Raw genomic sequence first — 57671 nt, forward strand, 5'->3', positions numbered from 1 at the left:
ATGACTTCGTTTCCCAAGAATTACGGGCAGCAGAAGACCCAGAATTTGAAACCTTCTATACCAAAAACATTTTGTTGAACGAGGGTATCCGTGCTTGGATGGCTCCTCAAGACCAACCCCACGAACAGTTCGTATTCCCAGAGGAGGTACTACCACGTGGTAACGCTCTCTAATAGATCAGTTATAGCCGGTGGCCGTGACCAAGAATCAAGCGGTTTTGCTTGGTGGTCTGGTAACGCTCGTTTAATCAACCTATCTGGTAAACTGCTGGGCGCTCACGTTGCTCACGCTGGTTTGATTGTATTCTGGGCTGGAGCAATGACATTATTTGAAGTTGCTCACTTTATCCCAGAAAAGCCCATGTATGAACAGGGCTTAATTCTTCTCCCTCACGTTGCCACATTAGGTTGGGGCGTTGGTGCTGGTGGTGAAGTTATCGACACTTTCCCCTACTTTGTTGTAGGTGTACTGCACCTAATTTCTTCCGCTGTTCTCGGTTTTGGCGGTATCTACCACGCTGTACGTGGTCCTGAAACCTTAGAAGAATATTCTTCTTTCTTTGGTTATGACTGGAAAGACAAGAACAAGATGACCAACATCATCGGCTTCCACCTGATCATCTTAGGATGCGGTGCGTTGCTGTTGGTACTGAAGGCTATGTTCTTCGGTGGTGTCTATGACACCTGGGCTCCCGGTGGTGGTGACGTGCGTGTAATCACTAACCCCACCCTCAACCCTGCTATCATCTTTGGTTATCTCATTAAAGCTCCCTTTGGTGGCGAAGGCTGGATTATCAGCGTTGATAACATGGAAGATGTTATCGGCGGTCACATCTGGATTGCTTTAATTTGTATTTCCGGTGGTATTTGGCACATCTTCACCAAGCCTTTTGCTTGGGCGCGTCGTGCTTTTATCTGGTCTGGTGAAGCTTACCTATCCTACAGCTTAGGTGCTTTGTCCATGATGGGCTTTATCGCTTCCGTCATGGTTTGGTATAACAACACCGTTTACCCCAGCGAATTCTTTGGTCCTACTGGTCCTGAAGCTTCTCAAGCACAAGCTTTAACCTTCTTGATTCGTGACCAACGCTTAGGTGCTAACGTTGGTTCTGCTCAAGGTCCTACTGGTCTTGGTAAATACTTGATGCGTTCTCCTACCGGTGAAATCATCTTCGGTGGTGAAACCATGCGTTTCTGGGATTTCCGTGGTCCTTGGTTAGAGCCTCTCCGTGGTCCTAACGGTCTTGACTTAGAAAAAATCAAGAATGATATTCAGCCTTGGCAAGCTCGTCGTGCTGCTGAATACATGACACACGCTCCTCTGGGTTCTTTGAACTCTGTAGGTGGTGTGGCTACTGAAATCAACTCCTTCAACTATGTATCTCCTCGTGCATGGTTGGCTACTTCTCACTTTGTCTTAGGTTTCTTCTTCCTTATCGGTCACTTGTGGCACGCAGGACGCGCTCGTGCTGCTGCTGGTGGTTTTGAGAGAGGTATTGACCGTGAGAACGAACCAGCGTACTACATGAAGGATCTTGACTAGGTTTTTCTAGTTTTCTTTCATCACTGACAATCAATTAATTTTCTTGCTCTTGCTGTCAAGCGAGAGCTTTTTTTTCGTCTGTTTGAAAATTATACACATTAAAATTTACATTAAATTTGTTACGTCTTTTATGCTGTGCTTGATATATAGTGTTCCGATTTGATTTATAAATTTTCCGTGGAGGCGGGGAATAGGGAATAGGGAATAGGGAATAGGGTTTGAGATGATTTGGGTGTACGGAGTTTTTTCAAAAATCAAATAGTAGTCCTATAGCTGTACACAATACGGTTAGGACATAAACTAAATCTCAAACTTAGACAATCAAAGGCTTTTAACATTGCTACATCAATAACACCAGAAACAAGTGAGACTCGTCCTCAACCTGGTACTTTTTCTTACGATGCTGTAGATTTACTTGCCAAAAGACCATTAGATTTAAACAAGTTCTGCAAAGATTACCCTTTAAATTCTCGCTGCGCTAATCGTCCTGATCCATCAACACAACCGTCACAAGAAGCTAAACCTACTGAGGAAACTAGTAAAACTCCTGCAAAAACCAGCGGTTGGGCAATCACCCCTGAAATTAGTACACTAGGTGTTGGTGCAACAGTCACCAAATCCATAACACCTAATATGAATGCTAAACTTGGAATTACTGGTTTAGGTATCAGCGCAGATATTGAAGAATCTGATATCAGTTATGATGCTAAACTTAACTTATTCAATGTTTCTACTTTAGTTGACTACCATCCTTGGCAAAAGTCCGGTTTTCGTTTAACTGGAGGGCTGGTGTTTCAAGACAATAATATCGAAGGAACTGGTAAAGCCACCAATGGTGGTACAACAATTAACATAAATGGAATAGACTATTCCATTAATCCTGGTGACACAGTGAAAGCCAAGATTTCCCTACCCAATAGCGTAGCACCATATCTAGGTATTGGTTGGGGTAATGCTGTGAAATCTGGTAACCGCTGGGGTTTCTCCGCTAATTTGGGTGTGATGTTTGCTGGCTCACCAAAAGTAGAGTTAACAGCACCTGATTATATTCCCGCAGGTGATGTAGAGCAAGTCCTAAGTTGACAATTTCATAGACAAAACTATACTTATATTGACAAAAATCAATATATTTTTAGGAAAAAATCAACTACTTGATATATAATACAGTGATATCAAGTATTGAATTGAGACTATTGCCGACGCGAAAACCAAGCAATGATGGTGGTAGTCTTTTTCAGAAACTTAATTGGAACACAATCGCGTCTGGCTAAGGCGTGAAAGTCTACTGAGGGATAACTGCTCCCATGCTCCCGTTGAAGTAGAAAGTAAAGTCTAGTTTTGTCTAGGTTTTATATAGCAGGCAGAAAGGAAACAATTGGAAGACGATTTGGACTGGTTGAATATTTACCCTGTTCTTTCTCTCGGAGTGTCTTACCAATTTTAGAGGTTGTTTGAAAACTTTTTCGTGTGGGATTTGACACCCACAGATCCCCCTAAATCCCCCTTAAAAAGGGGGACTTTGAGGAATTTAGCCCCCTTTCTGGGTGCATTAGTATTATTTCTTGGAACTACTACTTTGCAATCTCAAATCATTAACAGTATTTTAGAGTCCAAAAAACCTGAGAACACTAAAGATAAGACCCAAAGGACCTGCTACAGTACCTACTGTATCACCAGCCTTGGCAACACCAGAACGGTTGACTACCACAACATCATTATTACGAAGTATGGGATTGGTTTCCTCGTTAATGCCTTTGGAGAAATCTATTTTTACTACCCGTTTAGTAACAGTACCATTGGGATTGAGACGAATCAAATCTACAGCACCACTACTAGCCCTAGCATCATTAAAGCCACCAGCAGCCAGTAAAGCCTGATTTAAAGAGCTATTCGGCTGTAAATTTGTTAATCCAGGTTTTTTCACTTCTCCGACTACCCCTACTTGAATAGTTGCCGGTGATAAAGTAGTAGTAGCTAATTGTATTGCTTCCGCTGGGTTAATCTCAGTGGCTGTGGGAACAACAATTGTATCTCCATCTTGCAACACCACATCTTGATTTAGATCCCCAGTTTGCAATAATTCCCAGAGATTGAGATTTAATGTTTGTTCTGAGCCAATTCTAGTAGGACGGCGGATTTTAATACTCCGCACATCCGCTTGTGATGTAATTCCTCCAGCTAGTTGAATTGCTCGCATGACAGTTGGTAAGCCTGTTCCTGGCGCTCCACCATCATTTCCACCACCACCACCTGGTGTTACTAAATAAGAACCGGGACGGTACACTTGACCTGTAATAGCTACTGTGCGGGGTGCAGTTTGACTAGCCGCATAATTGGCTGCAAATAAATTCCGAGCTTCAGCAACGTTGAAATCTGTGGCGGTGGGTACAACTATGGTGTCTCCATCCCGTAAGGTGATATCTTGGGGTATTCTGCCTGTTTGGGTGATTTCTTTGAGGTTGAGAGCAATAACCTGTTCACCAGAACGTCCAATTTTACGGCGTAATTGTACTTTAGTCACATCTGCTGCTAATGTTACCCCTTGGGCTGTGCTAAGTGCTGCTAATATTGTGGGATATTGTAAACCGGGATTATCGCCGCCGCTGCCCTGTAAACTGAGAGTGTAAGCTCCTGGTCGTGTTACCTCTCCAGCTACAAAAATGTTAATGGGACGAGGTGATAATAAATTAACTGAAATTAGCGGACGTTTGAGAAAGCGAGCATATCTTCTAGATATTTCGTCTGCTGCCTGTTCCGTTGTTAATCCGAGAACGGATATACTACCAATTAGAGGTAGGTTAATTGAACCACCAGGGGGTACTTGATATTCACCCGTATATTCAGGTACTTCAAATATGTTGACACGAATGCGATCGCCTCCACCTAATAAGTAGTCTGTAGATATGTTGGAGGTTTGTGATGCTGTTCTTTGTTGCGCTAGGCTAACGGATGGTAAAGCAAGATTGACACTCGTTAACAAAACTACAGCTGTAGTTGAATGGGTTAAAAATTTCCACAAATGTATATTAAGCATATTTACTGGAGAATTTGAGACTACCATCTGTAAATTTCTAAACATTTTTAACGTTGACTATAGTTAATTATTCAAGTTCCCTATCATCCTTATTTTCCTAATTAACTATGGTTTTCAGGATATAATCTGAATCCTATATTCTGAATTTTTATTTAACTTAATTTAAATTAAAAATCGGACAGATCATCTAATTGTTAACGATTACAGCAAGTTTTTTCAAATTCGTCAATAGTGAAGAATCATATTTTATAGGGTTTAGGGAATAGAAGAAATTTTATTACAAGTTATTACCAGTAATTAGCCCTACATGATTTAAGTTACTTTTCAGTTATAAAAGCAAGTGTTTACACAATGTAGGGATAAGCATTTAGGAAACAGAAAAAGTTCCTGAATCTCGTACAGACGTTCCGTAGGAACGTCTGTACTGAATCCTGAATTATTACTGATTTTGTTTTTGGATCTGTTGGATAAAGAACTCTTCTAAAGATTGACGAGTTAAGTTCATAGTCATAATTTTACCACCCATTAATCGGAGACTGGCTAGAAAATCATAGTAATCTGCTTGTAAAATACCGTGCCAAGTACCATCAGGTTCAAATTGCAAATCAAGTATTCTTTTATTCAGAACTTCTGTATCGCCTCCTTGACCTTTAACATGATATGTATTCTCTGTACCTAAAAGTTCATTGAGAGAACCAGCACAAATTAATTCTCCTTTAGCCAGGATAGCAATGCGATCGCAAATTTGTTCTACTTCACTCAAAACATGACTGTTGAAAAATATTGTCTTTCCAGCTTTTTTGAGTGAGAGAATAATTTCTCGCATTTGGTAACGTCCCAAGGGATCAAGTCCAGACATAGGCTCATCTAAAAATACCAATTCTGGATCATTAATTAATGCCTGAGCCATACCAACTCGCTGAAGCATGCCTTTAGAATAACGTCGCATTAGCTTTTTACGAGCATCAGTTTGTGACAAACCGACTAATTTTAACAGTTCGGGAATGCGTTGACGTTGCACCTTTTGAGGTATTTGGAATAAACCAGCAGCTAATTCCAAAAATTCCCAGCCGGTGAGATAGTCGTATAAATAGGGATTTTCTGGTAAGTAACCAATACGCTGTTTCACCGAGCGATCGCCAAGTGGCTTACCTAATAATAATCCCCTGCCAGCAGAAGGGCGGATAATTCCCAATAAAAGTTTTAACAGAGTGGTTTTACCCGCACCATTAGGGCCCAATAATCCAAAGGTTTCCCCTGGGTAAACTTGTAAAGAACAACTTTTCAAAGATACGACTTTTTGATTCAGCCAAAAACCCGTGCGATAAACTTTTCGCAACTCAGAAGTCAGAACTACTGGAGGCTGATCTACAGGATTCAGTTGAGGAGCGGATGTGTCTGCAACAGAATTCATCGTGTTTCAATTACCAATTACCGACTGGGTGCGATTGATTACAAGTTAGAAATTAGCACGATAATAAACAAACTATATTGTTGTGTCAATTATCGCCTAGAGAATAGCTTTCTTACACTACCATCAGTAACTTATAGCACACCTTTTGAACTGGGAATAGTCTCAGCACGACGAGGATCAATTTCTACTGCCATCCGCATCGCTCTGGCAAAGGCTTTAAAAGTTGCTTCAATAATATGATGGGAATTAATACCATCAAGTTGGCGAATATGCAAGGTCATTTGACTATGATTCACCAACGCCACAAAAAATTCCCGTACCAGTTGGGTGTCATAAGTTCCCACTCGTTGAGTAGGAATATTTAGACCATAACTGAGATGAGGTCTGCCAGAAAAGTCTAAAGCTACCTGAATCAAAGCTTCATCTAGGGGTGCAAGGAAATTACCAAAGCGGACAATGCCTTTTTTATTACCTAGTGCTTGATGTAAAGCTTGACCCAAAGTAATCCCCACATCTTCATTAGTGTGATGATCATCAATTTCCCAGTCACCTTTAGCTTGAATATCCAAATCAAATAAACCATGAGAGGCGATTTGATGGATCATGTGATCTAAAAAAGGAATGCCAGTATTAGCGTTACAGATGCCCGTACCATCAATGTTTATGGTTACTATTACATCCGTTTCCCCAGTAGTACGTTTAACTGTAGCAATGCGGTTAGTAGTCATTAGTCATTAGTCATTAGTTATTAGTTATTAGTCATTGGTCATTAGTTGTTTTTCCCAATCACCAATCACCAATCACCAGTCACCTATTACATTCCCATCATTTCATATCCTGCATCTACATACAGGATTTGCCCAGTGATGCCGCTGGATAAATCACTACATAAAAAAGCAGCGGTATTACCTACTTCTAATTGTGTAACGGTGCGACGCAGGGGTGCGATTGCCTCAACATGATGAATCATATCTAAAATGCCGCCTACTGCTGAAGATGCCAAAGTGCGGATAGGACCTGCGGAAATACCGTTAACACGAATGTTTTGGGGACCTAGTTCTGCTGCTAAGTAACGAACACTGGCTTCTAACCCAGCTTTGGCTACACCCATGATGTTATAGTTAGGGATAGCTCGCACAGCACCTAAATAGGAGAGAGTAACAATACTACCGCCTTCAGTCATCAAAGGTTTGGCAGCACCGCTTAACTGAATCAGTGAATAAGTGCTAACTTCCAAAGCTTTATTAAAACCGGAACGGGACGTTTTGCTAAAATCTCCGCTTAAATCTTCTTTGTTAGCAAAAGCGAGACAGTGAATGAGGATGTCTAATTTACCCCATTGATCACGGACAGTTTCAAAAGTGGCTTGAATTTGTTCCTCGTTTTCAACGTTACAGGGAAGGAATAAGCTAGGTTGGAGAGGTTCGACTAATTCTGAGACTTTTTTCTCGAATTTGCCTTTTTCATCTGGCAAATAGGTAATGCCCAGGTTAGCACCAGCTTGGTGTAGTTGTTGAGCAATACCCCAGGCAATGGAGCGATTATTGGCAATACCCGTGACTAAGGCGTTTTTACCGGACAGATTCAGCATAGAAATAGTCAATGTGATCAATCATTAGGAGTATAGATAACCATACTAGAATCTGACCCTATTTTTACTTAGTTAGGTAGGGGATTTTCAAAAATATCATTCGTTTGGGTATTGCAGTCCAGAAATTTATGATAAAGCAGATTGCAGATCAATGAGGTACAGGATCTAACGTGAAATATAGACAGAAAGAGAATTTTACTTCTGACTCAAGAGGGCAACCACAGGGTGTTGCCCCTACGAATGACTCCTGACTCCTGCTGTAATTGTTTAAGAACTTATAAAGATATTGCAAATTTTTCTGCAAAAAAACCTCTTTAGTTGAGTTTGAGAAACTACTGATCAACAATTCTTGGCTAAAAATAACAAAAATTGGGTATCATGATCAACAAATAAAGATAAAATGAGAGATTTGAGTATAGGAAAAAACAGAAAGGTTGACGGTGCTTTATTGAATTTTCAGGTGTATTCTTAGGTAATCAGTTTTTGTTTTTCCGGCATTGGGTAGGGGAAGGGAGATGATCGTGACACAAGATAAAGCCCTAGCAAATGTTTTTCGTCAGATGGCAACTGGAGCATTTCCGCCAGTTGTAGAGACGTTTGAACGCAACAAAACGATCTTTTTTCCCGGCGATCCCGCCGAACGAGTTTATTTTCTTCTCAAGGGTGCTGTGAAACTTTCCAGGGTATATGAAGCAGGAGAAGAAATAACGGTAGCACTGCTGCGGGAAAATAGTGTTTTTGGTGTGTTGTCATTGCTAACGGGTAATAAGTCAGATAGGTTCTATCATGCAGTTGCCTTTACGGCGGTAGAATTACTTTCTGCCCCAATTGAACAAGTAGAGCAAGCACTCAAGGAAAATCCAGAATTATCAATGTTAATGCTGCGGGGACTATCTTCGCGGATTCTGCAAACAGAGATGATGATTGAAACCCTTGCTCACCGAGATATGGGTTCTCGGTTGATCAGTTTTTTGTTAATTCTCTGTCGGGATTTTGGTGTACCCTGTGCAGATGGCATTACCATTGATTTGAAGCTATCCCATCAGGCGATCGCTGAAGCAATTGGTTCTACTCGCGTTACTGTCACCAGATTGCTTGGAGATTTACGCGAGAAAAAAATGATCTCCATCCACAAGAAAAAGATTACTGTGCATAAACCTGTCACATTAAGTAAGCAATTTACTTAAAATCTGTTGGGGGGAAAGTTGGTACAAGTTGTATTGAAGTTGTGTTTTGAAAAAAATACCCGCAATCGGAGGAAATTTAAAAATTGACTAAATTCTGCTTTTGCCAATCTTCTTTCCCCCACAGACAATGGTTGAAAGTAGTAGGCTGTATCTGGAAGCATTTCTGGCGGTAGTTGAAGATGGCCACCGGGTACATCCTGATAGCAGCAATTTTAATTCTGGGGGGCGTGATTGCCACTGTGGGCGATCGCATTGGCACTAAAGTGGGCAAGGCACGCCTCTCTTTATTTAATTTGCGTCCTAAAAATACAGCCGTATTAGTAACGATTTTTACGGGTGGTGTAATATCGGCATCGACTTTAGCAATTTTATTTGCTGCTGATGAAGGTTTGCGGAAAGGAGTGTTTGAGTTAGAGGATATTCAAAAAGACCTAAGAAACAAGCGAGAACAATTAAAAATTGCGGAAACCCAAAAAACTGAGGTAGAAAATCAGTTAATTCAAGCTAGGAAAGAACAAGCTCAAGCACAGCAAGATTTACAAAAAATTAATCAGTCTCTAAAAGCGGCAAATGCCAAACAACAGATCACCCAAGCTCAACTCAACCGCACTATTAGCCAACAAGCCAAAACTCAAGCGCAACTTCAAGGCACTCAAAGCCGACTGGGTGAAGTAGTGATTCAGTATAGACAAGCTATAAATGAACTAGACAACCTTTATCAACAGCGTCAAGCATTGCAGACAGCAGTGGAAGAGTTGAGGGCAGAACGTCAGCGACTGTATGCTGAAGCTAAAAAAGCCATTGATGAAGCTAAGACAGCTATCGAAAAACGGGATTTAGAACTTGCTAATCGGCAAGAAATGATTAAACAGCGAGATCAAAAAATCGCTAATTTAGATAAACTTATTCAAAATCGCAACTTAGAAATTAAAAAACGAGAACAAGTAATTGCTACTAGAGAAGCTCGGCTCAAAGAATTAGAAAATCAGCAACAATATTTAGAACAGGAAGTAGCAAGGCTAGAAAAATATTACCAGTCTTATCGTGACCTGCGTTTGGGTAAATTGGCCTTAGTTCGTGGTCAAGTTTTGGCTGCTGATGTAGTTCGTGTCGATAAACCTACTGCTGCTGGTGAAGTAGTAGTCCAAATTTTGCAAGAAGCTAACCGCAATGCCAACATCCAATTAAGTGAACCAGGAACAAATCCGGGAAATGCAGAATTATTGCGTGTTACCCAAGAGAGAGTTGAACAACTTATCAAACAAATTAAAGATGGTAGAGAATATGTAGTGCGAATTTTTTCGGCGGGTAATTATGTCAGAGGAGAAAAACAGATAGAATTTTTTGCTGATGCCATGCCAAATCAACTGGTATTCTCCGCAGGTGAGGTTCTAGCTACAACCTCTGCTGATATGAAAACTATGACATCATATCAATTAAGGCAACGTTTAGACTTGCTGATTTCTGCTTCTCAATTTCGCGCCCGCAATGCTGGTATTGTGGAAGCAGTACAGGTAGATGGAACTTTTTTGCGCTTTTTCTCCCAATTGCAACAATCTGAACAACCTTTAGAAATTAAATCTGTAGCTGCTGAGAATACCTATACAGCAGGACCATTGAGAATCAAACTTGTAGCACTTTTCAATGGACAAATTATTTTTAGCACATGATTGGTGACTGGTGATTGGGGACTGGTGACTGGGGACTGGGGACTGGTGACTGGTGACTGGTGACTGGTGACTGGGGACTGGTGACTGGGGACTGGTGACTGGGGACTGGGGACTGGTGACTGGGAATAATATCAACCATTCCCAATTCCCAATTCCCAATTCCCAATTCCCAATTCCCAATTCCCAATTCCCAATTCCCAATTCCCAATTCCCAATTCCCACTTCCCTATTCCCTGTTCCCTATGACTAACACACAACCTGCAATTTTAGGCTTTGATCCTGGTCGAGATAAATGTGGTGTAGCTGTGATGGGATTGGATCGGCAGTTGTATTATCATCAAGTTGTACCTGCGGTTGAGGCGATCGCCCAAATTTCTTCACTACGGCAAAAATACCCTGTTTCTTTAATTGTCATGGGGGATCAAACCACGGCGAAAAAGTGGAAACAGCAACTGAATCAGGAATTAATTCCCTCTGTAAATATTGTGTTAGTGGATGAGCGTTATACAACTCTGGAAGCACGCGATCGCTATTGGCAGATGTTCCCACCTACAGGACTCACCAAACTTTTACCAAAAGGTTTGCGACAGCCACCACGACCAATAGATGATATTGTAGCCATCCTGTTAATTGAACGCTACCTTAACCGCTTAACTTCCAGCAGTTCTACTGACAACTGACTCCTGACTCTTGACTCCTTCTATTTACAATTCTGCCCGAATAGTAAAAGCATAATCGCCTCCTGGTTCTAATTGGTAATCTTGTTTTTCCAAAAAGCGGCCGAGAGGTTCTTTAATTAACGCGCGACCCTGGGAAGGCTTGACAGAAAGTTCTCCCCGACGGAAATGCCATTGAAAATGCCATTCAAAATCGCCGGCGCTGACATCACCTTCAAGAAAGCCATGTTGCCAAGATTGACGGGTGATTCTGACATGGGCGGTAGTTTCTGGTAGACGTTTAGCACTCACTATGCTGGGTGTCCGATGAGGGATAAAAGCGAACCATGTAGGTTACTTAATTTTTATGTACCAAAAATCTCTGAAATTGACAAATTGGGAATTGGGAATGGGGAATTGGGAATTGGGAATTGGGAATTGGGAATTGGGAATTGGGAATTGGGAATTGGGAATTGGGAATTGGGAATGGGTAATGGTTAATATTATTCCCAATCACCAGTCACCAGTCACCAGTCACCAGTCACCAGCCCCAACAGACATGATATCTATTCAAAAATAATTTAAAAAATCATACAGCGATGCCCGCTGAAATAAGGCATCGCGGATTTTAGATTTGCGATTGATCTCTAATCCAAAATCTAAAATCCTTAATCGTTGTTAACGATTTGTAGCCGCAGCTTCTCGCGCAGCAGCTGCTTGATCAGGGTGTATACCCAAGCGTGTCAGGTTAATTCTACCTTTATTGTCAATTTCGCGCACTTTGACAATCACTTCATCACCAACGGCTACTTCATCTTCCACTTTACCAACACGATAGTCAGCAAGTTGAGAAATGTGAATCATGCCTTCTTTTCCGGGCAAAAATTCCACAAATGCACCAATAGGTATAATCCGTGTTACACGACCTATGTAAACATCCCCTTCATTGAGTTTACGAGTCATGCCTTGAATGATGCTCTTTGCTCTCTTTGCTCTGCCTTCATCGACTGCGGAAATGGTGACTGTACCATTATCTTCAATGTCGATTTTTGCACCAGTTTCTTCGGTAATTCCTTTGATGGTTTTACCACCGGGTCCAATGACCAGACCAATCATTTCTGGATCAATCTTGATCGTCAACAGACGTGGGGCAAAGGGTGAGGTTTCGGTGCGTGGTGTGTCAATAGTCTGGAGCATTTTCTCCAAAATATGTAACCGGGCTGCTTTAGCTTGCTCAACAGCTTGTTTGATCACGTCCAAGGACAAACCGGATATTTTCATATCCATTTGTAAGGCGGTGATGCCTGTATCAGTACCCGCAACTTTGAAGTCCATGTCCCCTAAGAAGTCTTCAATGCCTTGAATATCCGTGAGAACGCGCACTTCGTCGCCTTCTTTAATCAAGCCCATTGCTGCACCGGTGACAGGTTTGATAATAGGTACACCCGCATCCATAAGGGCGAGAGTAGAACCACAGACAGAACCCATTGAGGTAGAACCGTTGGAAGAAAGCACTTCTGATACTACGCGGATGACGTAGGGGAATTGTTCTTTGGGCGGTAGTACGGGTAAAATCGCTCTTTCGGCTAAAGCACCATGACCTATTTCTCGTCTTCCTGGCGCACGCATGGGTTTGGTTTCACCGACGGAGAAGGGTGGGAAATTGTAATGATGCAGGTAACGTTTAGATTGATCTATTTGCAGATCATCATTGAGATTTTGAGCATCTCCTGGTGTACCCAGGGTACAAGCAGATAATACTTGAGTTAGTCCCCGGTTAAATAAACCACTGCCATGTACACGACGGGGTAAAACTCCGACTTGGCAAGATATAGGACGGACTTCATCTAATTTACGACCATCAACGCGCACGTTATCTTCAATGATTTGACGGCGCATAAAATATTTGGTGATATCCTTAAAGGTATTACCAAGGGCTTTGCTATCGGCTGTAGCAGCTACACGAATGGGATCTTCTTCGGGTAAGGCTTCTATTTCCGCTTTGATTTCATCCTTAACTGCATCTAAAGCTGTATCACGCTCGTTTTTGGTTAACTCAAATTGAGCCAAGATTTTTTTAATTTCTGCACTGGCGCGATCGCGGATATAGTTTTCTAATGTTTGATCTACTTCCGGTGGCTCTTCTTGGACGAGTTTTAAACCCAGTTCTTCAACTAAATCTAGCTGTGCTTGGATTAAATCCCGCACTGCTTCGTAACCAAAATCAATGGCCTCGATGATATCTCGCTCTGGTAACTGATTTGCTCCTGCTTCCACCATGATCACACCATCAGGTGAACCAGCAACTACTAAATCCAAATCACCCGCTTCAATTTCCGCATAGGTGGGGTTAATAATGAAATCATCACCTACTAAACCTACCCGCACTGCTGCCATTGGTCCATTAAAAGGAATTTGGGCAATAAGAGTAGCGATAGAAGCGCCAGTTACAGCTAACACATCTGGCGGTACTTGTTCATCCATTGACAAGGTGAAAGCAATAATTTGCAAATCATCCCGTAACCATGAAGGAAACAAAGGACGCAAAGGACGGTCAATCAGACGGCTAGTTAAAATCGCTTTTTCAGGTGGACGACCTTCACGGCGCATAATCCCACCAGGGATTCTTCCTGCTGCATACAGTCTTTCTTCATAATCTACCGTCAGGGGAAGAAAATCAACGCCTTCTCTGGCTTCTGACCTTGTAGCTGTCACTAAAACAGCAGTATCCCCCGATTCTATCAACACCGACCCACCCGCTTGGGGGGCTAACAGTCCTACCTTCAGTCGAATATCCCGTCCATCAAAGGATATTGACTTCTCAAATTCTGCCATTCAGTTTTTTTTCCTTCTATGCACGCTATTCTCTCTCTGTGGCAATCCTAACATTTATGCTATATGGACGGCTTCTTTTAGATATATTAGTTTCATAGACTAGATTCAAGGGGCAGGTGACTGGGGACTGGGGACTGGGGACAGGTGACGGGTGACAGTAAGAAAAAATAGGAGTTAAGGAGTTACATTGAATTGTTGAATAGTCCGATATAAATTCTCAAATATAATTTTTTTTACATAGCAGTATGCACTTGCATGAGATATAAAATTTACACAAAAAATCATACAATACAATACTTCAAGTCTGTTCCCTGTTCCCTGCGATGCACTGAGCTTGTCGAAGTGTTCCCTGTTTCCTATTCCCTATTATTTCCTGAAAACAATTAGCATCTGAGAAATATGGCAATTTTACACGGTATTTGGTTAAATAAAGGGCAAAATTATACTGATAATTGTTTATTTATTTGGGGAGAAACTTGGCGAAGTTCCCAGATTAATCTGGAATCTATTACCGCCGATGAAATCCCACTTAATCCTTTGGCAATGACTCCAACTGAGTTGAGGGAATGGTTAGCAGTCAATAATTTAGAAATTTCTAATTATATTCAAGATATTGCAACATCTCCATCTGCTGTTACTCCAATCAAAGGACGTAAAACAGCACATAAAACAGAAAAGACTTTACCAACATACTCACAAATTATTGCTTTACCAACTAATTTTATAGAAACAGAATCTGCTATTTCTCCCATAAATTCTGCTAGTTTAGAGATTGAGAAAAATTCACAAAAATACTTACAACCTTGGAAAATTGAAGGTTTTTGTCTCCCACCCAGTGCTGCCATTAAATTTCTCTCAAATTTACCCTTGAGTTCAACAGATAATAAAGATGCTTTTTTAGGTGGAGATTTGCGTTTTTGGTTACAAATGGCGCGATGGAGTTTAGATTTAATTGCCCGTTGTAAGTTTTTACCGAATATTATAGAAAATCCAGATAATTCTCTAGTTGGTAAATGGCAGGTACTTTTAGATAGTGCTATAGATGCTACTCGTTTAGAAAAATTTGCGGCGAAAATGCCGTTAGTTTGTCGTACTTATCAACCAGATAGAGAAGATTTTAGCAGTAAATTAATAGTTGATTTACCTGGAGAACCGCAAGGATTAATTTTGGCATTTCTCAACAATATCATAGATGCCCAAATTCGAGAAATGGTTGGTTCTCAATCTCCCATTGATAATAGATTAATGATGTCCTTACCATCTGCGGTACAGCAGTGGTTACAGTCCTTAACGAGTGCATCAAATCAAGGATTAAATCAAATTAATGCTGATGCAATGGGAGTAGAAAGATTAGAATCAGCCCTGAAAGCATGGACTTTACCTTTACAATATCAATTAACAGGAAAAGCTGCATTTAGGACTTGTTTTCAACTCCATCCCCCAGCAGCAGAAACAACAGATTGGAAGTTAGCTTATTTTCTCCAAGCAGCGGATGATTCAGAATTTTTAATAGATGCTAATACTATTTGGAGTCATCCAGTAAAAACATTAGTTTATCAACATCGTCAAATTGAACAACCACAGGAAACATTTTTGCGGGGTTTGGGTTTAGCTTCTCGATTATATCCCGTGATTGCGCCTAGTTTAGAAACAGAATCTCCTGAATTTTGTCACCTCACTCCTATGCAAGCTTATGAATTTATTAAAACTGTAACTTGGAGATTAGAAGATAGCGGCTTAGGGGTAATTTTACCACCAAGTTTAGCAAATCGTGAAGGTTGGGCTAATCGTTTAGGTTTGAAAATTAATGCCGAACCTCCCAAGCAAAAATCAGGACGTTTGGGGTTACAAAGTTTGTTAAACTTTCAATGGCAATTAGCAATTGGTGGACAGACAATTTCTAAAGCTGAGTTTGATAAACTGGTAGCTTTAAATAGTCCTTTAGTAGAAATTAACGGTGAATGGGTAGAACTAAGAAACCAAGATATTAAAACTGCCCAAAACTTTTTTACATCTCGTAAAGAACAGTTATCTTTATCTTTAGAAGATGCTTTAAGAATTAGTACCGGTGATACTCAAGTGATTGAAAAATTACCTGTTGTGAGTTTTGATGCTTCCGGCGCATTGCAAGAATTAGTAGGGACTTTAACTAATAATCAAGATATTCAACCTTTACCAACACCTGACAATTTTCAAGGTAAATTAAGACCTTATCAAGAACGGGGTGCAGCTTGGTTAGCATTTTTAGAAAGATGGGGTTTAGGTGCTTGTTTAGCGGATGATATGGGACTAGGAAAATCGGTACAATTTATTGTTTTTCTCCTGCATCTCAAAGAAAAAGACGCATTAGAAAACCCGACGCTTTTAGTATGTCCCACTTCGGTTTTAGGAAATTGGGCAAAAGAAGTTAAAAAATTTGCCCCTAAATTGAAAGTTTTAGAATATCATGGTGATAAACGCCCCAAAGGTAAAAGTTTTACTGCCACAGTAAATAAATACGATTTAGTAATTACTAGCTATTCATTGGTACAGCGAGATATTAATTTATTAAAAACCATGAATTGGCAAATAGTTGTTTTAGATGAAGCCCAAAATATCAAAAATGCTGATTCTAAACAATCTCAAGCTGTGCGAAAATTGGACACTACATTTAGACTTGCTTTAACCGGAACACCTGTAGAAAATAGATTGCAGGAATTATGGTCTATTTTAGATTTTCTCAACCCTGGATATTTGGGTAATAAACAATTTTTCCAAAGACGTTTTGCCATGCCTATTGAAAAGTATGGTGATACTGCTTCTTTAGGACAATTACGATCTTTGGTGCAGCCTTTCATTTTACGACGTTTGAAAACTGATAAATCAATTATTCAAGACCTGCCAGAAAAGCAAGAAATGACTGTATTTTGTGGTTTAACTGCTGAACAAGGGGAATTATATCAACAGTTGGTAGACGAATCTTTGATGGCAATTGAATCAGCAGCAGGTTTACAACGTCGGGGTATGATTTTAGGTTTGTTGGTGAAACTCAAACAAATTTGTAATCATCCAGCACAATTTTTAAAAGAGTCAAATTTAGCAAAACATCATTCTGCAAAATTACAACGTCTAGAAGAAATGTTAGAAGAAGTTGTGGCAGAAGAAAACCGGGCTTTAATTTTTACTCAGTTTGCCGAATGGGGTAAATTATTAAAACCCTATTTAGAAAAACGTTTAGGCAGGGAAATTTTCTTTTTATATGGTAGCACCAGTAAAAAACAACGAGAAGAAATGATTGATCGTTTTCAACATGATCCCCAAGGACCACCAATTATGATTTTGTCTTTAAAAGCTGGTGGTGTGGGTTTAAATTTAACCAGGGCAAATCATGTATTTCATTTTGATAGATGGTGGAATCCTGCGGTGGAAAATCAAGCTACAGACCGAGTTTTTAGAATTGGACAAACTAAGAATGTACAGGTTCATAAATTTGTGTGTACTGGAACTTTAGAAGAGAAAATTAATGAGATGATTGAAAGTAAGAAACAATTAGCAGAACAGGTGGTTGGTGCTGGTGAAGAATGGTTAACAGAACTTGATACAGATCAATTACGTGATTTATTATTATTGGACAGAAATGCGATAATTGATGAAGATGAGGAATAGGAGTTGTAGGGACAAACCCCCCGTGGCTGCCCGTACAGGAATCAGTTATGTACCTGAAAGATTGAAGGACAAAGAATAAAAAGAAACAGATGTAGATGTAGATGACATTAAACCCTGCCAAAATGCAATTAATATCAGGTTTCATTGACACATACTTGAGATTAAATAAAATAGAAAAAGAGAAATTTCAAACAGAACTAGGTACATTAATAACAGAGGAAAAGGAGGAAGTTATGCAAATTGTTACCAGTTGGATGGAAGAAGGAATTGAAAGAGGTATTGAAAGAGGTATTGAAAGAGAAAAAAATTTAATTTTCCGTCAAATTAATAGAAAATTTGGAGAAATTGATTTAGAGTTAGCAACAAAAATTAGAAGTTTAAACATAGAAATCCTGGAATCTCTGGGAGAGGCAATATTTGATTTAGATACAGTAGCAGATTTGCAACAGTGGTTAGATAATCTTTAATCTCAGGACTTACGCAAAACAGAACGCAAGTATGGGTAATTCATGAATTACCCCTACGTCAGAATCCGGCTTTTAGTCCAATCTTACGTAAGTCCTAAATCTAACATATACTCTGATCCCAACTTTTTAATTATGAGTCAAGAAAATTTACAAGCAAGCAGAGAATGGTGGTCACAAAGATGGCTAGATTTATTGGATTCCTATCGCTTTAAAAAGCGGTTAGAAAGGGCGAGAAATTATTCTCGACAAGGCAATGTTTTGAGTATTGAATTTAAAGGTGCGAAGGTTTTAGCACGGGTTCAAGGTAGTGAAGTAGAACCTTATAAAGTTTCTTTGTTCCTAGATGCTTTTAGTGATGAAGAATGGGGTTATGTGATTGAAACCATGTCCCAAAAGTCAATTTTTGCTGCTAAATTATTAGCGGGAGAAATGCCACAAAATATTGAAGATGTCTTTACAAGTAACGGACTTTCATTATTTCCTTTTACCTTGGGTGATGTTCATAGTAAATGTTCCTGTCCTGATAAAGCAGTACCTTGTAAACATATTGGGGCAGTGTATTATCAATTAGGCGATCGCTTTAGTGAAGATCCTTTTGTTTTATTTCAATTACGAGGACGCACCAGAGAAAAAATTATTAGTGATTTACGAAATTTACGCAGCAGTAAACTTTTAGATCAGTCTGAGGGAACGACTAGCAAACAGGAAAAAGCAGAAATTCAAAAACCAATTTCTGAACATCAATTGTCATTAAAATCAGATAATTTTTGGCAATATAATGAGCCATTAGAATCGTCTTTAGTGGTCATTTCTCCTAGTGTGGGTGAGACGGTGTTAGATGTTTTGGGTAAAATTCCCCTAGCTAAAGATGAGGAAAATTCAGTGAGTTCTTCTGCGGGTGATGTGACAATGAATTATTTACAATCCGTTTATAAAGATGTGAGTCAAAAGGCTTTTTTAGCAGCCATGAACAATTGACAATTGACAATTGATAATTGACAATTGATAATTGATAATTATTTCATTCAAGGTTAAAAACCTTCCATTTTAAGAGGAAATGCGATCATGCCAGATGGAGAAGTTGATACAACAGATGTTGATTTAGACTTCAATAAACCAGATGCACCTTTACCAAAAGAGATAAAAGAGATTAAAATTATGACTCGTGAAGTTATCCGTACCGATAAAGCACCCGCACCCGTTGGACCATATAACCAGGCTATTGTAGCTTCAGGGAAAATGCTGTTTGTCGCTGGCCAAATAGCTATTGATCCCCGTTTGGGTGATGTGGTTTATACTGATGATGTCACCAAACAAACGGAACAGGTGATGAGAAATATTGAAGCTATCCTCACAGAAGCTGGTGCTACTTTTAATGATGTCGTGAAAACAGGTGTATTTTTAGCTGATATGAAAGATTTTGCTGCTGTAAATGCGGTTTATGCAAAGTATTTTTCTGAAGATACCGCCCCTGCGCGTGCTTGTGTGGAGGTTTCCCGTTTACCTAAAGATGTGTTGGTAGAAATTGAATGTATTGCTGTGATTAGTTAACAGATTTTTCTCAAGTATACTATTAGCGGGCAAGATGCCCGCACCACAAGAGTTTTATTTTATAATTTGGTGGGTGTTGGCTACCCTACTTTTAGTTTTCTGGTTCGATACCTGCTGCACGTAGTTGTGCTGCTAGTCTTTCAACACGCTGTTTTTCTTGTTCAGCACGTTGTTTTTCTACTTCTATCTCCTGTCGTTTTTGTTCTACTAATTCGGAACTCCACAATAACAAATTTCCTTGTTCATCCCAAAATCTTAACCATTTAGTGGTGAGATTTTCTCTTGTACCTTCCCAAATACCGAGATAAAGTTTGATTTCTTCTATCCAGTAACGTTGGTTTTGATCAGGTGTTTCTATTTGGTATTGTTCACTATTTTTATCTAAGCGATAAACTTCTAAGTCTCCTCTATCTGGTTCAAAAATAATGTAGTTAGGAACTTTTAAAATTCTTTCATAAAAAAACCATTTTCCAGGCGGATAAGTTGGTTTACTAGAATATTCTGTTCCATCGGTATCAGAAATAAATTCCATGACAATAACCGGAATGTCTCCCTGTAGTTGGGGGGTATAACTACGAAAGATTTCTTGCTTAGTTGTGCGAATTTCGGGGATATAAGCCCAGTCAGGGGCTTTAACGACAATTTTGCCGTTTACTGTGGCACAGATGCCATAATTCGTAGTTATAAGGCAATTGGCAGCAAGTTTACCTGCTAGTTGGAGGCTTTCGGTTAGGGCTGCGGCTTGGGTGGGTTGGTAGATGTTATCCACAGGATCGTCGGGAAGAATGTAATCATCGGGTAATTTTTCCCAAGTGATTTGGTAGTCTTGGGTGGTGATGATCATGGTGGGTTTTCCTGTTTTCAGGTTTATCAATGATTATATAGTAGGAGTCAGGAGTCAGGAGTCAGGAGTCAGGAGTCAGGAGTCAGGAGTCAGGAGAAAGAATTAATTTTGATGGAATTACCAAGTAATTACAGTCAAAATAGGTATTTTTATTAACTCTTGGTCTGCCGTTACCAAACTCGCTGTATTTTGTATTGCTGTTGCTGTAATTACTGCATCAGGTAATTTTAAGCGATATTGCTGACGAATTTTAATAATATTATCAATTAATAACGTATCTTTTGCTGACAAACCAACAACTTCCACACGCTGAATAAACTCTTGAAAAAGCTGATAATCTAATTCACTTAAACCAGAAAATGCCAAAAATTCAATTTGACTAATCACGGAAATTCCTATCCAATCAGCGTTTTGTAATATTTGCAGCAGTTGAGTATTTCCCTGTAACACAGCCACAACCGCATTTGTATCTAACAGATAACTATCACCATTCATCTCTTAAAGACCTTTGCATTTCAACTGCATCTCCTCGCCAATTTAAACGCCCCATTAAATCAGAGAAATCATACTTTTTCGGTTTCTTATCAGTTGAAATAGCTAAACTTTTCACATTCTCACTATCAGAGTTTAAAGCATACTGTTTTTGTAGTAATTCTGTTAAATCTGAAGATAAATCCCCTTTAAGTAAGGACATTGCTACCTGTGCTTGTTCATCTGGTGGTAACTGTTTTACAACTGCAATCAGTTGTTCTAGGGTAATAGGAATAGATATCATTACATCTTGAAATATTGTTTACTTAATTAAATTGTAAAGCTATTTAAAACCATTTTGTTGCAAATCCTGTAAAAAATCCTTAAAAAGAAATCATCCTGTAAGTCCTCAAATCCTGTACTTCGGCTTACTTCGGCTTACTTCGACTGCGCCCTTCGACACCGCCCTTCGACACCGCCCTTCGACACCGCTCAGGACAGGCTCAGGACAGGCTCAGGACAGGCTCAGGACAGGCTCAGGACAGGCTCAGTACAAGTCGCTCAGTAACCAGACATTCTGATTCAGACAATTTCAATTTCCTCTGTCAGCAATAACAAGATAGGGGTTTGGCATTGCTAAACCCCTACATATTGTACCTACTGACTCGCTTTTTCTGTTAACTTAGTCAACACATCATTAGACCTTTCCACAAAAGACTTCATGCCCTCAGCGTCAAAGCCTTTTTGTGACATCAACGCTAAATCATAAACGTGCTGACAAATCATTTTTGTTAACTGCGCTGTGGGTGATTCTCCATCACCTTGAATAATACTTCCTTGGTTCAAGGTTAACAAGTTTTGAATCAAAGGATGGGCGGTATTTACTAACAAAATATGATCTTCAGGAAATTCTGCATTTTGCTGTTGCATCATGGCGTTCATATCTCGCAAACGACGCAAAATTTCTGGTAACAATACCATTGCTGGTGGTGTTCCTTGGGGATTATCTGATTTTAACGCCTCGGTACGAATATTAACTTTTGGTTTGTTGAGTGATTTTTCAAATAATTCTTTGATAATTTCACTCTTGGTTTTGTTGGTTGTGGGGTCTACAATTTCCCCTGATTTATCATCTAATAATGTGTTATCAATGTCAGAGTCTACCCGTGTAAATTTAACGTCCTGATATTCTCTTTCTAGGAAGTTAATAAAGTGGGTATCAATGAAGGAGTCCATAAATAGAACTTCTAAACCTTGGTTTTTGTGAAGTTCTACATAAGTCGCTTGACTCGCTTCATCGGTGCAGTAGAAAACTTTATTTTCGTGGCGTTCTTTGTTGCGTTCTAAATATTCTTTGAGGGTGGTATAAGGTAAGCTGGTGGTGTTTCCTGGGGTGACATCTTGCCAAACATCACTCTCAGAAGATTGTACTTCTACTGCGGGTGTTTCTGTTTTTTCTGCTTCTAATTTGGCAGTGGTGCGGAAAACGATGATGTCTTCAACTTGTTTCTTAAATTTCTCATCGTTGAGAACACCAAATTTAACGAATGTGCCTAAATCTTTCCAGGCGTTGATATATTTTTCTTTGTCGGTGCGATATAATTCTTTCAAGCTATCGCCGACTTTTTTAGCGATGTAATCACCGATTTTTTTAACTGTGCGATCGCCTTGTAATGCACTCCGGGAAACGTTCAAAGGAATATCTGTACTATCAATTACCCCCCGCATAGGTAGTAAAAATTGAGGAATAATTTCATCACAGTTATCACTTACAAAAACCTGATTACAGAATAACTTTGTTTGTCCTTTAGTGACATCCACATCAGGGCGCATTTTCGGGAAATACAAAATCCCGTTCACAATAAAAGGATAATCTGTATTTAGATGCACCCATAACAAAGGTTCTTCTTGGAAAGGATAAAGATAGCGGTAAAATTCCAAATAATCTTCTTTAGTTAAACTGCTAGAAGATTCGCGCCAAGGTGCTTTTTGTTTATTCAAAACTTCCCCATCTAATTTGATGGGAACTGGCATAAAATCACAATAGGTTTTAACTAAATTCTTAATTCTCGCAGGTTCTAAATATTCTTCCTCATCGGGCATTAATGTTAAAGTAATGGTAGTACCGCGAGAGGTGCGAGAAGATTCATCTAATGTAAATTCTGGTGAACCATCACAAGTCCAATGTACTGCTGTTGCACCTTCTTTATAGGATAGAGTGTCAATTTCGACTTTTTTCGCCACCATGAAGGAAGAATAAAAACCTAAACCAAAATGTCCGATAATTGGTTGATCGGCTTTTCCTTCATATTTGTGAATAAATTCTTCCGCACTGGAAAAAGCAACTTGGTTAATATATTTTTTGACTTCCTCTGTGGTCATTCCAATGCCATTATCAGAAATGGAGAGGGTTTTTTTATCTTTATCAATGGCAATGGTAATTTCTGGTTCACTGATATCTCCGTTGTATTCTCCTGCACGGGAAACCATTTTGATTTTTTGGATCGCGTCTACTGCGTTGGATACCAGTTCCCGTAAGAAAATTTGATGATCTGAATAGAGAGATTTTTTGATAATTGGGAAAATATTCTCAGTATGGATACTGATAGTGCCTTGTTCTAACATAGTTATCCGTGTGTTTGATTTACTTGCAGATAATTCTGAGGATCAATTTTCGTCTATATATGTCTTTTTTGAGGTAAGGAATACCTCTAAATAATGATTCGGATTACACTACCATGATAGGGGGATTGGTGACTAGGACTGGTGACTGGGAGGAGAATTGTAGGTAAATAATAGTAACAAAGTTAAGTAAGTGGGCGTTAAAAATTGTCGTTATGACAAGGGAACAGGGAATAGGTTTTTAGATATTTTACTTTTCGTTACATATTTCGGTTTTTTCTGTTCACTTACTTAGTGGATAATTTTAAGTAATCTTGAAGTGCTTATAATGCTTTGCAAAATTCAGAGAACAAGATACTTGACTCATAATTGAAAATCTGTTATAATTATATTCATCAAGAAAGACTATTTTAAAATTAAATGTAATGCAATAAACTATTATGCTATCAGTGGAAGAGTTAATTCAAGAAGCCTTATCTTTACCCAGTGCTACTAGAGTATTTTTAGTAGAAAAGCTAATTGAAAGTTTAGAATCGGATATTGATGGCAACATCCAAAAAATTTGGAATACAGAAGCTAAAAAACGCCGGGATGAAATTCGCAATCGTACAATTGAACCAATTTCAGGAGAGGTAGCTTTAGCGCAAATCAGAAAAATTTTAGAAAAATGAAATATACTTTTCATCCTGCGGCATTGACAGAATATTCAGAAGCCGTTAAATTTTATGCAGAAAATAATATTGAAATAGCACAAAATTTTATCAATGCTGTTGAAGATGCCATTTTTAAAATTATTGAATCCCCACAACGCTATCCAGTCACAGATCAAGATATTCATCGTTGCTTAGTTCGTAAATTTCCTTATGGTATCCTATACACCATAGAAGAAGAATATATTTTAATTGTTGCAATCATGCACTGTAGTCGAAAACCTAAATATTGGCAAGAACGATGAAAATAGATAGAGTCAAGTAAGTGGTTAAGAAGTCTGTTGTCATTCATATTGGATAGGTCTGCATAATTAGGAAAAAAATTTTGAAATTTCCTCCTGACTCCTGACTCCTATGCCCATGACTTACGTCACGCTGCGCGAACACGAAAAGACTTTCTCAGCAAACCCTAAGTAGATGGTGGGTTAAGCAAGAATTAACCCACCAGCAGCGTTTTTACACATCTGAAGATGCTTCTACTAACTTCACCGTCCTTTTCCCCACTGATACCTTAACTGATTGTTTTTTAGAGAATGTCAGACCATTTTCACCTTTATCTATAAAAATTGTATCTCCAGAAATAAAGGTATTTTCTAACAATTTGGTAGCGAGGGGGTTTTCGACTTCGCGCTGAATTGACCGTTTTAACGGACGTGCGCCATAAACAGGATCATAACCAGCTTCAACTAAATGGTCACAAGCTGCTTGGGATATTTCAAAGGAGATTTTTTGTTCTTTGAGTAGTTTTTCCACCCGTTTTAGTTGAATACGGATGATATGGCGCATTTCTGAACGACTGAGGGTATGGAATAGGATTAAGTCATCAACGCGGTTAAGAAATTCAGGGCGGAAGTGCGATCGCAAACCTTCCATCACTTTATTTCGCATCATATCATACTTTGAATCATCACCAGAAACATCAAGAATATGTTCGCTGCCGATGTTGCTAGTCATGACTATAACTGTGTTTCGGAAATCTACGCCCCTTCCTTGAGAGTCAGTAACTCTACCGTCATCTAACACTTGCAGCAGAATATTAAATACATCGGGATGGGCTTTTTCTACTTCATCTAGTAACACCACAGAATAGGGATGACGACGGATAGCTTCGGAAAGTTGACCACCTTCTTCATAACCGATGTATCCGGGAGGCGCACCCACTAACCGAGAAACTGAGTGTTTTTCCATGTACTCGGACATATCCAAACGCACCAAAGCATCATCAGAATCAAAGAGAAATTGAGCTAAGGCGCGGGCGAGTTCGGTTTTACCGACCCCAGTGGGTCCCATGAACAAAAATGAACCAATAGGACGAGATGGATCTTTCATTCCCGCACGAGCGCGACGAATAGCAGCGGAAACAGCAGCAACAGCTTCTTCTTGTCCAATAACTCTTTCGTGTAAATGGCTTTCTAATTTCAGTAATTTCTGGCGTTCTGACTCTAAAAGGCGGTTAACTGGTATACCTGTCCATTTGGCGACTATTTCCGCAATGTCAGCTTCGGTGACTTGTTCCCGTAGCAGGGTAGAACCTTGGCTTTGAATTTCTAATAACTGCGTTTCTTTAATTTCTCGTTCTCTTTGTACTCCTTCTAATTTGCCATATTTCAATTGAGCAGCTTTGTTTAAATCATAATCTCTTTCAGCTTGTTCAATTTGCACTCTAAGCGCGTCTTCTTCTTTCTTTAAGGTGCTAATAGCTTCTAATAATTGCTTTTCTCCTTGCCATTGTTCGTTAAATGTTTGCTGTTTAACGGTTAAAGTGGCAATTTCTTGCTCTATTCTGTCTAAACGTTCCTTAGTTTGTGGTGTAGCTAGTTCTTCACCTGATAAGGACAGTTTTTCCATTTCTAGCTGCATCAAGCGTCTATCAATAGTTTCCAGTTCCGCGGGTTTGGAGGTGATTTCCATTTTTAATTTCGCTGCGGCTTCGTCTACTAAGTCAATAGCTTTATCAGGTAAAAACCGATCTGCAATATAACGGGCTGATAATGTTGCTGCTGCCACTAAAGCAGAATCGGAAATTTTAACGTTATGATGTACTTCATAACGCTCTTTTAAACCCCGTAAAATTGAGATAGTGTTTTCTACGGTGGGTTGATCTACATATACCTGTTGAAAACGACGTTCTAAAGCTGCATCTTTTTCTATAAATTTACGATATTCGTCTAAAGTTGTTGCACCAATACAACGCAATTCACCACGGGCTAACATAGGTTTCAGTAAATTACCCGCATCCATTGATCCTTGTTGGTTAGAACCTGCACCGACAACGGTATGCAGTTCATCAATAAATAGGACTACTTGCCCGTTAGATTCAGTAACTTCCCGGAGGACGTTTTTTAAACGGTCTTCAAATTCACCACGGTATTTTGCCCCAGCGATTAAACTACCAATATCTAAAGATATCAATTGACGGTTTTTTAAAGACTCAGGAACATCACCATTAACCATTCTTTGGGCTAAAGCTTCGGCGATCGCCGTTTTACCAACTCCAGGTTCACCAATCAAAACCGGGTTATTTTTGCTACGTCTGGATAAAACTTGAATTACACGCCTAATTTCATCATCACGTCCAATAACCGGATCTAATTTTCCTGCCTTTGCTTGTTCTGTTAAATCCCTACCAAAACGTTTTAAAGCTGGTTCATTAAGATCCGCAGATTCTTTTTCTCCTGCTTTTGTAGAAACTCTTTGAGTCACGCGAACATTTTTAACAGCAGTTTCTAACTTAGCAATATCAACATTTAAACCTTTAAATATCCGTCTTCCAATGCGTTCATCTTCCGCAAAAGCTAATAAAACATGACCTTCCGAGATTTCCCCTTCCTTCATTCTCCCACGAATTTCTTCGGCTCGATCTAGCAGCAAATCTAAATTTCTTCCCAGATACAACTGATCACTTTTAGCTACTTTGGGCTGACGTTTAGTATAACCTTCTAATTGCTCCTGTAACCGAATCGGATCAATTTCCGCACGGGCTAAAATACCTGAAGTTACACTGCTAGATTCTTCTAAAAGGGCAAGAATTAAATGTTCTACTTCTAATTGTTGTTGTTGATAAGCGCGGACAATATCTTGAGATTTAATAACAGCATCCCAAGCTGTATCAGTAAATTTATTTGGATCTGTAGGCTGCATTTTTAAGATTTTAGATGTTTAGATTTTTAAGATTGACGATTTTAGGTTATAAATTGGTGATTGGCAAATAATCACAAGTTTATACAGACGATGGTGATGGTGGGACCAAGCCCACCCTACTCTAAGATAAGATACTTTAGACGAGAATTACTGACTAACCAACTGGGCTGGGGATTTTTCTGTTTCTGTTGTACCGTGAGTAGCCAGTTGAATCAATTCAACTTTATAACCATCGGGATCTTCGACAAAAGCGATCACTGTTGAACCGTGTTTCATAGGACCAGGTTCGCGGACTACCTTACCCCCACGGTTTCTAATTTCCTCACAGGTGGAGTAAATGTCATCTACTCCCAGGGCGATATGACCATAGGCGTTACCCAAATCATACTTTTCCACGCCCCAGTTATAGGTTAATTCTATCACAGTGTGGTCGCTTTCATCCCCATAACCTACAAAAGCCAGGGTAAATTCTCCACCTGGGTAATCTTTACGTCGCAATAATTTCATCCCCAGGATATCACAGTAAAATTGCAAGGATTTTTCTAGGTTGCCTACCCGCAACATTGTGTGTAGTAATCGCATATTCACCATTTTGATTAACTATTATATTTTATATCTCATCCTTATCAGAAATCTGACTTTTTCAAGAATTTGGGGATATTATTGTTACTTATAAGGTAAATTTTATCAGTGCTTGTGATATAATTTATTTTAATTTAGATGGAGGAAATCATCATGCTTTCATCACCTTTGATATTACATTTTCCCTCGTCAATGCCAATGACAGATGAACAATTTTTTGATTTCTGTCAGGAAAACCGTGATTTACGCATTGAGAGAAATAAATATGGAGAAATATCAATTATGCCACCAACAGGTTCAGAAACAGGGAATCGTAATTTTAATTTGTCTGGACAGTTATATGTCTGGTCTGAAAAAGATGGTACAGGAATTTGTTTTGATTCAAGTACAGGATTTAAACTTTCTACTGGTGCGGAACGTTCTCCTGATGCTGCTTGGATAAAATTAGAAAGATGGAATAAATTAACACCTGAACAACAGATAAAATTTGCTCCGATTTGTCCTGATGTGGTGATTGAGTTAATGTCCCCTTCTGATAATTTGCAACCTTTAAAAGATAAGATGTGGGAATATATGCAAGAACCAGGAATACAATTAGGATTATTAATTGATAGAAAAAATCGGCACGTTTATATTTATCTTCCTGGGGAAGATGTAGAATGTTTAGAAAATCCTGATGTGGTGAGTTGTGAACCTGTTTTACCAGGGTTTGTTTTAAAGATGGGGAAAATTTGGTAGGTATAGATTTTTGTGAGGTTGTGCTAAAATTAATTTCACTTCAGATAGAGTAACTTATTATGCTTTCATCACCTTTAATATTACATTTTCCCTCATCAATGCCCATGACAGACGATCAATTTTTTGATTTCTGTCAAGAAAACCGTGATTTACGCATTGAGAGAAATAAATATGGAGAAATATCAATTATGCCACCAACAGGTTCAGAAGGCGGAAATCGAGAAGGTAGAATCATCCAACAAGTAATGAACTGGACAGATGAAGATGGTGCAGGAATAGCATTTTCATCTAGTGCAGGTTTTAAACTTTCTACAGGTGCAGAACGTTCTCCTGATGCTGCTTGGATAAAATTAGAAAGATGGAATAAATTAACACCTGAACAACAGATAAAATTTGCTCCGATTTGTCCTGATTTTGTGATTGAATTAAGGTCAGCTTCAGATAATTTGCAACCTTTAAAAGATAAGATGTGGGAATATATGCAAGAACCAGGAATACAGTTAGGATTATTAATTGATAGAAAAAATCGGCACGTTTATATTTATCGTCCTGGGGAAGATGTAGAATGTTTAGAAAATCCTGATGTTGTGAGTTGTGAACCTGTTTTACCGGGGTTTGTTTTAAAGATGGGGAAAATTTGGTAGGTATAAATAGGAAGATGCACGTTATTAGTTTTAGAATATTGAGGGAATATATAGAAAATCATGCAGATTCTCAGGAAGCACTAAACAACTGGTATAAGATTGCTAGTAAAGCTAAATGGTCAAACTTAATTGAAGTACAACAGGTTTTTCCAAAAGCTGAAGCTGTTGGTAACTTCACAGTTTTCAATATTAAAGGGAATAAATACCGATTGATTGTTAGCATAGATTATGAAGGACAATTAATTTATATTAAATATATTCTCACTCACCCAGAATACGATAAGGATAATTGGAAAAATGACCCTTACTTTTAATCCAGAAAAATACAAAGAATTATTAAACGCATATCTCCCCAGAATTATTAAAAATGAGGCAGAAAATGAACAAGCTTTAGCTATTGTAGAAGATTTAATGCACCGAGAACGCAGTCCTGAAGAAAATGAACTTTATCAATTGTTAATAACGTTAATAGAAAAGTTTGAACAAGAATATTATCAACCTGTTCAACAAAATAATCCTCTATCTCTGTTGTTGTTTCTTTTGGAGGAGTCTGGGAAAACTAAAGCTGATTTACAAGATTTTTTAGGTTTAGAAGGTGTGGTTGATGATATTTTGAATGGTAAGCAGACAATAAGTTTAGAAGTAGCTGAAAAGCTGGGAGATTTTTTTCATGTAGAAGCAGGTTTATTTCATGATTAGCTGGTATCTTAATCTTGTAAATTCTCTAAATCAGCTAAATCTTGTAATCTCCCTGATGCTTGTTTATTTAATTTCAAATTTTCTAAATCAATAAAATTAACAAAAATATTATCAATTTTTATCTCTATTCTGGCCTGATAACAGGTTGTAAAGTCTATTCCATCTGGTGTAGTAATTAAATCAATGCGATTAGGAGGATAACCTAATTGAATAATTTGATCAGCGCATTGGAAATCTTCAGCAGTTAAACCCAAACTACCAAAACCAAATTCCACTAATGCCTTCATCAGGTTTTCAGCATTTTCCTGACTCATTTCGATCCAAATATCAATATCTTTGGTATAGCGAGGGTGTCCATGAATGGCTACTGCATAACCACCAATTACTAAATACTTTACTTGATTATCGTTTAATAATTGTATAAACTATTTGAAATCTTGGTTCAACATTGTACTGATATTGGTGATATTCCTGACGAATTTGTTCTAGTGCTTCTAAACGTTTTTGATATGATTGCTTCTGCCAATAATAAAAATCGCTTTTCTGTTGTTTTTGATTAATTTTAGTAACAACTTTTTCCATTATTCATTTCAATAAAGTGCTATCCATAAAATTATAACTCATGAGTAGCATCTTGCAAACCCCTGTATTTTATAAATCAATATTTCCGCTTTTCGCTTTTTCCACTTTCTCAACTTGCTTAGGTACTTCTATTGTGTAAATTTAGGTACAGTTTATCCTTCTATTATTTTAATCTCTTCTGGTGTTAATTCATAAAGTTGATAAACCATTTGATCAATTTCTGCTTCTAATTCGCTTGTATCTGCATTTGGATCTGATTTTTTAGCTGTGAGAATTTGATCAACTAATTGTGTCAGAATGTCTTGATCAAGATTAGAAATTTGAGGAATAGGGATTTGTTCAAAGTATTGAGGTTTTACTTCAAGATAACCTCCACTTCTGACAACACAAATATTTCTCAAAAAATACCAAATTAGCCGAGAATTAAGGATACCAAGTAAATATTTTTCCTTGACACTTATTGGTAAAAATACTGCTGGTGCATTGAGATAAGTACCTGATTCATCAAAACAAAATTTATTTGAGTTTTGCAGATTAGGAAATATAATTTTAGGTTGGGTAAACAAATCATAGTAAGCACAGTTTCTTAATTCCCACCAATATTGACCTTTGTCATATCTTTTTTTAGCTTTTTTCTGAAAATTTAATAGATGCTTAAAAATACTTGAGTATTGTTTTTTCATCCTTTCTAAAGCGTCATCTTCTGTTAGCTTACCAAAATTTAATTGTGTAGATTTACTGGCAAATATTATCATCCATTTATCAGCAGATGGAGTAACCCATTTTTTAATGTCTTTACCATCAAAAACAGGTTTTAATTCTGGATCATTAGACATTTTTTTATTAATGATAAAAGCCTCATTTAAACCAGTTAATATACCACGATAACATTTACCAAATATATCTATAATTCGATTATTTTTATTGAGTTTATTTAATAATTCTTGCTCACCATCATTTCTAAAATGCCATACCTCACCTAATAATGATTGATGAGAAATTCGACTAAAATGTTCGGGGTTAAAAAGATTTACCCTGTCATCATATAGAGTTTTATTAACTTTAATAAAATCAAAACTTTCATGAACATTATAAGATTTGGAAGCAAGAAAAATAATTGTATAAGTAGTAGCTTCATCAAATACAACTACGGAAGTAAAATCTAAATACTTGTCAATGGTAAAATTTTTGATCACAAAATCTCTTAGTATCTTACCAGCAGTTGTTTTATCATAAGTATTGTTAATAAAACAGAATTTACCTTGATTGGCTAAAATTGAATGTGAAACCTCATAAAAATAATAAAATATATCTCCAGCAGTAGCAAAGGTAGTAAATTTATTTTTTAGATAGATTTTTAAATATCCTAATTCTTCTGATCTAATATAAGGAGGATTACCAATTACTACATCAAAACCAATAAAATCACCATCATTATTTAATACTTCAGGAAACTCAAAACGCCATTCAAAAGCATAAGTGTAAATTTTGCCATTTTCTATTTCTTCAATCTCAACCCGTAACTTATCAATTTCATTATTTAACTGACTAATTCTTTGAACCCGCAGTTTTTTCTCATCTTCACTTTCTTCTAGTAATAAGGTTTGATTTTCCAGATTGTAAACTTCCCCCTCTAATTGTCTTAATTTAGTTTTATTATGATCACTTAATCCCAAAGTTGTTTTCAAATTACTTTTAATATCGTTAATCAATTTGTTCATTGCTCTTTTTTGTTCTCTATTTTCAGCGTTGCGGTAAGTTTGTACAGCATTTCTATAAATTTCAATACTGTAATTACTTTTATTTAAAGCAACTCGCAAATCAGCATCTAACGCAAAACGACTAATTAAAGAATTACCACATTTGATGTTAATATCAATATTCGGTAAAGTTTCCAGTTCAGTATAATTACTTGCGATTTTATAATAAGCATTTTTCAAAAGTTCAATCCATAACCGCAACCGACATATTTTGACAGAATTGGGGTTAATATCCACACCAAATAAACAGGTTTCAATAATTATTTGTTTTTCATGAAATAGAGTTTCTTGTACTCGCTGACTTTCCTTATTTTTGGGATTATATTCAAATAATAAACCATCTTCATCGGTAATAATTAATTCATCGTTAACAACTTCTATCTGATATTCCTTTAATCTTTTACCTTCCCTATCAAGTAAAATTTTTAGTTCGCTTTTGATTGCAATAATTTCATTCAAAGCTGAAACTAAAAAATGTCCTGAACCCACAGCAGGATCACATATTTTCAAACTGTTAATAATATCATTAGCTGCTTTTTTATCCTCTATTTTATCATATAAATCATCAATAGTTTCACAATTCCAACCTTTAATATCATTAAATTTCTGAACAACTGCTTTTCTAATGGTTTCTCGACACATATACATAGTAATAAAACCAGGAGTAAAGAAAGAACCATCTTTATAACCATTAATTTTCTCAAAGATTAAACCCAGTACAGCAGCATTAATTAATCTTTTATTTTCTTCCTGAATTTCTTCCCCAGTTTCACTACTAAAATCATAAGCATTGAGAAATTCAAAGAGATATTCTAAAGCATTAATTTCACCAGTGCGTTTTTTACCGTTATTATCTTTTAAGATAGTACCTGTAAAAATCGGTAATTTCTCATTTCCTAAATTGCTAATTACAATAGTATCTTGTTCAAGGTCTGTAAGTTCAAACAAAGAACTGTTTAAATAAGGAACATGAGCAAATATTGTTTGTAATTTCTGGCTTCTTTCCTGTGGTTTACGTGCTAAAACGCTAAAAAATAGACTATTGAGATCATCATAATTCTTAACTTTTTGTAAGTTCAAAAATCCCCAAGACGGATCATTTTTATGATATCTAATTAATTGAGCTTCTAATAATTTCAAAAATAGGATTCTATTAATCCAAGTAATTGCTAATTCTAAACCAAGATTGAAAAGTTGTTCTTGGTAAGTTTCTCCAAATTGCTCTGGTTTCTCTAACCGAGAAATTTTATCTAAACTATCGAGTTGAATAATGGCATTTTCTATTAATGAACCAACGTTTCTTTCAGGTTCTTTTTTCCGTTGAATCAGTTTTTTACTACCTTCTTTAGTTTCTACCAAACCGATAATATGTAATAATTCACTGTAAAATCCTTTATCAAGAGTATTACTATCATTAGTAAAAGGTAATTTTAATAAATGTTCTGGAGAAAATAGCTTAAACAGGGAAATTAACTTATGTTCATCTGGATGTTCACCAGGGTTTAAATATTGCTGATAGTCTCGAATATCTAAATGTGTAAAGGTGATTTTATCGACAATTTCATCAATGGTAGGTTTAGCAATTTCTTTATAAAAGAAGTCGGTTTTTTTATTGCTTAATCTTCCAGCTTCAAAATCTGTAAACTGCTGAATCAGGGTTTTATTTTCTATAAATGCTTTCTCAAATATATTAGCATCAAAAATGAACCATTCATAAATATTAGTCGCTATTAAATATTTAATTTCTAAATTTTTAGCTGTCAAACGTTCCCGCAGAAAATATAAAACTAATTCTTGCAAAGCTTTGGTGTTTAAATTATCAACTTTGAGCATTTCGCTTTTATTTGTTGGTTTTTTAAATTCTAAAATTACACCAACAGTAGTCTTAGCGTCTTTACCATTATGGATCACTAAATCATTTCTTCCTTTGGTGTTTATAAAATGATTGTTGCTGTAATATGTGTTTTTTAAAAAGTCACCAATTAGATTTTTGTGAAATTCTTCTGATTCGGATTCGTTGATTTTATCAATTAAATTTTGTAGGTTCTTTTTGAAGTTCTCAATGTCATTTCTGTTGGGTTTAACTTTGAGAAAGGCTTTATTTAATGATTCTCTTGGTTGGATTTTATGAAAATTTATATTGTTCATTTTATGTAACGGTTTAACTATCAATTATTACTTGTTTTGTGATACTATACCATAAATAATTACAAATAGTATGTAACAAAAAATAAATTTATATAAACTTATTTTCCCTTATGTTTTCTAGCTCCTTATTTGTCGTAAGGACAATTTTTAACGCCTAACTACTTATAGCGATTTATAGCGATCGCCTTTCCAACTCTAGCCACATTGACTTCATCAGTGCGATACCTTCGGTAAGCTTCGCTAACGCTTTTCTCATTCATAAATATTCAATCCTTCCAAACATCTCTTCAGGTGATAGCAACTCCCAAATTAATACTAAACCCTGAATAATTTGCCCAATAGATTTAGTCTGTTGAGAACAATAAACAATTCCCAAATGATTGGTATTGACTTGATGTAATCTCAAAAAATCAGTATCCTGAGTAAATATAACTCTTCCTTGAGATACCGAAAATTCTAATTGCACCTCATCAGATACAGAAATAAGTCCTTGTTCTGGAGTCGTGGTTACATCAATTCCCCGTTTGCGAAGTCCAGCAGCAATGGCATTACTGACATTTTCATCTAAATGAAATTTAATTTCTCTAATCATGACCTTTTTGAAGTTTCTGCTGAACTAAAGAAGGCGTTTGAGCTTTCATCTCCCTAGCAAATACTTCGTCATCTTCTATATCTTTTCTAATCTCTTCCAGATGGTCATAATAATAAGCCAATGCTGCATGAACATCAGCTAAAGTAATACTAGGATAATGATAGACAATTTCATCTGGTGACATTCCCATGCGTTCATACCAAATGACGATATTTTGTACTTTAATTCGATGTCCGGCAATGCGAGGTTTGCCACCACATATACCCGGCGTTATTTCAATATGATTAGTAATTACTGCTGTCATAAATTATCTGGTTATTTTTTAATATATTATATCTAAAAATAGCCATATAGCAGATATAGCGATCGCCCTTTCCACTCGATCCATTTTTCTATCAAAATAGCGATCGCTTCATCTTCCTAACGCAACTCACTTACCATATTCAATCTTTTTTGTCAATCCCCCTGATTCCTAACCTGCTAATAACAGCATCAAAATAGTTGAATCTCATGTCAGGAATTTTTGATAAATCCCTGGCTTTTTTGCAGGTTCTTATTTTTGTGTGTTCTGAAACTCTTACCAGTAAGGGCTTTTAATCTGCTGCTTAAAACCCTGGTTTACAAATAGGCACAATAAGGCAAATTACAAATTCTCTTAAATCATACCAGAAGGCTGAAAATATTGCAATACCGTTGATAAATAAAAATAATTCTCAATTAAATATTAAGAAAATATAAAGGAAGAATTTTGAATAGTTATGTATTTTCAATCATTAAACTGTTAAAAAATAAGATTATATTATTGATTCCCGAAATAGAGAGTTAGCATCATTAACACTTGTGTAATTTGACAACAATCTGCAATCTTGTTATTGTAAAAGTTTTATAGTAATTGAAATCAAGGTTTTTAACAGTCCTTCTTTAATTTCAGAATTAGAAAAAACTCTAGGACAATACAATATTTATGTTAGTTTAATAAAAAGGATTAATCCAGAACATAAATTATATTTAGCAATTCCTGAAGCTGCTTATCAAGACTTTTTTCTCAAACCAGCTATTCAAGATATTTTAAGTGATCAACAGCAGATTAATTACATTATTTTTGATCCAATTCTGGAGGTAATTGTACAATGGATAAGTTAGAAAAATACAGAAAAATTATAATTAGTGTTGTCGGAAATCACGCTAAGTATAAACCTAGTCATGGTCAAATTGAGGCTTTGTGTATTTGTGATCAAGAATCTGATAATTATTTGTTAATGGATACAGGTTGGGATAAAACAGGCAGGGTTCATGCAGTGGTGTTTCATTTGCGAATTATTGATGGTAAAATCTGCATTGAATGGGATGGTACAGAAAGGGGAATAACTGGGGAATTATGGGAGTTAGGAGTAGAAAAGGATGATATTATTTTAGGGTTTATTCGTCCTGAATATCGGCAGTTTACAGATTTTTCTGTGGCTTAAAACACAGCACTTACTAGGGTGCGTCAGATGTCAAAAATCTGTTTATCTGCAAATTTCACGGTTTATCTGCAAATGCCATACCGCAATTGGGACAATGAATATCAAAGCTACTCCAAACAAGTCATAGGCTATTCTATGGTAATTGCGTTTTTATGCTTACTAGCAACTAAGATTTGCTGTAACATTAACTTGACTATGGATATTGTCAGCGTTCAAGCATTGTTACTGAAAGTACTTATACTATTTTTTACATTCATATAATATACAACTGTCTGTCTTCTTGGGCAACTATACGGTTAAAGGCTTAAAAAAAATTAATCTTTCCTTTGAGTTGACTCAAACTCGGAAATCTTCTTTAATCTCACCCAATTTTCCGTTAAAAACGCATAAACTAACGATTGGTTTAGGACTAAACTGGAAAGTCTTAACTATCAAACATAAGGAGAAAGCAGGAATGACCAAATATCTAGACACCGCCATTGAAGCCATTGTAGCCCGCGAAATCCTCGACTCACGGGGTAGACCTACCCTAGAAGCAGAAGTACATTTAGCTGGTGGTGCAGTCGGACTAGCACAAGTTCCTAGCGGTGCTTCCACAGGCACATTTGAAGCACATGAACTGCGAGATGGCGATAAAAGCCGTTATGGTGGTAAAGGAGTCCTCACGGCGGTAAAAAATGCCAATGAGATATTAGCGCCCAAATTATTAGGGTTGGATGTTCTCAACCAAGAGTTGTTAGACCGGACTATGATTGCTACAGATGGTTCTCCTAACAAAGCTAATTTAGGCGCGAATGCGATTTTAGGAATTTCTTTAGCAGCAGCTAAAGCAGGTGCAGCAGCGTTAGATATTCCCCTTTATCGTTATTTGGGTGGACCTTTAGCAAACTTGCTGCCTGTACCTTTGATGAACGTGATCAACGGGGGAGCGCACGCTGCCAATAATGTAGACTTTCAAGAGTTTATGATTGTTCCTATCGGTGCGCCTTCTTTTAAAGAAGCTTTGCGTTGGGGTGCGGAAGTTTTTGCCACTCTCAGCAAAGTTTTGGATGATAAAGGTTTGCTAACTGGTGTGGGTGATGAAGGTGGTTTTGCACCTAACTTAGAATCTAACCAAGTGGCTTTAGAATTGCTGGTAGCAGCCATTGAAAAAGCTGGTTACAAACCTGGGGAACAGGTAGCTTTAGCTTTAGATGTGGCTGCTAGTGAATTTTACAAAGATGGGCAATATGTTTATGATGGTAAACCCCATAGCCCCGTTGAGTTTATTGATTATTTAGGGCAGTTGGTGGATCAATATCCTATTGTTTCCATTGAAGATGGTTTACATGAGGAAGATTGGCAAAACTGGCAATTACTAACTCAGAAAGTCGGTTCTAAGGTGCAGTTAGTTGGTGATGATTTGTTTGTAACCAACGCCACCCGCTTACAAAAAGGCATCGAACAAAAAGCCGGTAACTCGATTTTGATTAAGTTAAATCAAATCGGTTCTCTCACTGAAACTTTGGAAACCATTGATTTAGCTACACGCAACGGTTTCCGTTCAGTTATTAGCCATCGTTCCGGTGAAACCGAAGATACAACCATTGCAGATTTAGCAGTAGCAACTCGCGCTGGACAAATTAAAACCGGTTCTCTCTGTCGTAGTGAACGGGTGGCTAAATACAATCGCTTGCTAAGAATTGAAGATGAATTAGGCGATCGCGCTATCTATGCAGGTAAAGTTGGTTTAGGAACAAAGTAATTGATAATTGACAATTGATAATTGTCAATTGTCAATTGTTATGGATAAAACCCAACTTTGGGTAAACCCAAGGTTTCATCCCAACCCATCATAATGTTCATACATTGTATGGCTTGTCCTGCTTGACCTTTAATCAAGTTGTCAATGGCTGACATGACGATCACTCGCCGGGTTCGGGGGTCAACTTCTATACCTATATAACAGGAGTTACTTCCACAAGCCCATTTAGTTTGGGGATATGTGCCGCTATTACAGATTTTCACCCAGGGGGAATTACGGTAAAATGCGGTGTAAATTGTAATTAAATCATCACGCACTAAACCCGGATCTCGCAAGGTGGCGTAAACGGTGGCTAATATTCCCCTCACCATTGGGATTAAATGAGGTGTAAATTGTACTGTAACTTCGTGTCCGGCTAAATCACTGCAAATTTGCTCAATTTCTGGAGTGTGCCGGTGACGGGCGACGTTATACGCAGCTAGGGAGTTATCAGCTTCCGCTAACAAAAGATTGATTTTACCTTGTCTTCCTCCTCCAGATGTCCCAGATTTAGCATCAATGATCGCTGTTTCTGGTATAATTAAACCTTGTTTCAGCAGTGGGGCAAGGGCGAGTAAACTGGCTGTGGGATAGCAACCAGGACAACCGATGAGATTGGTTTCGGCAATGCGATCGCGGTACAATTCTGGTAAACCATAAACTGCTGTTTTGGCAATAGTGCGATCGCTTCTTTCTGTTCCATACCAAGTTGTATAAGTTTTTAACTCACTGAAACGATAGTCGGCACTCAAATCTAATACTTTACAGCCTTTTTCTATCAGTTTGGGTGCAATGTCACAGGCTAAACCGTTGGGTAAAGATAGAAATACTACTTCACATCTACTAGCAATCAGTTCTGGATCTACCGCTTCAATGTTGAGTTGAACTACACTCCCCAAATGGGGATAAAGATCCGCAAATGTTTTCCCTGCGCTGCTTTCGCCACCTAAATATACTACTTCTACTTCTGGATGATCCATCAGGAGTCTGACAAGTTGCACTCCGCCATAACCTGACGCGCCAACAATGCCAACTGGTACGCGTCTTAAATTACCCATGTTATGAAATCCTTATCCGCTTTTGGTTAATCTAATATTAGCTATCATCAATCAGGTTGTTAGCCAATTGGTGATAACTGAATTATTATTGAACTTTCGCTGCATTGTATAGCAAATATCGTATTTTGGAGAAGGCAGGAGGCAGGGGGCAGGAGGTAAAACACCCTTGCTGCTTGATAGCATAGCGTGGTGTAAGCAATTTTTTGTGTATTTTCTCGCTTTCTAGTTTAACTCAATTGTTGTGATCACTTAATCTAGAAAAATATTTACAACTGCACTTAGATAGAATTATTATTTTAACTGACAAGCTATTACCTGTATTTTTTTAGAGTGTACTTTTTATAGCAAATAAATGTACAAAACCTTTAACGAAAACCCAACGCATCCAAAACGTGCCTTACAAATATGGCAAATTTTGATCAGCAAAGCAGTGAACCGCCAAACTTTAACCTATAAAATGTTAGCTGAAATTCTTGGTTTTCAAGGTTCAGGGACTTTAGCTCCCATATTGGGACACATCATGTATTATTGTCAGCAAAATAAACTTCCACCCTTAACAGTTATAGTAGTTAATCAAACAACTGGACTGCCAGGAAATGGTTTGATTACTACAAATAATATTCATGCTGAACGTGAAGATGTTTTTAACTTTGACTGGTTCGCTATTTACCCGCCTTCTCCTAATGAATTGGAAACCGCTTATAAATCTGGGAATTGTCAAATATGACTACTTATAAACAAATCCAGGATTACATTAAAAATAAACATCAGGTAACAGTAAAAACCTGTTGGATTGCTCATGCAAAAGAACAGTTAGGACTTCCACTTAAACCATCTAAACGTAGTTCTGAAGGAAAACCAAGAGTTTATCAATGTCCTGAAAATAAATTGTCATTAATTAAAGAAGCTTTTGAATATTTCCATGATTTATAAATTTTAAATCAAAAAAATCAAAAAAATCAAAAAAATCAAAAAATATGAAGAATGAAATTGTCATTGTCCGCACAGGTATTCCTCCCCAACAACTAGATAAATATGTTGATGATGAAACAAAACTGCATGAAGCACCGGAAGGTTTACGCACATTAGCAATTTTAGGAAAAACATTTTACTGGACATTGAACTTAGAGCGAGTTCAATCTTGTGCTGAGGTACATATCTATAACTGGGAAGGAAATCAACGGATTGTTGCCCCGATTTTACCAGAACAATGTTACTCTATTGATATGTTTGGAAAATCTAGAACCATCATTGCTTTTGATACTAAAGCTGTTCGTTTTGAAAATGTTGATCCTCCTCAGAAATTTGGGCGAAGTTCCGCATTTTATGAATAGCGATAGATAAAAAAGCAGAAGCATCTAACACAGATTTATTCACTTAAATACTCCTGTCTGCGTTCCTGAATAAGTTCATCTACCAAACTTCTATCAGGTGATTTATCTTTTAATAAACCTCTTAATTTTTTAACTTGTTGTTTGAGACTGACTAATTGCAGTGTTCCATTATCTTCAAGAGTTAAAATATACCCATCAACATCCATCGGTTTTCCACCCAAAACATAATTCTACAGGAGAACTCAAATCATGCAACTAGAAGACTACTTTAACTTTCTTAGTCCAGAGGATATTCGTTTAAAAGGCTCTCGCATTGGTATAGAAACCATTTTATATGAATATATTTATCGTGCCAGGACACTGGAAGAAATTAGCCAAATGTTTCCGAGTCTGACCATAGAACAAGTCTATGCGACTATTTTGTATTATCATCACGAAAAAGAAAAAGTTAGTCAGTATATAGCCGACTGGCTAGAGTGGAGTCATAAAATGCGAGAGGAACAGCGTAAAAACCCCCATCCTGTAGTACAAAAATTAATGGAAATTAAAGCAGTATAAAAAGCCCAAGCATTACATGACAATACAATATCTCAACTCCTGACTCCTGACTCCTGACTCCTGATCGCTCTAGTTTCGATAAACAGGCTACAATCTAAAATAAGAAATTGTTAAAAAAATTTACGTTGGTAGCTAGAATTTCCTGTGTCACAGTCCAATAATAACCAAACCTTTAAATTTGATTCTATTGATGCCGCTTTAGCTGACCTTAAAGCCGGTCGTTCTATTGTGGTGGTAGATGACGAAAACCGCGAAAATGAAGGTGATCTGATATGTGCTGCCCAGTTTGCCACCCCGGATATGATTAATTTTATGGCGGTGGAAGCTAGGGGTTTGATTTGTTTAGCGATGACAGGCGATCGCCTGGATGAACTTGACCTTCCCCTCATGGTCAGCAACATCACAGATACTAACCAAACCGCTTTTACCGTCAGCATTGATGCAGGTCCCCATTTAGGAGTCAGTACGGGGATCTCTGCTGAAGATCGAGCGCGTACCATTCAGATAACTCTCAACCCTGCTACAAAACCCGAAGATTTGCGCCGTCCTGGGCATATTTTCCCGATTCGGGCTAAAGCTGGGGGTGTGCTGAAGCGTGCAGGACACACAGAAGCGGCAGTTGATTTAGCGCGACTAGCAGGATTATACCCTGCTGGGGTGATTTGTGAAATTCAAAATCCTGATGGTTCAATGGCAAGATTACAACAGCTAGTTGAATATGCCAAAGTCCATAAACTAAAAATTATCAGTATTGCGGATTTAATTAGTTATCGTCTGCAAAATGATCGCCTGATTTATCGAGAAATTGTCACTAAATTACCTACCCAGTTTGGACAATTTGATATTTACGGCTACCGTCACACTTTGGATAATACAGATCATGTGGCAATTGTCAAGGGTGATCCGGCAAATTTCGGTGATGAACCTGTAATGGTGCGGATGCACTCAGAATGTTTGACCGGTGATGCTTTGGGGTCTTTGCGTTGTGATTGCCGAATGCAGTTAAAAGCCGCATTAAAAATGATTGAAAATGCCGGTCAAGGTGTCGTAGTTTACCTACGTCAAGAAGGCCGGGGTATAGGTTTGATCAACAAGCTTAAAGCCTATTCTTTGCAGGATATGGGACTGGATACGGTAGAAGCAAACGAGCGTTTAGGTTTTCCTGCGGATTTGCGAGATTATGGCATGGGGGCGCAAATTCTCATGGATTTGGGTGTTAAAAAAATTCGCCTCATTACTAATAATCCCCGTAAAATTGCGGGTGTGAAAGGCTATGGTTTGGAAGTTGTAGATCGTGTACCTTTGCTGATAGAATCTAATGATTTCAATTCCCGTTATCTAGCTACAAAAGCTAAGAAACTGGGACATATGTTGTTACAAACTTATCTGGTGACAGTAGCATTAGACTGGGAAGATGAACCGGAATCTGTCACCAAACGTTATGAACGTTTAGAGAAAATCAGACATTTAGCAAAAGATAATCATTTATTGTTACAGGAAGAAGCGCGACCTTTAGGAATTGCTTTATTTGATCAACCATCATTAACTGTGCATTTGGGATTTGATCAGCCAAATGTTGCTGATGCTAATTGGTATCAACAAAAAGGACATCCTTACTTGCAAGCGATAGGGCAAATTTTGGATAATTTACTAGATTTACCCTATGTGCAGAAGTTAGAATTTCTGATTTCTGCTGGTAGTGATCCTTTGAGTAATTTACAAGTACAGTTAGATCGGCAGGTTTTTGGGAAAGAAATTAAACCTTCGTCGTTAGGCGATCGCTTGGAGACACAACAGATTTATAGTTTTAGTAAGTAATTCGTTGTATATTGTTGTATCTTCAAAATAGCTCTGGTTTTATCCCCGGAGCTATTTATTTTTATTGATTTATTCTGTATGCTTGAGTCATAAAGCTGATAATTAACTATAAATATAAAATCATGCTTATAGAATTTAGTGTAGAAAATTATCGTTCTTTTCAAGAAAAGCAAACATTGAGTATGGTAGCTGCTGAAGATGATGAAACCATGCTCAATAGTAACACTTTTCCCATGCCGAATACAGATGATTTACGCCTGGTTACAAGTGCGGCAATTTATGGACCAAATGCGTCAGGAAAAAGTAATTTAATTAAAGCTATTGTTACACTTAAACAAATTATTGTTAACTCGGCTACTAGAATCAACCCAGGTGATAAATTACCGCTTGAACCATTTAGATTAAATAGTGAATCATCAAACCAACCTACAATATTTGAGGCAATTTTTATTCATAAAGATACTCGTTATGAATATGGAATTTCTGCAACTCAAGATCAAATTCATGAAGAATGGTTAATTGCATATCCCAATGAACAACAGCAAAACTGGTTTTATCGTAAAAAACATATAATTGAAAACACCGAATCACAAGAATCACAAGATTATAAAAACTATGAATGGTCATTTAGTGAAGAACTCAAGGGAGAAAATGGAAAGATTAAAACATTTACACGCTACAATTCTTTGTTTTTGTCCCATGCAGCACAAAATGACCATCCTCAATTAAAAGAAATATATAAATATTTTCGAGATCAAATAAATATGCTGACTATTAACGTAAATTCAAAAGGATTTACATTTAAAAAATGTCAAGAAAATCAAATTTTCCGTGAAAAAGTTGTGAAAATATTGAGTGAAGCGGATATTGGTATTTATGATATTAGACCTGAGTTGATAAATGTGCCTGAAGAAGTCCTGCAAGTATTAAAAGGTTTAATCAACAAAGAAATTGATAATCCAGACATAGAAAGTATCATACATGAACCAAAAGCCATGAGAATAGTAACAGTTCACAAAATGAATGATTCAGAAGATAAAACTTATGAATTGAATATGGATGAAGAATCTGATGGAACACAACGTTTATTTGAGATGTCAGGACCTTGGTTAGATGTATTAGAAAAAGGAGAATTATTAATAGTAGATGAAATAGATAGAAGCTTGCACCCAGTTCTATCCAACGCATTAATCAAAATGTTTAATGATCCAGAAATTAATCACAACAACGCCCAATTAATATTTACAACCCATGATACAACACTATTGGATGAAGAAATATTCAGACCTGATCAAATCTGGTTTACAGAAAAAGATAACAGCATGACTAAATTATATTCATTACTAGATTTTCGACCCCGTGAAGATGAATCTTTACAAAAAGGTTATCTTTTAGGGCGATATGGTGCTATTCCTTTTATTAATGGGTTAAGTATTTAGAAATATAGAAAAATATGTCAAGAGGAAAATCTACCAATAATTTAAAACGACGTTCAGGAAATAACCAACCTAGAAAAAACTTTTTAATTGTAGTTGAAGGGGAGGAAACAGAGTATAATTATTTTAATTCTCTCAAACGTGAACTTAGATTACCAACAATCAAAATTGAAATTGTCTCCGCTAACGGCGGTGATCCCCTTGTAATTGTTAATGAAGCTATAAAATTAAATAATCACATTAAATTTGAGAAAGTTGATCAAGTATTTTGTGTATTTGATGACGATAATAAACCTGAAAAATATAAACAAGCTCTTAACCGTGCGAAAGAATATAATTGTACTCCTATCACATCAATACCTTGTTTTGAATTTTGGTTTTTCCTTCATTATTACTACACTCCCAGTCCCTTTGGTAGTTACAATGAATTACGTCCCCAACTAGAAGCAGAAATGAGAAAAGCTGGTATTCTCAAGCAGGGAGAAAAATATGATAAAACTGATAAATTGCTCTATTCAAAATTGCAACCCAACCAAGAAATGGCAATAAATAACGCCATGAAACTAGAAAATAAACACCCTAATGAAGATGGATGTACCAACCCATCCACAAAAGTACATCATTTAGTACAAGAACTAAAAAACCAAAAAGACTTTAAATAAATTACGAATTATTAAAACTCCTCAACTCTCTAAAAGAATGCAACTTATTAAAAAACTTCTCAAAATCAAAACTTAAAGGATCAACCTTACCATTAGCAATATCAACATCACGATGAGTAGTAATTCTCTCATCAGGAACTTGACTTTGGGCAATTAACCAAGCTAAAGAATTATATTGATCTTCAGTATAACCGCTATGTCCTTGAATATTTCTTTTTCCCCAAGCATCAGGAGGGGTTTCTAAAGAAACATGATAAGCGAAATTATTTACAGATGGAGATAAATTAGGATTAGTTTGTACAGTTTCCTCCACACCATTAGCAGCTTTAAAAACCGAATTACCAGCACCAAAAGCCCTTTTATCAGGTGCTACTAAATAAATAACAGTACCATCCAGAGTAATTAAAGCATGATAACTAGCTTGGACATTTTCATCAACATTATTATTTTGAAAAAAATTCACTGCACTAGAAGCAGAATTAGTCGTTTCATGTAAAACAATCAGCGGTTGATTATTTACAGGTACACCATTAACATCATGAGTAAATCTTTCACCATAATTACTAGGATGTACTTTAGCAGCAGCTAAATTAGGTTTATATTCAGCAAAAGCAGCAGTAGTTATGTATTGAGTAATAACTTGATTTTTTGGGTTTCTCTCAACAAAAGACTTAGACAAAATTGGTAACTTAGGTAAAGTAATTGGCGGTTTTTCTGCTGTTTTTTCTGATTGATATAAAGCTTGTGGATATTGATTCCAAATAATAGGATTTGGATTTGATATTCCTGTATTATTTGGCTGTTTTCTTGCACCACCAATAAACATGGCTAAAATCAAAGTTGCCAGCATCAGAAAAATTAGTATTACCCTAGTCGCCCAGTGTCTAAATCTCATAAATTATAAATGTTTGATAAACTAATTTAATAAAATAAACTTAACTTTCACTTAATCAGCCAATAATCTGGAATCCAAAATTTATGAATATTCATCAAAATTGCCCCTGGAAGAAAATTCTCAATATCATCTTCAAAAGCAGCTGTAGGAAAAGTTAACCCAACGGTTTCATTATTGCATATTACCCGCTCAAGTATTTGCTCAAAATTCCATTCTAATTCCTTAATATTAATACATGGTATGCCACACTCGTCCTCATAATTATATTCTTCATCTATCATAAATTGTCCATATTTGATATCATAGGTGATCCATTCCAGACGTTCAAATTCATTAACTGGAATAATAGCAGCCACATCTTCCTCCCCTTTTACCAAGACGATGCGCTGTTTCTCCAAGATCACATCATTGATGCTTGCCAATAATTTAACCCTAAATACATCTGTTTGTAAGCGGATAAAACCTGCTTCTTGATTTTTTAACATATTCTTTTCTGTAAACCCTGCCTAAAACATCAAAATCTTGGAAAATAGTAAATTAGGTTGCATCTTATCAGACTACACACAATTTTCTTTCATAAAATATGACACATTCATTTCTCCAACGCTTACATAGTCCAGAACTTCCTGTCATCGTCTTTGATGGTGCAATGGGAACTAACCTGCAAACCCAAAACCTCACTGCTGAGGACTTCGGCGGCGCACAGTATGAAGGTTGTAATGAATACTTGGTACATACTAAACCGGAAGCAGTTGCTAAAGTTCATCGTGACTTCCTCGCTGCGGGTGCAGATGTGATTGAAACTGATACCTTTGGTGGTACTTCTATTGTTTTAGCAGAATACGATCTAGCAGACCAAGCCTATTATCTCAGTAAGAAAGCCGCAGAACTAGCTAAAAGTGTGGCTGCGGAATTTTCTACCCCGGAAAAACCCCGCTTTGTTGCAGGTTCAATGGGTCCGACTACCAAACTTCCCACTTTGGGACATATTGATTTTGATACCATGAAAGCTGCTTTTGCCGAACAAGCAGAGGCTTTGCTTGATGGTGGTGTGGATTTATTCATCGTTGAAACTTGCCAAGATGTTCTGCAAATTAAAGCCGCATTAAACGGAGTTGAGGAAATTTTTACGAAAAAAGGCGAAAGAAAGCCATTAATGGTTTCCGTGACAATGGAAAGTATGGGGACAATGTTGGTAGGTACGGAAATTGCTGCCGTTTTAACTATTTTAGAACCATATTCCATTGATATTCTCGGTTTAAACTGCGCCACTGGTCCAGACTTGATGAAACCACACATCAAGTATTTATCAGAACATTCTCCTTTCGTAGTTTCCTGTATTCCCAATGCCGGTTTACCGGAAAATGTTGGTGGTCAAGCTCATTACAAACTCACACCAATAGAATTACGTATGGCGTTGATGCACTTTGTTGAAGATTTGGGTGTCCAAGTGATTGGGGGTTGCTGTGGGACACGACCAGCACACATTCAACAATTAGCGGAAATTGCCAAGGACTTAAAACCAAAGGTTAGACAACCAAGTTTAGAACCAGCAGCAGCTTCAATTTATACCACTCAAAACTATGATCAAGATAATTCTTTCTTGATCGTCGGTGAACGTCTTAACGCCAGTGGTTCTAAAAAATGCCGTGACTTACTGAACGCTGAAGACTGGGATGGTTTGGTGTCAATGGCCAGGAGTCAAGTTAAAGAAGGCGCACACATTTTAGATGTGAACGTTGACTATGTGGGACGGGATGGCGTGCGTGATATGCACGAGTTAGTTTCTCGCATTGTTAATAATGTTACTTTACCTTTAATGCTCGATTCCACCGAATGGGAAAAAATGGAAGCGGGGTTAAAAGTTGCCGGAGGTAAGTGTTTACTCAATTCTACCAACTATGAAGACGGCGAACCCCGATTTTTAAAGGTGTTGGAATTAGCGAAACAGTATGGTGCTGGTGTCGTCATTGGTACAATTGACGAAGATGGCATGGCACGAACCGCAGATAAAAAGTTTCAAATTGCCCAACGTGCTTACCGTCAAGCTGTAGAGTATGGTATTCCAGCGACAGAGATATTTTTTGATACTTTAGCTTTACCGATTTCTACAGGGATTGAAGAAGACCGGGAAAACGGAAAAGCCACTATAGAGTCAATTCGCCGCATTCGTCAAGAATTACCTGGGTGTCATGTAATTTTGGGTGTATCTAATATATCCTTTGGTTTAAATCCAGCAGCGCGTATGGTGTTGAACTCAATGTTTTTACACGAAGCGATGAATGCGGGAATGGATGCAGCAATTGTTAGCGCGAGTAAAATTTTACCCTTGGCGAAAATTGAACCCCAACATCAAGAAGTTTGTCGGCAATTAATATATGATGAACGCAAATTTGATGGTGATGTTTGCGTTTATGATCCTTTGGGAGAATTGACAACAATTTTTGCAGGAGTCAAAACCAAACGTAATACAGGCGTTGATGAAAGTCTACCAATTGAAGAACGTTTAAAACGTCATATTATTGATGGTGAAAGAATTGGTTTAGAAAAACAATTAGCTACAGCTTTAGAACAATATCCACCTTTGGAAATCATCAATACTTTTCTCTTAGATGGAATGAAAGTGGTAGGGGAATTGTTCGGTTCTGGACAAATGCAGCTACCTTTTGTATTACAATCAGCAGAAACCATGAAAGCGGCGGTGGCTTATTTAGAACCCTTCATGGAAAAATCGGAAGCTGGTAATAATGCTAAGGGAACTTTTGTGATTGCCACTGTTAAAGGTGATGTCCATGATATTGGTAAAAACTTGGTTGATATCATCTTATCTAACAATGGTTATAAGGTGATTAATTTAGGGATTAAACAACCAGTTGAAAACATCATTCAGGCTTATCAAGAACATAAACCTGATTGTATTGCTATGAGTGGTTTGTTAGTCAAATCCACCGCTTTCATGAAGGAGAATTTGCAGGTTTTCAATGAAAAGGGAATTACTGTTCCTGTAATTTTAGGTGGTGCGGCGTTAACTCCTAAGTTCGTGAATGAAGATTGCCAAAATACTTACAAAGGTAAAGTTGTTTATGGCAAGGATGCTTTTTCTGATTTGACTTTTATGGATAAGTTAATGCCAGCAAAAGCTGCCGGAAATTGGGATGATTTAAAAGGGTTTTTGGATGAGGTAGGAACTGAAGAATCTACCCATGAAGTTAAAGAAAAAGTTGCAAAATCTGTAAAAGCACCTGCTGAACCAAGGGAGATAGATACAAGGCGTTCTGAAGCTGTAGAAATTAACATTGAACGTCCCACTCCTCCTTTTTGGGGAACGCAATTATTACAACCTGATGATATTTCTTTAGAGGAATTATTCTGGTATTTAGATTTGCAAGCTTTGGTGGCTGGACAATGGCAATTCCGTAAGCCGAAGGAACAATCTAAGGAGGAATATCAAGGGTTTTTAAGTGAGAAGGTTTACCCGATTTTAGAAAGTTGGAAAGCGCGAATTATTGAGGAGAAGTTGTTGCATCCTCAAGTGATTTATGGGTATTTTCCTTGTCAGTCTGAGGGAAATTCTCTACATATATATGATGTGGAAAATCAATCTCAACAAATTGCCAGTTTTGAGTTTCCCCGTCAACGTTCTGGGAGAAGATATTGCATTGCAGATTTCTTTGCACCGAAGGAGTCGGGAATAATTGATGTTTTCCCCATGCAAGCGGTGACTGTGGGGGAAGTTGCTACGGAGTTTGCACAAAAATTATTTGCTGATAATCAATACACTGATTATCTGTATTTTCATGGAATGGCGGTGCAGGTTGCGGAAGCTTTGGCAGAATGGACTCACGCGAGAATCCGCCGGGAGTTGGGTTTTGGTGATGCTGAACCGGATAATATTCGGGATATTTTGGCGCAGCGTTATCAAGGTTCTCGGTATAGTTTCGGTTATCCTGCTTGTCCGAATATTCAGGATCAGTATAAGCAGTTGGAGTTGTTGGGTACTGATAGGATGAAGATGTATATGGATGAAAGTGAACAGTTATATCCTGAACAGTCTACGACGGCGATTATTGCTTATCATTCTGTAGCTAAGTATTTCACTGCTTAGTTTTTTATCCCCCTTCGTTTTGTGATGGAGGGGGAGTTTATATTTTTTATTCTCACGCAAAGACGCAAAGTAAGAAGGATAAGAATAACAATGTGGTAAGTTATTTATAACCCTATAAACGCCCTTATACTGGTTATGGGGTGGCGTAATTTGGTTCAAATATATGAAAAATTCTGTAATAATTGGTTAGGTAAAGCGAATACTTCGTCAATTGCATATTAAAAACTACAATAATTTCTGCAAAAGATTATAAATATCTCCCTTATCACCTTCTTTTCTTAAACCTACACCAACTACTAAAACTACGACCTGATCATTTTCTACGTGATAAACTATACGGTAACGTTGACCCACAGCCCTAACACTGCGATAATTAATCAACTGTCCCGTTAAAGGTTTTCCCTGTTTTTCAGGTTCTATTTTTAATTTATCAATCCGTGAACTCAAAGCTTTCTGGTGACGTTTATCTTTAATATTCCCTAACATCTCCAATGCTAAAGGTGTTAACTGAATTTCAAATTCAATCTGATCAGATTGTGGTTTATCAAAGTCCGAGTTTAAGTTTTGCATCATTCCAACTAATAGTTTCTCCCCTGTCGGCTTGAGCTATACTTTCTTGTAGTTGCTGGGTAAATTCTTTATCAGATAAAATTGCTAATGTTTCTAGCAAAGATTCATATTGCTCAAAACTAATGGCCGCCATTACTGGTTTACCATGTTTGGTGATGATTATTGGTTCTTGTTGTAAATCATCTGGTAAATCTAAAAGTTGCTCTTGTGCTTCTGTAATTGTTAGGTATTTTAACATATTTTGGTTGTCAATAATTCCTCTATGTCATTATATCACTAATTCAAGTTAATTTCAAAATATGATTTTTAGGTTATCCACAATCTTGATGTAATTAATTGGAATTAATATAATATTTTGCTTGTTTACTATTGTATCATGTTTCATAGTTCTTCCCCAATCAACAGTTCAAAAAATATTTAATCGCAATATTCATGAAAACAGATTCCATCTTTTATCGCATTTTTCAAACCTTACCTCAATCTTTTTTTGAATTGATTAATTTACCCCCTAGTGAAGCAAATGCTTATGATTTTGCTTCTGTAGAACTCAAACAAACAGCTTTTAGAATTGATGGTGTATTTGTACCTAAAGATAATAAACCAAAAAGAACGATTTATTTTGTAGAGGTGCAATTTCAAAGAGATGAGGATTTTTATTCTCGCTTTTTTTCGGAAATCTTTCTTTATTTACATCTCTATGCTTCCACTACACCCTGGCAAGCTGTGGTTTTATTTGCTAAACGTAGTATAGAACCCACAGAAATAGAACCCTATCGCTATTTATTGGAAAGTCCGTTGGTAACTCGGTTATATTTGGATGAATGGGTAGATGTACAAACATCCTTGGGATTAGGTATCATTAAGTTAGTGGTGGAAAAAGAAAAAGCAGTTCCAGCTTTAGCGAGAACTTTATTATCACAAGCAAAATCAGATTTACCTGATACCCGTCAACAAAGAAATTTGCTAGATTTAATTCAGACAATAGTTTCCTATAAATTACCCCTTCTTAGTCCCCAGGAGTTAGCAAGAATGTTTACTATGAGTGATTTAAAGAACACCAGATACTATCAAGAAGTCCGCTATGAAGAGGCGTTAAATCTGGTAATGCGTTTACTGGAAAGGCGCGTAGGTGGAATTAATCAAGATTTACAGGTAAAAATTAATAAGTTATCTGTGGAAGATTTGGAAAATCTAGGTTTAGCTTTGTTGGATTTTACTAGTGTTAATGATTTGGTTATTTGGTTAAATAATCAAAATATTGCAGAGGGTTAAATATTAATGGTGGGTTACGTTCCTAACCCACCTGACAACTTTTAATTTAATTGTTTCATCATCACAGATTTATTCAGTTTTACCAATAAATTTTCTCTGTTATCCGTGCCTGGAGTGGTTCAATATTCCATATTTTATAACTTGTCGTAATTTAATAACTTTTATTTAAACACTATTAAACACAATGATTTACACAAAATCACAAAAAAATGTAATTTAGTAAATTTTGCAAAATATTGGAAATAATTTTCATCTAGCTTATTGACTTTTATTCCTAAAAGTTTTAAATTGATTTACCGTATTAGTTGAAAGTTATTTGCAAAAATACTGAGAAAAGTTACTAATGAATAGCAATAAAGTGGGTGTGACTAAAAAGGGCTTATTAGCTGCTAGTGGGGCATTTGCAGCCCTCGCTGGTTTAGTTAGCACCTTGGGCGGAATGCAAGAAGTTGTAGCTAACCCGAATCTCAACCAACAAGCACCACGCTTACTTGCCCAAAGAAGTTCTCAAAGTTTAACAATAGTTTTTCCTACTCGAAAGGATGCACCTGATTTGCAAGAAAAGGCTAACAAGGTAGCCAAATTCTTGTCTAAAGAATTGGGAATGCCTGTAAAAGCGCAGTTAGCTGATGATACAGCCGCCGTGGAAGCTTTACGAGCAAACCGTGCTGATGTGGCTTTCTTGAGTAGTCGTCCAGCTTTGAAGGCTGAACAATTAGCAAATGCACGCTTGCACTTAGCGGAAGTTCGTGACAATTATTCCGGGAGATATACTTACAACTCCATATTTGTTGTTCCCAAAAATAGCCCTCTGCAAACCAGAAATACCGCTAAAGCAACTCTGGAACAGCTACGGGGTAAAAGAATGGCGTTTACTTCTCCTACTTCTGGTTCAGGTTTTATGTTCCCTGTGAGTGAGTTGGTGAAAAACGGTTTTGTACCTGATAAAGACCGTATGGAAGGGTTCTTTGGTCAAATTGCCTACGGCGGTAATTATAGTAAAGCTTTAGAAGCTGTAGTGCGTGGTCAAGCGGATGTGGCAGTAGTATCAGAATATGCCATGTACCCCCCTTATATTTCCAATGAAGACCGGTCTAAGTTACGTGTGCTGCATAAAATTTCTGGTGTTCCTGCTCACGGAGTTGTTTTTGATGATGATATTCGAGCAGATGTTCGGGAAAAAATCATTAAGGCCCTACTCAAGTTAAATAAACCAGAAAATAACGAAATGCTCAAGAGCTTGTATAATTCTACAGAGTTAGTGAGAGTCGATCATAATCGTCATCTCAAACCTGTCCGCGAAGCCTTGAAAACTTTGGGAATGGAACCATAATTACAGCAGAAGTCAGGAGTCAGGAGTAAAACTGGCCTTGTACATAAGGTTCAATTGAGATTCTGTAGCTCATTGATCTGCAATCTGCTGTAATTAGGGGTAAGCATTATGCTAAACCCCTATAAAAATTTCTCCTTATATCCAATTAGCTATTATCAATTACCAGCGTGAAACAGATCGAATGTCATAATTTAGAAACGGCTTATTCTACATCTTTAAATCGTCCTATCCTCAACAATATTAATCTTGAGATTGAACAAGGTGAATTTGTGGTTTTGTTGGGTTTGAATGGTGCAGGTAAGTCTACATTATTGCGATCGCTGGTAGGTTTAGTACCATTGGAAAAAGGAGAAATTCACATTAGTGGTTTACAAATTACTCCCCAAACATTGCCGAAAATTCGCCGGGAAATTGGGATGTTGTTTCAAGGTGGTGGTTTAATTCGGCAATTATCAGCTATTGAAAATGTTTTGTGTGGTCGTTTGGGTGTGAGAACAACTAGACAAACTTTATTTGGTTTTCCTCAACGCGATCGCCTTTTGGCAAGAGAATTATTAGGACAATTAGGTTTAAGGGAGCAAATGTATCAAAAAACGGGTCAACTGAGCGGTGGACAACAACAAAGAGTAGCGATCGCCCGTGCTTTAATTCAATCACCACAAATACTTTTAGCTGATGAACCTATCACCGGTTTAGATGTAGTTGCATCCCAACAAGTAATGCAAACTTTATCTCACCTCAACACAGATCAAGGCTTAACTATTATCACAGTATTACATGATTTAGGCATAGCCGCAGAATACGCCCACAGAGCTATAGTTTTAGATGCGGGTCGTGTAGTTTATGACGGAAAATGTGATAACTTGCAAGAAAAATTTTCTCATGTTATAAGCGTGTAAAAATCTAGATTCACCCCAATAACTTTATAATTAATGTTTAATTTTTGCTGATAACATTTTTGTTTTAATCCTGTAAATCCTTAAATCCTGTACTTCGACTTACTTCGACTGCGCCCTTCGACACCGCCCTTCGACACCGCCCTTCGACACCGCCCTTCGACACCGCCCTTCGACACCGCCCTTCGACTTCGCTCAGGACAGGCTCAGGACAGGCTCAGGACAGGCTCAGGACAGGCTCAGGACAGGCTCAGGACAAGTCGCTCAGTAACAAGACATCCTGATTCTGACAAATTGCCCAATTAGCAACTTACATTATTATTGATTTTATTTTTATATTCTCAAATCAAAATTACGAGTCATGAAAAAAATGAAAAAATCCTTTAATTCTAAATTTCTTCACCATTACTCTTGGCTAATTAATATAGTGATTGTATTAGTAATGGTAGTAGCTTATATTTGGGCTTTGCAAGGTTTAAAAGTAGACTCTGCACTATTAAAAGATAGCTGGCCTTATATTATAGATTTTATTAGTCGCTTATTTCCACCAGATTGGAAAGTGGTAGATATAGCAATTAAAGGATTAATTGAAACCGTGCAAATGTCCTTATGGGGAACTTCTCTTGGTGCTATTATTTCCCTACCAATAGCGATCGCCAGTGCTAATAATATCGCTCCCTTATGGTTACGTTGGTTAGCAAATTTACTGCAAAATGCCGTTCGTTCTGTTCCCTCAATTATTCTCGGTTTAATATTTGTAGCAGCTACCGGTTTAGGCGCTCCCGCAGGAACGTTAGCTTTATCCATCTACACTATTGGTTATCTTGCTAAATTTTATCAACAAGCTATTGAAGCTGTAGATGCTCGTTCTTTAGAATCTTTACAGGTAATTGGTGCATCAAGAATTCAAGTAGTTCAATATGGAATAATACCCCAAGTTTTACCCTTGGGATTAGGCTATACTTTGTGGATGTTTGAGTACAATATCCGTGCTGCTTCCGTACTCGGTGTAGTTGGTGCAGGAGGAATAGGTTTTCAGTTAAAAAGTTATATAGATGGTTTTGAATACAACAAAGCTACAACCATGATGTTAGTGTTATTAGTAGTAGTAACAGTAATTGATGTTATTAGTAGTAAATTACGGCGTTATTTAGATTCAATGTAAAAATTCAGGATGTCCAGGATTTGAGTACAGGATGTGATTTATCGGTTATTTGTTGGTGCTGAATGTTGTATTATTCTGAATAATCATCAACAAAAAAAACTCAACTTCCTAACAACCATGTTTAAGAAATAATGAACCACGAAGACACGAAGGAAGCGAAGGAAGAAGATTATAAGCTGGGTTTAAGATCCCCGACTTCTTTAAGAAGTCGGGGATCTGCCTGATACCGCTTTACTTGTAAATGTGCTAGGTTATTTAAAACACAGTGTCTAACTTTTTCAGACTTTTTCAGAAAAGTGATACTCCTGTGTTGTTTAATGACAAAGCTTACAACAATCTAAGACTTGCTAAGGGTGAAATACAGCAAAATTAGTCATGTATATATTTGTACTTGATAACACTATAGTTTTCCAATTTAACGAAGTAGAAAATTATCTGCGTTTATCTGCGTACCCTTCGGGAAGCAAGCTACAATTATTACTACTTGTACCTCACTTAAATAGAAATCGCTGTAATATAGATGTTATAATAAAAATCAACAAGGAAATAAAAACTACCCATGATTACTGGAATTAAACAAAAAGCAACCGTTGGTAAAAATGGCAAAATTGAATTACCTACAACTGAGTTACCAGAGGGAACAATTGTAGAAGTAATTGTATTGTCATCTCCTCTATCTGTAAAGAAAAAAATATTAACTGCTCGTGAGTTACTTGATTCGAGTTTGATAGGTTTATGGGAAAAAAGGGACGATATTCCAGATAGTCTTGTTTACGCTCGTCAGTTACGTGAACAGTCCCAAAGGAGAGATTATGATTCTCCTAGATAGTGATATTGTGATTGACTTTCTGCGTAAATATTCACCTGCAATTATTTGGTTAAGTTCTTTAGGAGATGAAGAAATTGCTTTACCTGGTTATGTAGCAATGGAATTGATGCAAGGATGTAAGAATTAGTTGGAATTGCAGGAAATTCGCAAATTTATTAATAATGTTGAAGTAATTTGGGCAACACCTGAAACTTGTGATCAAGCATTAGAAGTATTTGCAAATTATCATCTTAGTCATAATTTGGGATTAATTGATGCTTTAATTGGTCAAACATCAATCGCTTTCGGTTTATCATTACATACATTTAATGTTAAGCATTATGCTGTTATTCCAGGTTTAATCACAGTCCAACCTTATAAAAGATTATAGAATTATTAACTATTGTCTGAATCAGGATATCCAGGATTTGAGGATGTACAGGATGTAATTTATCAGTTATCTGTTGGTGCTGAATGTTGTAATATCTGAATCAGGATAAACAAAAAAATCCCCAAATTCCCACTAACAATCATTAAATAATATCCTGTAAATCCTTTAATCCTGGACATCCTGATTCAGACAAAAAAATCCCCAACTTCCGACAAACCAATTCTTGATTATTGATTAATCTGTAAGTTTCCTAGTTTAAGAAATGATGAACCACGAAGACACGAAGGAAGCAAAGGAAGAAGATTATAAATGGCGATCGCCCATTCTCCTAACTAATAAAATCATCCGATGATCTTCACCATTAGGATGAAGGAATAATAAGCCGGAGATTGGGAATATCGAGAAAGTCTTTGATGTTGTGAGTAAGTAGCGGTAAGTCATAGCGTAAAGCTGTTGCAGCAATCCAAGCATCTTGTGGAGATATTGGTCGTCCTGCACTTTGTCGCTTGGCACGAATATACGCCCATTCTCGACAAAGTGATTGATCAACTGGAATAATTAAGTAGTTAGATAGGTATTGTTCTAGTTGTGTGAAACGACTATCTCCCCATTTACGCAAAATTGCCCACTGAAACAGTTCAGCTACGGTCATGAATGACATTGCTAATTGTTGACCAGTTAAATAAGGTAAGTAAGGGTCGGCATAATCACTACCTTTGAAGATGAAAGAAGCGATATCAGTATCAATGAGGTAAAAGCTCATGGCGTTGCGTTAAATCACTTCTTGGCGTTGTTGTCGTAGGAAGATGAGAAAATCTTCGATGGAGTCTTCTTCAGGCCAAAAGTCAGCAGCAAGATGTTTGAGGTTATCTACGGTGATAGGGGTCTGTGTGGCAAGTAGTTCCTTGAGTGTGGTATCTTGCCAAAACTGATGACTGAGATTTTTAAGATCGTTTTCAGAGTTTGAGAATGAATTGCTTTGGGTAAAAATTTGCA

General features: G+C 37.3%; 60 protein-coding genes and 2 pseudogenes (1 of these 62 running past the window's edge). 35 read left to right on the top strand and 27 right to left on the bottom strand.

The annotated features are described in order from the left end of the window. Together H6F45_RS08190 and psbC are read left to right on the top strand one after the other, a co-directional pair. Window positions 1-173, top strand: a pseudogene (locus H6F45_RS08190) (photosystem II D2 protein (photosystem q(a) protein)); the annotation flags it as partial. Further along, a complete protein-coding gene (gene psbC / locus H6F45_RS08195) occupies window positions 157-1542 on the top strand; it encodes a photosystem II reaction center protein CP43 (protein WP_096566293.1) in 1386 nt (461 codons plus the stop codon). The pseudogene H6F45_RS08190 and the gene psbC, both read left to right, overlap by 17 nt. 455 nt (window positions 1543-1997) lie before the next feature. On the opposite strand, the gene H6F45_RS08200 is transcribed toward psbC, so the two are convergent. Further along, complete coding sequence (locus tag H6F45_RS08200) at window positions 1998-2156, bottom strand: hypothetical protein (protein ID WP_190346926.1); 159 nt, start codon at window positions 2154-2156, stop codon at window positions 1998-2000. 19 nt (window positions 2157-2175) lie between these two features. On the opposite strand from H6F45_RS08200, the gene H6F45_RS08205 reads away from it, so the two are divergent. Then, a complete protein-coding gene (locus H6F45_RS08205) occupies window positions 2176-2625 on the top strand; it encodes a hypothetical protein (RefSeq protein ID WP_190346927.1) in 450 nt (149 codons plus the stop codon). 520 nt (window positions 2626-3145) lie between these two features. Here the strand turns inward: H6F45_RS08205 and H6F45_RS08210 are convergent. The 4 genes from H6F45_RS08210 to fabI all read right to left on the bottom strand — a co-directional run bounded on the left by H6F45_RS08210 (window position 3146) and on the right by fabI (window position 7581). Then, on the bottom strand, window positions 3146-4576 hold the full coding sequence (locus H6F45_RS08210; protein WP_190346928.1) for a polysaccharide biosynthesis/export family protein: 1431 nt from the start codon (window positions 4574-4576) through the stop codon (window positions 3146-3148). A gap of 439 nt (window positions 4577-5015) precedes the next feature. Continuing rightward, on the bottom strand, window positions 5016-5990 hold the full coding sequence (locus tag H6F45_RS08215; protein WP_137668132.1) for an ABC transporter ATP-binding protein: 975 nt from the start codon (window positions 5988-5990) through the stop codon (window positions 5016-5018). A 131-nt stretch (window positions 5991-6121) separates the two neighbouring features. Continuing rightward, window positions 6122-6718, bottom strand: coding sequence for an imidazoleglycerol-phosphate dehydratase HisB (hisB, locus tag H6F45_RS08220; protein ID WP_187041235.1), 597 nt, complete (start codon window positions 6716-6718; stop codon window positions 6122-6124). 86 nt (window positions 6719-6804) lie between these two features. Beyond that, the gene (gene fabI, locus H6F45_RS08225; RefSeq protein ID WP_096566303.1) at window positions 6805-7581 is read right to left on the bottom strand and encodes an enoyl-ACP reductase FabI; all 777 of its coding nucleotides are present in this window, start codon (window positions 7579-7581) and stop codon (window positions 6805-6807) included. Window positions 7582-8096: 515 nt separating this feature from the next. Between fabI and ntcA the strand changes: the two genes are divergently transcribed. Further along, window positions 8097-8768 carry a global nitrogen regulator NtcA gene (gene ntcA, locus H6F45_RS08230; protein ID WP_096566305.1) on the top strand — a complete coding sequence of 224 codons (672 nt, stop codon included), beginning with the start codon at window positions 8097-8099 and terminating at the stop codon, window positions 8766-8768. Between the two features lie 179 nt (window positions 8769-8947). Next, window positions 8948-10438: a DUF3084 domain-containing protein gene (locus H6F45_RS08235; RefSeq protein WP_096566307.1), complete on the top strand. Its 1491-nt coding sequence runs from the start codon at window positions 8948-8950 to the stop codon at window positions 10436-10438. Here H6F45_RS08235 and H6F45_RS08240 read toward each other — a convergent pair. Next, on the bottom strand, window positions 10337-10597 hold the full coding sequence (locus H6F45_RS08240) for a hypothetical protein (protein WP_190346929.1): 261 nt from the start codon (window positions 10595-10597) through the stop codon (window positions 10337-10339). The two genes, H6F45_RS08235 and H6F45_RS08240, sit on opposite strands and share 102 nt — an antisense overlap. A gap of 83 nt (window positions 10598-10680) precedes the next feature. On the opposite strand from H6F45_RS08240, the gene H6F45_RS08245 reads away from it, so the two are divergent. Beyond that, window positions 10681-11118 (top strand): pre-16S rRNA-processing nuclease YqgF, encoded by a 438-nt coding sequence (locus H6F45_RS08245; RefSeq protein WP_190346930.1) that lies wholly within the window; start codon window positions 10681-10683, stop codon window positions 11116-11118. Window positions 11119-11142: 24 nt separating this feature from the next. Here H6F45_RS08245 and H6F45_RS08250 read toward each other — a convergent pair whose 3' ends face one another. Continuing rightward, window positions 11143-11406, bottom strand: coding sequence for a DUF3146 family protein (locus tag H6F45_RS08250; RefSeq protein ID WP_096566311.1), 264 nt, complete (start codon window positions 11404-11406; stop codon window positions 11143-11145). 55 nt (window positions 11407-11461) lie between these two features. Between H6F45_RS08250 and H6F45_RS08255 the strand changes: the two genes are divergently transcribed. After that, window positions 11462-11674 (top strand): hypothetical protein, encoded by a 213-nt coding sequence (locus H6F45_RS08255; RefSeq protein ID WP_190346972.1) that lies wholly within the window; start codon window positions 11462-11464, stop codon window positions 11672-11674. Between the two features lie 98 nt (window positions 11675-11772). Here H6F45_RS08255 and H6F45_RS08260 read toward each other — a convergent pair whose 3' ends face one another. Beyond that, window positions 11773-13929 (bottom strand): polyribonucleotide nucleotidyltransferase, encoded by a 2157-nt coding sequence (locus tag H6F45_RS08260; protein ID WP_096566315.1) that lies wholly within the window; start codon window positions 13927-13929, stop codon window positions 11773-11775. A gap of 399 nt (window positions 13930-14328) precedes the next feature. On the opposite strand from H6F45_RS08260, the gene H6F45_RS08265 reads away from it, so the two are divergent. The 4 genes and pseudogenes from H6F45_RS08265 to H6F45_RS08280 form a co-directional block, all read left to right on the top strand. Then, window positions 14329-17574 carry a DEAD/DEAH box helicase gene (locus tag H6F45_RS08265; protein ID WP_137668443.1) on the top strand — a complete coding sequence of 1082 codons (3246 nt, stop codon included), beginning with the start codon at window positions 14329-14331 and terminating at the stop codon, window positions 17572-17574. A 101-nt stretch (window positions 17575-17675) separates the two neighbouring features. Then, entirely contained in the window at window positions 17676-18041 is a 366-nt protein-coding gene (locus H6F45_RS08270; RefSeq protein ID WP_242052571.1) for a DUF4351 domain-containing protein, read from the top strand. Window positions 18042-18173: 132 nt separating this feature from the next. After that, the gene (locus H6F45_RS08275) at window positions 18174-19019 is read left to right on the top strand and encodes an SWIM zinc finger family protein (RefSeq protein ID WP_137668445.1); all 846 of its coding nucleotides are present in this window, start codon (window positions 18174-18176) and stop codon (window positions 19017-19019) included. A 57-nt stretch (window positions 19020-19076) separates the two neighbouring features. Continuing rightward, a pseudogene (locus tag H6F45_RS08280) lies at window positions 19077-19592 on the top strand (RidA family protein); the annotation flags it as partial. 91 nt (window positions 19593-19683) lie between these two features. Here H6F45_RS08280 and H6F45_RS08285 read toward each other — a convergent pair. From H6F45_RS08285 to htpG, 4 genes are all read right to left on the bottom strand, one after another. Beyond that, complete coding sequence (locus H6F45_RS08285; RefSeq protein ID WP_190346931.1) at window positions 19684-20436, bottom strand: Uma2 family endonuclease; 753 nt, start codon at window positions 20434-20436, stop codon at window positions 19684-19686. Window positions 20437-20553: 117 nt separating this feature from the next. After that, a complete protein-coding gene (locus H6F45_RS08290) occupies window positions 20554-20931 on the bottom strand; it encodes a type II toxin-antitoxin system VapC family toxin (protein ID WP_137668447.1) in 378 nt (125 codons plus the stop codon). Next, a complete protein-coding gene (locus H6F45_RS08295; RefSeq protein WP_137668448.1) occupies window positions 20921-21211 on the bottom strand; it encodes a hypothetical protein in 291 nt (96 codons plus the stop codon). The genes H6F45_RS08290 and H6F45_RS08295 overlap by 11 nt, the downstream gene beginning before the upstream one ends. Window positions 21212-21564: 353 nt before the next feature. Continuing rightward, window positions 21565-23532: a molecular chaperone HtpG gene (gene htpG, locus H6F45_RS08300; RefSeq protein WP_190346932.1), complete on the bottom strand. Its 1968-nt coding sequence runs from the start codon at window positions 23530-23532 to the stop codon at window positions 21565-21567. Window positions 23533-23969: 437 nt separating this feature from the next. Here htpG and H6F45_RS08305 point away from each other — a divergent pair, with 437 nt between their 5' ends. Together H6F45_RS08305 and H6F45_RS08310 are read left to right on the top strand one after the other, a co-directional pair. Then, the gene (locus H6F45_RS08305; protein ID WP_190346933.1) at window positions 23970-24200 is read left to right on the top strand and encodes an addiction module protein; all 231 of its coding nucleotides are present in this window, start codon (window positions 23970-23972) and stop codon (window positions 24198-24200) included. Further along, window positions 24197-24484, top strand: a complete 288-nt coding sequence (locus H6F45_RS08310; protein WP_190346934.1) for a type II toxin-antitoxin system RelE/ParE family toxin — start codon at window positions 24197-24199, stop codon at window positions 24482-24484. Before H6F45_RS08305 ends, H6F45_RS08310 begins: the two co-directional genes overlap by 4 nt. Before the next feature lie 211 nt (window positions 24485-24695). Here H6F45_RS08310 and clpB read toward each other — a convergent pair whose 3' ends face one another. Together clpB and gloA are read right to left on the bottom strand one after the other, a co-directional pair. Beyond that, on the bottom strand, window positions 24696-27380 hold the full coding sequence (gene clpB / locus H6F45_RS08315) for an ATP-dependent chaperone ClpB (protein ID WP_137667526.1): 2685 nt from the start codon (window positions 27378-27380) through the stop codon (window positions 24696-24698). A 147-nt stretch (window positions 27381-27527) separates the two neighbouring features. Then, complete coding sequence (gene gloA, locus H6F45_RS08320; protein ID WP_096566329.1) at window positions 27528-27962, bottom strand: lactoylglutathione lyase; 435 nt, start codon at window positions 27960-27962, stop codon at window positions 27528-27530. 153 nt (window positions 27963-28115) lie between these two features. On the opposite strand from gloA, the gene H6F45_RS08325 reads away from it, so the two are divergent. From H6F45_RS08325 to H6F45_RS08340, 4 genes are read left to right on the top strand one after another with little or no spacing between them, the layout of a single operon-like run. Then, a complete protein-coding gene (locus H6F45_RS08325) occupies window positions 28116-28700 on the top strand; it encodes a Uma2 family endonuclease (RefSeq protein WP_096572594.1) in 585 nt (194 codons plus the stop codon). Between the two features lie 59 nt (window positions 28701-28759). Beyond that, window positions 28760-29344, top strand: coding sequence for a Uma2 family endonuclease (locus H6F45_RS08330; protein WP_190346935.1), 585 nt, complete (start codon window positions 28760-28762; stop codon window positions 29342-29344). Between the two features lie 14 nt (window positions 29345-29358). Then, window positions 29359-29658 carry a type II toxin-antitoxin system HigB family toxin gene (locus H6F45_RS08335; protein ID WP_096572595.1) on the top strand — a complete coding sequence of 100 codons (300 nt, stop codon included), beginning with the start codon at window positions 29359-29361 and terminating at the stop codon, window positions 29656-29658. After that, entirely contained in the window at window positions 29642-30043 is a 402-nt protein-coding gene (locus tag H6F45_RS08340) for a hypothetical protein (protein ID WP_096566331.1), read from the top strand. The genes H6F45_RS08335 and H6F45_RS08340 overlap by 17 nt, the downstream gene beginning before the upstream one ends. An 8-nt stretch (window positions 30044-30051) precedes the next feature. Here H6F45_RS08340 and H6F45_RS08345 read toward each other — a convergent pair whose 3' ends face one another. From H6F45_RS08345 to H6F45_RS08365, 5 genes are all read right to left on the bottom strand, one after another. Continuing rightward, complete coding sequence (locus tag H6F45_RS08345) at window positions 30052-30465, bottom strand: DUF6036 family nucleotidyltransferase (RefSeq protein ID WP_201277610.1); 414 nt, start codon at window positions 30463-30465, stop codon at window positions 30052-30054. Further along, window positions 30446-30625, bottom strand: a complete 180-nt coding sequence (locus H6F45_RS08350) for a hypothetical protein (RefSeq protein ID WP_137667523.1) — start codon at window positions 30623-30625, stop codon at window positions 30446-30448. Before H6F45_RS08350 ends, H6F45_RS08345 begins: the two co-directional genes overlap by 20 nt. Before the next feature lie 152 nt (window positions 30626-30777). Then, entirely contained in the window at window positions 30778-34533 is a 3756-nt protein-coding gene (locus H6F45_RS08355; RefSeq protein ID WP_190346936.1) for a TaqI-like C-terminal specificity domain-containing protein, read from the bottom strand. 256 nt (window positions 34534-34789) lie between these two features. After that, a complete protein-coding gene (locus H6F45_RS08360; RefSeq protein ID WP_096566339.1) occupies window positions 34790-35125 on the bottom strand; it encodes a DUF5615 family PIN-like protein in 336 nt (111 codons plus the stop codon). Next, a complete protein-coding gene (locus H6F45_RS08365; RefSeq protein ID WP_096566341.1) occupies window positions 35118-35429 on the bottom strand; it encodes a DUF433 domain-containing protein in 312 nt (103 codons plus the stop codon). The genes H6F45_RS08360 and H6F45_RS08365 overlap by 8 nt, the downstream gene beginning before the upstream one ends. 587 nt (window positions 35430-36016) lie before the next feature. Between H6F45_RS08365 and H6F45_RS08370 the strand changes: the two genes are divergently transcribed. The 3 genes from H6F45_RS08370 (at window position 36017) to eno (ending at window position 38335) form a co-directional block, all read left to right on the top strand. Continuing rightward, on the top strand, window positions 36017-36268 hold the full coding sequence (locus H6F45_RS08370; protein WP_347237721.1) for an element excision factor XisH family protein: 252 nt from the start codon (window positions 36017-36019) through the stop codon (window positions 36266-36268). Beyond that, window positions 36256-36591, top strand: a complete 336-nt coding sequence (locus H6F45_RS08375; RefSeq protein WP_096566345.1) for a XisI protein — start codon at window positions 36256-36258, stop codon at window positions 36589-36591. The genes H6F45_RS08370 and H6F45_RS08375 overlap by 13 nt, the downstream gene beginning before the upstream one ends. A 454-nt stretch (window positions 36592-37045) precedes the next feature. Continuing rightward, entirely contained in the window at window positions 37046-38335 is a 1290-nt protein-coding gene (eno, locus tag H6F45_RS08380; protein WP_190346937.1) for a phosphopyruvate hydratase, read from the top strand. Window positions 38336-38373: 38 nt separating this feature from the next. On the opposite strand, the gene argC is transcribed toward eno, so the two are convergent. Then, window positions 38374-39432, bottom strand: a complete 1059-nt coding sequence (gene argC, locus H6F45_RS08385) for an N-acetyl-gamma-glutamyl-phosphate reductase (protein ID WP_096566349.1) — start codon at window positions 39430-39432, stop codon at window positions 38374-38376. A 352-nt stretch (window positions 39433-39784) separates the two neighbouring features. Between argC and H6F45_RS08390 the strand changes: the two genes are divergently transcribed. The 3 genes from H6F45_RS08390 to H6F45_RS08400 are packed head-to-tail and all read left to right on the top strand — an operon-like array spanning window position 39785 to window position 40766. Then, window positions 39785-40159, top strand: a complete 375-nt coding sequence (locus H6F45_RS08390; RefSeq protein WP_096566351.1) for a hypothetical protein — start codon at window positions 39785-39787, stop codon at window positions 40157-40159. Beyond that, the gene (locus H6F45_RS08395; RefSeq protein WP_096566353.1) at window positions 40156-40365 is read left to right on the top strand and encodes a hypothetical protein; all 210 of its coding nucleotides are present in this window, start codon (window positions 40156-40158) and stop codon (window positions 40363-40365) included. Before H6F45_RS08390 ends, H6F45_RS08395 begins: the two co-directional genes overlap by 4 nt. 44 nt (window positions 40366-40409) lie before the next feature. Beyond that, a complete protein-coding gene (locus tag H6F45_RS08400) occupies window positions 40410-40766 on the top strand; it encodes a hypothetical protein (protein WP_190346938.1) in 357 nt (118 codons plus the stop codon). Between the two features lie 35 nt (window positions 40767-40801). Here H6F45_RS08400 and H6F45_RS08405 read toward each other — a convergent pair whose 3' ends face one another. Further along, on the bottom strand, window positions 40802-40987 hold the full coding sequence (locus H6F45_RS08405; RefSeq protein ID WP_137667519.1) for a hypothetical protein: 186 nt from the start codon (window positions 40985-40987) through the stop codon (window positions 40802-40804). 28 nt (window positions 40988-41015) lie between these two features. Between H6F45_RS08405 and H6F45_RS08410 the strand changes: the two genes are divergently transcribed. The 4 genes from H6F45_RS08410 (at window position 41016) to H6F45_RS08425 (ending at window position 45240) form a co-directional block, all read left to right on the top strand. After that, window positions 41016-41324: a DUF433 domain-containing protein gene (locus H6F45_RS08410; protein ID WP_137667518.1), complete on the top strand. Its 309-nt coding sequence runs from the start codon at window positions 41016-41018 to the stop codon at window positions 41322-41324. A gap of 144 nt (window positions 41325-41468) precedes the next feature. Continuing rightward, window positions 41469-43142 carry a bifunctional 3,4-dihydroxy-2-butanone-4-phosphate synthase/GTP cyclohydrolase II gene (gene ribBA / locus H6F45_RS08415; protein ID WP_190346939.1) on the top strand — a complete coding sequence of 558 codons (1674 nt, stop codon included), beginning with the start codon at window positions 41469-41471 and terminating at the stop codon, window positions 43140-43142. 122 nt (window positions 43143-43264) lie between these two features. After that, the gene (locus tag H6F45_RS08420) at window positions 43265-44581 is read left to right on the top strand and encodes an ATP-binding protein (protein WP_190346940.1); all 1317 of its coding nucleotides are present in this window, start codon (window positions 43265-43267) and stop codon (window positions 44579-44581) included. A 14-nt stretch (window positions 44582-44595) separates the two neighbouring features. Further along, on the top strand, window positions 44596-45240 hold the full coding sequence (locus H6F45_RS08425) for an RloB family protein (RefSeq protein ID WP_096566361.1): 645 nt from the start codon (window positions 44596-44598) through the stop codon (window positions 45238-45240). Window position 45241: 1 nt separating this feature from the next. Here the strand turns inward: H6F45_RS08425 and H6F45_RS08430 are convergent, their stop codons facing one another. After that, a complete protein-coding gene (locus H6F45_RS08430; protein WP_190346941.1) occupies window positions 45242-46135 on the bottom strand; it encodes a peptidoglycan recognition family protein in 894 nt (297 codons plus the stop codon). Window positions 46136-46182: 47 nt separating this feature from the next. Further along, window positions 46183-46620, bottom strand: coding sequence for a type II toxin-antitoxin system Phd/YefM family antitoxin (locus tag H6F45_RS08435; protein WP_190346942.1), 438 nt, complete (start codon window positions 46618-46620; stop codon window positions 46183-46185). 98 nt (window positions 46621-46718) lie between these two features. Here H6F45_RS08435 and metH point away from each other — a divergent pair, with 98 nt between their 5' ends. Further along, window positions 46719-50240, top strand: coding sequence for a methionine synthase (gene metH, locus H6F45_RS08440; protein ID WP_190346943.1), 3522 nt, complete (start codon window positions 46719-46721; stop codon window positions 50238-50240). A gap of 225 nt (window positions 50241-50465) precedes the next feature. Here the strand turns inward: metH and H6F45_RS08445 are convergent, their stop codons facing one another. Both H6F45_RS08445 and H6F45_RS08450 read right to left on the bottom strand, forming a co-directional pair. Beyond that, a complete protein-coding gene (locus tag H6F45_RS08445; RefSeq protein WP_228051634.1) occupies window positions 50466-50813 on the bottom strand; it encodes a type II toxin-antitoxin system RelE/ParE family toxin in 348 nt (115 codons plus the stop codon). After that, window positions 50785-51048: a type II toxin-antitoxin system Phd/YefM family antitoxin gene (locus H6F45_RS08450; RefSeq protein ID WP_096566371.1), complete on the bottom strand. Its 264-nt coding sequence runs from the start codon at window positions 51046-51048 to the stop codon at window positions 50785-50787. The genes H6F45_RS08445 and H6F45_RS08450 overlap by 29 nt, the downstream gene beginning before the upstream one ends. Window positions 51049-51242: 194 nt before the next feature. Here H6F45_RS08450 and H6F45_RS08455 point away from each other — a divergent pair, with 194 nt between their 5' ends. From H6F45_RS08455 to H6F45_RS08485, 7 genes are all read left to right on the top strand, one after another. Continuing rightward, window positions 51243-52082, top strand: coding sequence for an Rpn family recombination-promoting nuclease/putative transposase (locus tag H6F45_RS08455; RefSeq protein WP_190346944.1), 840 nt, complete (start codon window positions 51243-51245; stop codon window positions 52080-52082). Between the two features lie 343 nt (window positions 52083-52425). Further along, complete coding sequence (locus H6F45_RS08460; RefSeq protein WP_190346945.1) at window positions 52426-53415, top strand: phosphate/phosphite/phosphonate ABC transporter substrate-binding protein; 990 nt, start codon at window positions 52426-52428, stop codon at window positions 53413-53415. 167 nt (window positions 53416-53582) lie between these two features. After that, complete coding sequence (locus tag H6F45_RS08465; RefSeq protein WP_137668311.1) at window positions 53583-54314, top strand: phosphonate ABC transporter ATP-binding protein; 732 nt, start codon at window positions 53583-53585, stop codon at window positions 54312-54314. A 367-nt stretch (window positions 54315-54681) separates the two neighbouring features. Beyond that, entirely contained in the window at window positions 54682-55476 is a 795-nt protein-coding gene (gene phnE, locus H6F45_RS08470; protein ID WP_096572599.1) for a phosphonate ABC transporter, permease protein PhnE, read from the top strand. Between the two features lie 559 nt (window positions 55477-56035). Beyond that, a complete protein-coding gene (locus H6F45_RS08475; protein ID WP_137668310.1) occupies window positions 56036-56305 on the top strand; it encodes a hypothetical protein in 270 nt (89 codons plus the stop codon). Beyond that, on the top strand, window positions 56289-56432 hold the full coding sequence (locus H6F45_RS08480) for a type II toxin-antitoxin system VapC family toxin (protein WP_137668309.1): 144 nt from the start codon (window positions 56289-56291) through the stop codon (window positions 56430-56432). Before H6F45_RS08475 ends, H6F45_RS08480 begins: the two co-directional genes overlap by 17 nt. A gap of 6 nt (window positions 56433-56438) precedes the next feature. After that, window positions 56439-56675, top strand: coding sequence for a type II toxin-antitoxin system VapC family toxin (locus H6F45_RS08485; RefSeq protein WP_137668308.1), 237 nt, complete (start codon window positions 56439-56441; stop codon window positions 56673-56675). A gap of 361 nt (window positions 56676-57036) precedes the next feature. Here the strand turns inward: H6F45_RS08485 and H6F45_RS08490 are convergent, their stop codons facing one another. Continuing rightward, entirely contained in the window at window positions 57037-57438 is a 402-nt protein-coding gene (locus H6F45_RS08490; RefSeq protein ID WP_137668307.1) for a type II toxin-antitoxin system VapC family toxin, read from the bottom strand. 9 nt (window positions 57439-57447) lie between these two features. Further along, window positions 57448-57671: the 3' portion of a hypothetical protein gene (locus tag H6F45_RS08495; RefSeq protein WP_137668306.1), read on the bottom strand. The gene runs 70 nt beyond the window's last position; 224 of the gene's 294 nt are visible here — the last part of the coding sequence; its start codon lies off the right edge, out of view — the gene reads right to left on this strand; the stop codon is at window positions 57448-57450.

The sequence above is a fragment of the Sphaerospermopsis sp. FACHB-1194 genome, assembly GCF_014696235.1.
GTDB classification, from domain to species: domain Bacteria; phylum Cyanobacteriota; class Cyanobacteriia; order Cyanobacteriales; family Nostocaceae; genus Sphaerospermopsis; species Sphaerospermopsis kisseleviana.

What these genes read in the sequence shown, in the direction of transcription:
- ntcA (WP_096566305.1), top strand. Translation starts at nt 8,097, where the DNA reads ATGATCGTGACACAAGATAAAGCCCTAGCAAATGTTTTTCGTCAGATG.
- H6F45_RS08350 (WP_137667523.1), bottom strand. Translation starts at nt 30,625, where the DNA reads ATGGAAAAAGTTGTTACTAAAATTAATCAAAAACAACAGAAAAGCGAT.
- H6F45_RS08365 (WP_096566341.1), bottom strand. Translation starts at nt 35,429, where the DNA reads ATGACAGCAGTAATTACTAATCATATTGAAATAACGCCGGGTATATGT.
- clpB (WP_137667526.1), bottom strand. Translation starts at nt 27,380, where the DNA reads ATGCAGCCTACAGATCCAAATAAATTTACTGATACAGCTTGGGATGCT.
- H6F45_RS08425 (WP_096566361.1), top strand. Translation starts at nt 44,596, where the DNA reads ATGTCAAGAGGAAAATCTACCAATAATTTAAAACGACGTTCAGGAAAT.
- H6F45_RS08420 (WP_190346940.1), top strand. Translation starts at nt 43,265, where the DNA reads ATGCTTATAGAATTTAGTGTAGAAAATTATCGTTCTTTTCAAGAAAAG.
- H6F45_RS08275 (WP_137668445.1), top strand. Translation starts at nt 18,174, where the DNA reads ATGAGTCAAGAAAATTTACAAGCAAGCAGAGAATGGTGGTCACAAAGA.
- hisB (WP_187041235.1), bottom strand. Translation starts at nt 6,718, where the DNA reads ATGACTACTAACCGCATTGCTACAGTTAAACGTACTACTGGGGAAACG.
- fabI (WP_096566303.1), bottom strand. Translation starts at nt 7,581, where the DNA reads ATGCTGAATCTGTCCGGTAAAAACGCCTTAGTCACGGGTATTGCCAAT.
- H6F45_RS08215 (WP_137668132.1), bottom strand. Translation starts at nt 5,990, where the DNA reads ATGAATTCTGTTGCAGACACATCCGCTCCTCAACTGAATCCTGTAGAT.
- H6F45_RS08210 (WP_190346928.1), bottom strand. Translation starts at nt 4,576, where the DNA reads ATGCTTAATATACATTTGTGGAAATTTTTAACCCATTCAACTACAGCT.
- H6F45_RS08450 (WP_096566371.1), bottom strand. Translation starts at nt 51,048, where the DNA reads ATGTTAAAATACCTAACAATTACAGAAGCACAAGAGCAACTTTTAGAT.
- H6F45_RS08335 (WP_096572595.1), top strand. Translation starts at nt 29,359, where the DNA reads ATGCACGTTATTAGTTTTAGAATATTGAGGGAATATATAGAAAATCAT.
- htpG (WP_190346932.1), bottom strand. Translation starts at nt 23,532, where the DNA reads ATGTTAGAACAAGGCACTATCAGTATCCATACTGAGAATATTTTCCCA.
- H6F45_RS08310 (WP_190346934.1), top strand. Translation starts at nt 24,197, where the DNA reads ATGAAATATACTTTTCATCCTGCGGCATTGACAGAATATTCAGAAGCC.
- H6F45_RS08355 (WP_190346936.1), bottom strand. Translation starts at nt 34,533, where the DNA reads ATGAACAATATAAATTTTCATAAAATCCAACCAAGAGAATCATTAAAT.
- H6F45_RS08255 (WP_190346972.1), top strand. Translation starts at nt 11,462, where the DNA reads ATGTACCAAAAATCTCTGAAATTGACAAATTGGGAATTGGGAATGGGG.
- H6F45_RS08290 (WP_137668447.1), bottom strand. Translation starts at nt 20,931, where the DNA reads ATGAATGGTGATAGTTATCTGTTAGATACAAATGCGGTTGTGGCTGTG.
- H6F45_RS08395 (WP_096566353.1), top strand. Translation starts at nt 40,156, where the DNA reads ATGACTACTTATAAACAAATCCAGGATTACATTAAAAATAAACATCAG.
- H6F45_RS08400 (WP_190346938.1), top strand. Translation starts at nt 40,410, where the DNA reads ATGAAGAATGAAATTGTCATTGTCCGCACAGGTATTCCTCCCCAACAA.
- H6F45_RS08475 (WP_137668310.1), top strand. Translation starts at nt 56,036, where the DNA reads ATGATTACTGGAATTAAACAAAAAGCAACCGTTGGTAAAAATGGCAAA.
- phnE (WP_096572599.1), top strand. Translation starts at nt 54,682, where the DNA reads ATGAAAAAATCCTTTAATTCTAAATTTCTTCACCATTACTCTTGGCTA.
- eno (WP_190346937.1), top strand. Translation starts at nt 37,046, where the DNA reads ATGACCAAATATCTAGACACCGCCATTGAAGCCATTGTAGCCCGCGAA.
- H6F45_RS08285 (WP_190346931.1), bottom strand. Translation starts at nt 20,436, where the DNA reads ATGATCATCACCACCCAAGACTACCAAATCACTTGGGAAAAATTACCC.
- metH (WP_190346943.1), top strand. Translation starts at nt 46,719, where the DNA reads ATGACACATTCATTTCTCCAACGCTTACATAGTCCAGAACTTCCTGTC.
- H6F45_RS08410 (WP_137667518.1), top strand. Translation starts at nt 41,016, where the DNA reads ATGCAACTAGAAGACTACTTTAACTTTCTTAGTCCAGAGGATATTCGT.
- H6F45_RS08260 (WP_096566315.1), bottom strand. Translation starts at nt 13,929, where the DNA reads ATGGCAGAATTTGAGAAGTCAATATCCTTTGATGGACGGGATATTCGA.
- H6F45_RS08265 (WP_137668443.1), top strand. Translation starts at nt 14,329, where the DNA reads ATGGCAATTTTACACGGTATTTGGTTAAATAAAGGGCAAAATTATACT.
- H6F45_RS08430 (WP_190346941.1), bottom strand. Translation starts at nt 46,135, where the DNA reads ATGAGATTTAGACACTGGGCGACTAGGGTAATACTAATTTTTCTGATG.
- H6F45_RS08295 (WP_137668448.1), bottom strand. Translation starts at nt 21,211, where the DNA reads ATGATATCTATTCCTATTACCCTAGAACAACTGATTGCAGTTGTAAAA.
- H6F45_RS08330 (WP_190346935.1), top strand. Translation starts at nt 28,760, where the DNA reads ATGCTTTCATCACCTTTAATATTACATTTTCCCTCATCAATGCCCATG.
- H6F45_RS08305 (WP_190346933.1), top strand. Translation starts at nt 23,970, where the DNA reads ATGCTATCAGTGGAAGAGTTAATTCAAGAAGCCTTATCTTTACCCAGT.
- H6F45_RS08270 (WP_242052571.1), top strand. Translation starts at nt 17,676, where the DNA reads ATGACATTAAACCCTGCCAAAATGCAATTAATATCAGGTTTCATTGAC.
- H6F45_RS08325 (WP_096572594.1), top strand. Translation starts at nt 28,116, where the DNA reads ATGCTTTCATCACCTTTGATATTACATTTTCCCTCGTCAATGCCAATG.
- H6F45_RS08460 (WP_190346945.1), top strand. Translation starts at nt 52,426, where the DNA reads ATGAATAGCAATAAAGTGGGTGTGACTAAAAAGGGCTTATTAGCTGCT.
- H6F45_RS08375 (WP_096566345.1), top strand. Translation starts at nt 36,256, where the DNA reads ATGGATAAGTTAGAAAAATACAGAAAAATTATAATTAGTGTTGTCGGA.
- H6F45_RS08340 (WP_096566331.1), top strand. Translation starts at nt 29,642, where the DNA reads ATGACCCTTACTTTTAATCCAGAAAAATACAAAGAATTATTAAACGCA.
- H6F45_RS08360 (WP_096566339.1), bottom strand. Translation starts at nt 35,125, where the DNA reads ATGATTAGAGAAATTAAATTTCATTTAGATGAAAATGTCAGTAATGCC.
- H6F45_RS08205 (WP_190346927.1), top strand. Translation starts at nt 2,176, where the DNA reads ATGAATGCTAAACTTGGAATTACTGGTTTAGGTATCAGCGCAGATATT.
- H6F45_RS08435 (WP_190346942.1), bottom strand. Translation starts at nt 46,620, where the DNA reads ATGTTAAAAAATCAAGAAGCAGGTTTTATCCGCTTACAAACAGATGTA.
- H6F45_RS08390 (WP_096566351.1), top strand. Translation starts at nt 39,785, where the DNA reads ATGTACAAAACCTTTAACGAAAACCCAACGCATCCAAAACGTGCCTTA.
- H6F45_RS08455 (WP_190346944.1), top strand. Translation starts at nt 51,243, where the DNA reads ATGAAAACAGATTCCATCTTTTATCGCATTTTTCAAACCTTACCTCAA.
- gloA (WP_096566329.1), bottom strand. Translation starts at nt 27,962, where the DNA reads ATGCGATTACTACACACAATGTTGCGGGTAGGCAACCTAGAAAAATCC.
- argC (WP_096566349.1), bottom strand. Translation starts at nt 39,432, where the DNA reads ATGGGTAATTTAAGACGCGTACCAGTTGGCATTGTTGGCGCGTCAGGT.
- H6F45_RS08445 (WP_228051634.1), bottom strand. Translation starts at nt 50,813, where the DNA reads ATGATGCAAAACTTAAACTCGGACTTTGATAAACCACAATCTGATCAG.
- H6F45_RS08235 (WP_096566307.1), top strand. Translation starts at nt 8,948, where the DNA reads ATGGCCACCGGGTACATCCTGATAGCAGCAATTTTAATTCTGGGGGGC.
- H6F45_RS08480 (WP_137668309.1), top strand. Translation starts at nt 56,289, where the DNA reads ATGATTCTCCTAGATAGTGATATTGTGATTGACTTTCTGCGTAAATAT.
- H6F45_RS08245 (WP_190346930.1), top strand. Translation starts at nt 10,681, where the DNA reads ATGACTAACACACAACCTGCAATTTTAGGCTTTGATCCTGGTCGAGAT.
- H6F45_RS08490 (WP_137668307.1), bottom strand. Translation starts at nt 57,438, where the DNA reads ATGAGCTTTTACCTCATTGATACTGATATCGCTTCTTTCATCTTCAAA.